Here is a 57,671-nt window from a genome sequence, read left to right on the forward strand (position 1 = left end):
TCTGATAGGTATAAAACCAGTCCACACACTCCTCGCACCGGATTGGATACGTGTTGAACGTTTTATAATAAAACTGCAAAAGGTCATTCATCGGCGGTGCACGGTGGGCCTTTTCAAAATTAATTAAATAGCTTTTTTCACTGGAGTCATAAACGACGTGCTGAACAGAAAGACTGCCGTGTATAAAGGACGTTCGGGCTGTCTCTTTTTCTTTCATTGCCTCGTTCCATTCCTCCAGTTTTTCAATCGCAAAATCGGTTGCCCTTGCCGTTTCTGTAAAATAGGTAACGGCCTGCAGCTCAAAAGGTGAGAGATACCATTGCTTTTCACACTTTTCCACATAGGTTTCATAGGCATTTTTTTGATCTTCCCAGCTTTTTTTGATTGCCTCAAAGCTCGCTTCCGCTTCGCCGCCTTTTAATTTCACTTCATTGACCGTTTGCCTGTGAAGTTTCGCTGCTTCTTTAAATAAATAATCGTGCCTTGCACTCCGTTCATCAGACTGTGAATCCGGCAGCCACGGCATTAAATAATACATACCCTGGCTTCCTGCTGTAACGAGCTGATTATTCATATTCCGGTAAATGGGAACAAGACTTGTATAGCCGGATTCATAAACAGAACGAACCCGGTCTGCAAACTGTCCGGACCTCGAAGATCTCAGCGACTTGAGCGCAAACGTTCCCTGCGGGGAGTAAACTTTAACAAGCCTTGGACTGTGCTGCTCTGCAAACTCTAATTTCACCTGATACTGGTCAAGAATTGCCTGAAAATCCTCCATGTTATTTCACCACTTGTTTGTTTTATGATAAGCTCTGTTACACTTGGCTGTTGATTGCAGCTAGCAGTCGCTCGCTTATCCTTGGGCGGTGAGCCTCTCCCTGCCTTCGCCACTGCGTCCCGCTGCTCTAAGCAGGAGTCCCACGCCTTCCGCTTCAATCAGCAGCATGCTTCAACATAGCCTGATGATAAAAAAAAAGCTGAGCGCCCTCAGCTTTCTTATAGACCTTTACTTGCTGCCGGCGTATTGGGGAATATAAAGAGTTTGCCCCTCATATACCTCTTTATCTGCTGCCAGATGGTTCACTCTGATTAATTGCTGGGCGGATAGCGCATAGCGGTCACAAATTGAATCAATCGTTTCCCCCTGCTGCACGATACAAATCTTAAGCCTTGTCAGCTCTTCCTCTTCTTCGCGTCCAAATAATTTTGTAAGCAGCAGAGAATTTTCGCTCTGTCCGGCTGCTGTATCCTGTTTGTCTCTCGCATCCTGTTTTGCCGGGGATGGTTCTTCTTTTACTGCTTGATACAGCGGTTCAATTTCCTGATAATCAGAGGACTGCTTTCGCACTTCAACTTCGATTTCCGGATACACTTCATCCGTCTCCTCTTCAATCAGAGCCTGAGTCTCTCCTCTAAAAGCATAAAGCTCCTGAAATGCTTCCTCTTTTTCTTCTTCTGTCCGCACTTCCTCGGTATAATCGGCTTCCCCCTGATAGACAGCTTCAGATGTCTCTTCCTGTATATCCTCTATTTCCTGGATTTCCTGTTCCTCTTCCTGCTCTCTGCTATTTTCACCTATCCCTGTGATGGACAGGTCCGCATAAAGCTTTAAGCATGTCGATTCCGGCAGATCATAATCAAACGAATCAATGGAAACATATACTTCTTCCAGTTTATCGATTCTGTTTTTAGGGATCGTGATATCCACGGGAAAACGGTGGATAAGTTCGTGGGTCCCATCTTCCCGCACATTTACTTCATTCACATATCGGGCAGCGGAAAATTCGAATTCTTTTTCTTCATTCTCAGGATTGAGAACAGGATTGTATTCTCCCGTCAAGCAAAGAGCTCCTCTTATGGAAACATATTGATCATGCTCTTCAATTGCTATATTCGGATCCAGGGAAATCGATAGTAATTCAAATACTTCCTGTCCTTTTTGAAACCATACAGACTCTTCTACAGAAAAGCGCAACGCCGCATCCTGTGACAAGCTGTTTTCCTCCCTTCCTGAAACTAACACATAGAATCATGACACTTTCAGCTTATGAAGAAGCCCCCCAAAAAAGAACTGTTGGTATGAGGCTGAATACGAAAAGGGAGGACCGATTAACGCAAAAATGCCCGGGATATGACCCCGGGCACTTTTGCAATTATTTAAGTCTGCTGAACGCTTTTTCTGCAGCATTAATGGTTGCCTGAATATCTTCATCCGTATGAGCAGTTGAAAGAAATAACCCCTCGAATTGAGAAGGCGGAAGGAATATCCCTTCGTTGGCCATTTCTCTGTAGTAACCGGCAAAAAACTCAAGATTGGATTGTTTCGCTTTGTCATAATTAATGACGTTCTCATCAGTAAAGAATAGACCAATCATGGATCCAGCCCGATTGACAGTATGAGGAATCCCATGCTTTACGGCAGCAGCTGTAAGACCTTCTTCAAGCAAATCCGCTTTTCGTGCAAATTCTTTATAGCTTTCAGGCGTCAGCTGCTTCAATGTCTCAAGACCGGCTGTCATAGCAAGCGGGTTACCTGATAAGGTTCCTGCCTGATAGATTGGACCGCTCGGCGCAATCTGCTCCATAATTTCAGCTTTTCCGCCATATGCCCCTACAGGGAGGCCTCCGCCGATGACTTTTCCAAGGCAGGTCAAATCAGGTGTTACGCCGAAATAGCCTTGAGCACAATGGTAGTCTACCCTGAAGCCCGTCATCACTTCATCGAAAATGAGCAGCGCGCCATACTCTTCCGTCACTTCCCTTAATCCTTCAAGGAAGCCAGGCTGCGGAGGCACTACCCCCATGTTCCCGGCAACTGGTTCTACGATGACGCCTGCAATATCCTCTCCGAATTCTTTAAAAGCAAGACGAATGCTTTCCAAATCGTTATAAGGAACGGTAATGGTGTTTTTCGCTACCCCTTCAGGTACGCCGGGACTGTCCGGCAAGCCAAGAGTCGCGACGCCGGAACCTGCTTTTATGAGGAGCGAATCACCGTGACCATGATAGCAGCCCTCAAATTTAATGATTTTGTTGCGTCCGGTATACCCGCGGGCTAGACGGAGAGCACTCATGGTTGCTTCAGTTCCGGAGCTCACCATCCGGACAATTTCAATTGAGGGCACTCTATCTTTTACAAGTTTAGCGAGCTCATTTTCAACGAGGGTAGGAGCACCAAAGCTTGTTCCCGATTCTACCACCTTTTTCAGAGACTCGACGACCTGTTCATTAGCATGTCCATGGATTAGAGGACCCCAGGATAGCACATAATCAATATATTCGTTGCCGTCGATATCAAAAATTCTGGATCCTTTGCCGCGCTCCATGAATATAGGATCAAGGTTGACGGATTTAAACGCTCGAACAGGGCTGTTGACGCCGCCGGGCATCAATTCCTGTGCTTCTTTAAAAGCCTGCTTTGACTTTTCATAGCTTCTCATCATATGTGCCCCTTTCCATTCTCTTTTACTGCTCTTTCAGCCAGCGTGCCGCGTCCTTTGCATGGTACGTAATAATCAAATCCGCTCCTGCACGCTTCATGCTTGTCAGCTTCTCGAGTACAATTGCTTTTTCATCGACCCAGCCATTTTGAGCAGCGGCTTTGATCATGGAATATTCACCGCTAACGTTATAAGCAACAACCGGAAGATTGAAGCTGTTCTTTACGTCCCTCATGATATCAAGGTAAGAAAGGGCCGGTTTGACAATCAGGAAGTCTGCTCCTTCCATTACATCGGATTCCGCTTCCCTCATCGCTTCTGACCGGTTGGCGGGATCCATCTGGTAGGTCTTGCGGTCTCCAAACTGAGGAGTGCTGTGAGCTGCATCACGGAACGGGCCGTAAAATGCACTTGCGTATTTCACCGCATAAGACATAACCGGAATATCTTCAAATCCATTTTCATCAAGGCCTTTGCGGATGGCTGCAGTGAAGCCGTCCATCATATTGGAAGGCGCAATAATATCTGCACCCGCTTTTGCCTGGCTGACTGCTGTCCGGGCAAGCAAATCCAGGGAAGGGTCATTCAGAATCTTTCCTTCTTCAATCACACCGCAATGTCCGTGATCCGTATACTGGCAAAGGCACGTATCCGCTACAACGATGAGCTGCGGAAAGTATTCTTTAATTTGGCGGATTGCTTTTTGAACAATGCCGTGATCATGATAGGCCTCAGAACCAACCGCATCTTTATGGTCCGGTACGCCGAATACGATAACCGAACGGATTCCAAGGTCCACAAGCTCCTGCATTTCTCCATTCAGATGGTCTAGGGATACCTGCTCGACCCCCGGCATGGATGCGACGGCATTTCGTTTATTTTCTCCCTCTACAACAAATATTGGATAAATAAAATCTTCCGGTCTTAAAAAAGTTTCTCTCATCATCGCTCGCATTCCTTCGCTGGAACGAAGTCTGCGGTGTCTCGCAAATTGTATATCCATTTATATTTCCTCCTTATGTGCATGGTCAATGATTTTATCCACCATACCTTCAATGGTGTAAGGATTTGCTATAAGTCCATCATACCCGTAATCTCTCAGCGATTCAGCTGTCACGTCTCCAATGCAGACAAAAACAGGCGGAGACCCATTTACCTCTTTTATTCCCTTCATGAAGGAATGGACAATTGACGGGCTTGTAAACGTTACATAGTCAATTTCTTTCTTTTCCAGGAGGTCTGAAAGCTCTCCAATTCCATCTGCTACGGGCTTATTCTCATAAAGGATTAATTCCTTCACATCAATTCGGTTCTCTTTCATTCTAAAAAAAACAGCCTGTTTGGATAAGCTTCCCCGAATAATTAAAACCCGGTCACCCTTTGACACAAATCCTTCCAGCTCATCAGCGAGTTGATTTCCTGAGAAAACCTGCGGAATAAGATTTGGTTTCATTCCAGCCGCCTGCAGCCGGCTGGCTGTTTTCTTCCCTACTGCGGCAATTTTGACGGACGGCGGGATCATAAATTCCTGCTTTTTTAAAAAATAATCAAAAAAGCGGACTCCGTTCACACTCGTAAAGATCAGCCAGTCAAAGGCGGTTAAATCCTTTAAATGTTCAGCAATAATTTCTTCGTTTTCAGCCGGGAGAAACGCCACAAGCGGAATCACGATTGGTATGCCGCCCTTCTCATCAATCAGACGCGCAAAAGAAGCCGCCTGGCTTTTTTCTCTTGTAATCAAGATTTTTTTTCCACTCAGCGGCTTCTCTTTATTCATGATTGATCCAGCTCCTCCTTTACCCGGGAAATAAGTTCTTTTGCACCTTGTTCTTCAAGTTTAAGGGCGACTTTCTTTCCAAGGTCTGCCGGATCGGATCCGGTCAGCGTTTCCCGGAAAATCTTCTTCCCGTCAGGATCTGCTACAAGGCCTGTCAATTCAATCTGATGTTCTCCGCTCAGTACGGCATATCCGGCAATCGGAACTTGACAGCCGCCTTCCATCACTTTCAAAAAGGCTCGTTCCGCCCTGACCGTTTTCTCTGTTTCCGCATCATTGATTTTGGAAAGAATCTCAAGAAGCTCGGTATCATTTTCCCTGCATTCTATTGCAAGAGCTCCCTGGCCGACAGCCGGAAGACATGATGATGGATCAAGGTACTCCGTAACCGTCTCCCGGCTCCAGCCCATTCTTGCAAGTCCGGCAGCAGCTAAAATAATCGCGTCATAATCTTCATTTTGAAGCTTTGAAAGTCTCGTATCGATATTCCCGCGAATCCATTTAATCTCCAGGTCCGGACGCATAGCGAGCAGCTGGGCACTTCTCCTTAAGCTGCTCGTTCCGATAATGGAGCCTTCCGGAAGCTCAGAAAGCTTGCGGTGATCCTTGGAAATGAGTGCATCCCGCACATCTTCCCTCTTTGGAATACAGCCGATTGTCAGTCCTTCCGGAAGTTCAGCAGGCATATCCTTCATACTATGGACGGCCATATCAATCTCTCCGTCAAACATCGCCTGTTCAATTTCCTTTACGAACAAGCCTTTTCCCCCGACTTTCGATAAGGTCACGTCTAGTATGCGGTCTCCCTTTGTGACAATTTCTTTCACTTCAAATTCATAGGGCAAGTTCAAACTCTGCAGCTTGCGGATAAACCAGTTTGTCTGAGTCAGTGCAAGCTTGCTTTTTCTGGAACCGATAATAATTTTCCTCATGTGTATCCTCCCAATCTGCATTCCCGAAATCTATGAATACACATGAAAACGGGACAAACTTCCAAATAAGAAAAAGTTAATCAGCAGGACAAGAAAAGCGGCTGCATTCCAAAGCGCAATCGGTTTCCCCTGCCGATCTTTTACAATTTTGATGTAAAGGTACATGCTGTATACAAGAATAACCGCGAAGGACCCGGTCACCTTCGGATCATACCACTGAAAGTCAGGCAGTTTGATATATGCCCAGATTGAGCCGAGAATCAGGCTCAGCAGCAGCATCGGCACTCCGGTAACATTCAGCAGGTAAGCCATGTGATCCAGTGTGGAAAGGTCATGGATCCGGATAAGCCTTCTCCCCCACTGTTTCTTCTTCAGCAGCCTGTATTGCAGCAAGTAAAGCATTGAAAAAACAAAGCTTAAAGTAAACGCCCCATATGAAAGGATGGCCATCGTAATGTGGATAATCGACAGCTCTGATATCAGCTGGTCCGAAAGCTGCCCAGGCTGATTCTGCGAAAAAGCAAACGTGTTAAGAGCAAGCATAATAAATCCAAGCATGCTCGTGAAGAAGGGAATAAAATCCGCTTTTTGAAACCAGTTAAGCACAAGCGATAAGGTAACCAGAACCCACGTATAAAAATATAAGCCTTCCACGATATTCAGGATGGGAAAGGTTCCGTAAACCGCCATTTCATAAAACAAAAAAATTGTTTGCAGCAGCCAAACAATAGAAAGCAACCAGAAGGCAATTCTGCTTGCCTTCCGATTCGTATTTACAAAATCAATAAAATAAAAGAGAACACAACATGCATATATAATAACCGCTGCTTCATTCAGCCGGTTCAAGTCCAACCCCATCATTAAGCCATATCCTTTCTAGTAAGATGGATAGGAAACGCTCTGAACGGTGTGGGACTCCATGCCGCGCTCAGATACATGATTTCTGTCTTTTTGCTGTTCGACCTGCTCGCGAATGTTAAAGATATCGCTGAAAAGTTCAAGGGCTTCATCGCCATCCTGTTCAGCAGCAAGTTCTTTCGCTTTGAGAATCGGGTCACGGAGCAGCTGATTGATAATGCTCTTCGTATGCTTATTCAGAAGCTTGATATCCCGCTCTGAAAGATCGGGCATCTTACGCTCAATGCTCTGCATCGTTTCCGATTGAATCGATAATGCCTTTTCCCTGAGCGCCGTAATCACAGGCACGACACCCAGCATATTCAGCCACTGCTTAAATTGCACAATTTCTGCTTCAATCATGATGCCAACCCGTTCGGCAGCTGCTTTTCGCTCCTGCATGTTGGCCTCAACAATTCCCTCCAGATCGTCAATGTCGTAAAGGAAGATGCTTTCAAGCTCATTGATGGATGGATCAATGTCTCTTGGCACGGCGATGTCCACCATAAACAAAGGCTTGCCTCTGCGCTGTTTTTCAACTTCCGCCATCATTTCCTTCGTTACGACAAAATCCTTGGCGCCTGTTGAGCTAATGACGATATCCGCATCCTTTAATGCCGGCTCGAGTTCCGCAAAACTTATGGCTTTGCCGCTGAATTTTTCCGCCAGCTGCCTCGCCTTCTCCAGTGTGCGGTTCACGACCGTAACCTCGCTTACCCCGTTCCCATGAAGGTTTTGAGCAGCGAGTTCACTCATTTTGCCCGCTCCAAGAATCAGCACCCTTTTTGAAGACAGATTCCCGAAAATTTTCTTTGCAAGCTGAACAGCTGCATAGCTGACGGATACAGCATGACTTCCGATTTCCGTTTCAGAGTGGGCTCTCTTAGCAAGGGTCACCGCTTCTTTAAACAGATAATTAAAGACCGTTCCCGTTGTATCCAGTTCCTGGCCTTCCAGGAAGCTTGAGCGCACCTGTCCCAAAATTTGAGTTTCTCCGACTATCATGGAATCAAGACCGCATGAAACGCGGAATAGATGGTCTACAGCCCCATCATTTTCATAAAAAGTGAGAAATGGAGCAAACTGCTCCATTTCAAGAGCAAACCAATCGGCTAAAAAAGCCTTTAAATAATATCTTCCTGTATGGAGCTGGTCCACCACCGCATAAATTTCCGTGCGGTTACAGGTAGAAACGATAATATTCTCAAGAACGCTTTTCTGGGTTCTTAATTTTTTCATGGCTGACCCAAGTTCAGAAGGATCAAAACTCAGCTTTTCACGTATATCAACAGGGGCAGTCTTATGATTTATGCCTACAACTAAAATATGCACTTTCTTCAATACCCCCCTATCTTCTCTTGTAAATTAACAATAATTATTCTAAAGTAAAAACAATTCTTTGTCTAATCATTTACTTTCGTCTAATTTATATTATAACATGATAGAAAAGTGTACTTTTGTTAAAATGTGAACAGGGTATGAAAACAGAAGAACCTTATGTATTCCACCATGTACAATACCAAAAAAAGCGCTTTCTTTCAAGAGAAAGTCTATTCAGATGAGGTGCATCCATGAAACAGCGTCCAGCATTCCCAGCCTACTTTTTAGTCGTGTTCGGATCTTATTTTTTATTACAAAAGCTGAACATTATGCTTTTTCCGGAGCAGAACAGCTGGCAAACGCTCATTTTGCTGTTCGGAATCGTATTCCTTCTTACTAGTCTTTTAGCGAAGGACGATTCCTATCTTGTTACAGGGCTCATTCTGACAGGGCTTGGCATCCATTTTCTTCTGTCCGGCAGAAATCCCTCCTGGCCAAATGATGCAGCGGGCATTACGATGATAGTCGGAGCATCCCTGCTGCTCGCCTCGATGAAAGCAAAAAGCGGGTATGTATCAGGGGCAGTCGTCCTGCTGGCCGGACTGTTTATCCATTACTTTCAGCAAATTGCCGACTCCTTCAGTCAGCTTCAGCAAGGAATAAGCTATGCGGAAAAATTCTGGCCTTTCCTTTTTATCGCTGCCGGTCTTATTTTATTATTCAGGAAAAAATAAGAAATTATTCATTAAAAAATGCATCCCGTTTAGGATGCATTTTTTATATGGGGCTATTTAACTCCGGTCAGTCTTTTAATGGCTCCCCATGCTTCGTCCTTTCCTTTTCCAGTTTCGGATGAAAAGAGGACAATGGAGTCTTCTTCATAGAGATCAAGAGATTCTTCCACAATCTTAACATGCTTTTGCCATTTTGTTTTTGGAATTTTATCTGCTTTTGTAGCCACTACAATAACAGGAATTCCATAATGTTTAAGAAAATCGTACATCAGGATATCATCTTTTGTCGGCTTGTGCCGGACATCGATGATGAGAACGACTGCTTTCAGTTCATCTCTGCTGGTTAAATACGTTTCAATCATTCTCCCCCAGGCATCCCGCTCGCTCTTTGACACTTTAGCGAACCCGTATCCGGGAACATCCACAAAGTGAATCACATCATTAATAATGTAAAAATTCAGCGTTTGTGTTTTTCCCGGCTTGGATGAAGTCCTGGCCAGATTTTTACGGTTCAGCAGCTTATTAATAAAAGATGACTTTCCGACATTTGATCGTCCAGCGAGCGCAATTTCCGGGATCCCGGCATCCGGATATTGCTCCGGCTTTACTGCGCTTATTACAATTTCAGATGAGGTTACCTTCATTTCGTTTCTCCAGTCAGTGCGTGCTTTAATACTTCTTCAATATCTGATACTAACACGAAGGTCAGATCATTGCGAATGCTTTCCGGTATATCTTCCAAATCTTTTTCATTTTCTTTCGGCAGAATAATCTTTTTAAGACCGGCACGGTGGGCGGACAGGGATTTTTCTTTTAAGCCGCCGATTGGAAGCACCCGTCCTCTTAATGTAATTTCCCCTGTCATTCCTACTTCTTTTCGTACAGGACGCCCTGTAAGTGCAGAAATAAGCGCCGTCGCCATCGTAATACCTGCTGAAGGTCCGTCCTTTGGAACAGCTCCCTCGGGAACGTGAATATGAATGTCATGTTTCTCATGAAAATCAGGATCGATATCCAGTTTTTTTGCTTTTGAACGGATAAAGCTGAAGGCAGCCTGTGCCGATTCTTTCATGACATCGCCCAATTTGCCGGTTAAGATCAATTTCCCTTTTCCGGGCGAGAGGGAAACTTCAATCGAAAGCGTGTCACCGCCGACTGTCGTATAGGCAAGACCTGTCGCCACGCCGATCTGGTCTTCCAGTTCTGCCTGGCCGTAACGGAAAATGGGCTTTCCTAAATAGTCCTGCACGTTCTTTTCAGACACAATGATTTTCTTTTTTTCTTCGGAAACAATTTTTTTCGCGGCTTTCCGGCAAATGGCGGCAAGCTGCCGTTCCATGCCCCGCACACCGGCTTCTCTCGTATAATAGCGCACGACATTCTGCAAGGCGGTTTCTTTCACCTGAAGGTTTGCTTTCTTCAGGCCGTGTGCCTCCAGCTGTTTCGGAAGAAGGTGGTCTTTCGCAATGTGAATTTTTTCTAATTCTGTATACCCTGCAATGGTGATGATTTCCATACGGTCGCGAAGAGGACCGGGAATCGTTGCAAGGTTGTTCGCAGTTGCTACAAACATCACATTGGATAGATCGTATGTTTCTTCTATATAATGGTCGCTGAAATTATGATTTTGTTCAGGGTCCAGTACTTCCAGCAAGGCGGATGATGGGTCGCCCCTGAAATCACTGGACATTTTATCGATTTCATCGAGTAAAAAGACCGGATTGATGCTGCCTGCTTTTTTCATGCCCTGAATAATCCGGCCAGGCATGGCTCCAACATAGGTTCTCCGGTGGCCACGTATTTCAGACTCATCCCGGACACCGCCAAGTGAAATGCGGACAAAATTCCGGTTCAGGGATTTTGCAATTGACCGGGCAAGCGAAGTTTTCCCCACTCCGGGAGGTCCCGCAAGACATAGAATCGGCCCTTTTAAAGAGTTGGTAAGCTTTTGAACAGCTAAGTATTCAAGAACACGTTCCTTTACCTTCTCCAGCCCGTGGTGATCATCATTCAAAATCTTTTCTGCAATTCGCAGGTCTAAACGGTCCTCAGTTGCGTTTGTCCAGGGAAGAGCAAGCAGCCAATCGATATAATTTCTGATGACAGCACTTTCAGCGGAACTGGAAGGAACCTTTTCATATCTGTCTAGTTCCTTAAGAGCTGCCGCTTTGATGTCTTCAGGCATGCCAGCCTGCTCAATCTTTTCAGAAAGAAGGGATACTTCTCCCGTCTTTCCTTCTTTGTCGCCCAGTTCCTTCTGAATGGCTTTCATTTGTTCGCGGAGATAATACTCTTTTTGAGTGCGTTCCATCGAGCGCTTGACCCGCTGCCCGATTTTCTTCTCAAGGTTCAGCACTTCTTTTTCGTTGTTGAGCATGCTGATCACTTTATTCAAGCGCTCTTTAACAGGAATGGTTTCCAGTACTTCCTGCTTTTCTTTTAGCTTAAGAGGAAGATGGGAAGCAACAAGATCGGCTACCCGGCCTGGATCATCGATATCTGCTACAGAAGCAAATGTTTCTGCGGAAACCTTTTTCGAAAGCTTGATGTACTGCTCAAAGTATTCAAGCAGCGTTCTCATCAGTGCCTCGCTCTCTACATCTTTTTCAGACGAATCCGAAAGGGTCTCGATGGTAACCATCAATGTATCGTTTTCCTCCTTGAAAGAGCGGATTTCTCCTCTTTCCAGACCCTCTACTAAAACGCGGATTGTACCGTTCGGAAGCTTCAGCATTTGTTTTATTTTCGTATATGTTCCCACACGGTACACATCGTCCTCTGCAGGTTCATCTATAGAAATATCCTTTTGTGTGGCTAAAAAAATCATATGATTGTCCATCATGGCTGCTTCTAGTGCCTGAACTGATTTATCCCTGCCTACATCCAAATGAAGAACCATGGTTGGATAGACCAAAAGCCCTCTTAATGGAAGCAAAGGAATGGTTGCCTCGTTATTCGCCATACCTATGCACCTCCGTCTCTTTCTTGATAGCGTATGTGCGAGTTCTTGTCTAATTCTAACTTATTCTTTATAGGGTGTCTATTTGGATGTTTATTTTTTGCCTATCGGATGAATAGGATGCCCGATGCAAAGGAAAACCCCCAGGTTGCCTGGAGGTTCACCGCTCTTTACTATATGCAAATTCAAACAGATTTTTTCTCATTCAGCAAAAATTCGCCTGGCGGGTCCAGCAGGGCATGATCCAGCACTTCCTGAAAATGCGATACCGGTATAATGGTGATTCCTGGAATATCTTCTAATATAGACTGGCTGTTTTCCGCAGGGATGATTACCCGTTTAGCACCGGCTAATTTAGCCGCTTTTATTTTAGGGACAACCCCGCCGATCGGTTTTACATGTCCATGAATACTTATTTCTCCTGTCATTGCGAGCATATGGTCAACAGGAATTTTGTGAATAGCTGAAAAAATACCGGCTGCCATGGCAATCCCCGCGGATGGGCCGTCTACCGGAACTCCACCGGGAAAGTTCACATGGATCTCATAGTTTTCTGCATCTACACCCATTGATTTCAAAACGGTGATTACATTCTCCACTGAACCTTTTGCCATACTTTTTCTGCGTATGGATTTGCCGCGGTCACCAATGCTTTCTTCTTCCACAATACCCGTAATATTTACACTGCCTTTGTCCTTTGCCGGAAGAACCATGACTTCAATTTCCAGCAGTGAACCTGTGTTCGGCCCGTGTACTGCAAGCCCGTTTACAAGACCTACTTTGGATTCGGCACCAATTTTCCGGTCGTGTCTAGGTGCCATCTGGCTTGAGTGGATGACCCACTCAATGTCTTTTACCGTTACTTCATGACGGTCTTCATTCATGGCCATTCCGGCAACAATTTGCATCATGTTAACAATTTCCCGTCCGTTTCTAGCATAGGATGTCATCAGATCAATTCCCTGTTCGGACACATTCATTCCAATTTTTGCAGAAGCTTTGTTGGCAACGATGGATAATTCTTTTTGATCCAGCTCCCTGAAGAACACTTCTACACAGCGGGATCGAATGGCAGGCGGGATTTCATTCGGTGTTCTTGTGGTTGCACCGATTAAACGGAAGTCAGCGGGCAGTCCATTTTGGAAAATATCATGAATGTGCGCCGGTATGTTCGAATTTTCTTCACTATAATAGGCGCTTTCCAAAAACACCTTCCGATCCTCCAGCACTTTCAGCATTTTATTCATTTGAATGGGATGGAGCTCACCGATTTCATCAATAAATAAAACTCCGCCATGGGCATGGGTTACAGCTCCCTGCTTAGGCTGCGGGATACCTGCCTGCCCCATCGCTCCTGCCCCCTGATAAATCGGATCATGGACAGAACCAATAAGCGGGTCAGCAATCCCTCTTTCATCAAACCTGGCCGTCGTAGCATCTAATTCTACAAAAACGGATGATTGTCTGAACGGCGATTTGCCGTTCCGCTTTGCTTCCTCCAGCACAAGCCGCGCTGCAGCCGTCTTTCCGACACCTGGAGGGCCGTAAATAATGACGTGCTGAGGATTCGGACCGCATAATGCTGCGCTTAATGAACGAATTCCATCCTCTTGTCCCACAATATCATGAAAGGTTTTCGGCCGTACTCGTTCAGCCAGCGGCTCGCTTAATCGAATGGATCTCATTTTGCGAAGCTGTTCCATTTCTTTTTTGGATTCCCTGTCAATCGAAACCTTCTGTGTTCTCTGACTTTTTAACAGATTCCAAAAGTATAGTCCAATGATAATCCCAAAAAACAATTGTACAAATAATGCAATGCTCGTCCAACTCATATTGGTCCCTCCTGCCGCTTCCTGTTTCTATGTAAAAGAGTCTGCCTCTCTTAGCCAAATGGCACTTCCTGCTTTTCCTTAGTATCTCCTCAGAGCGGCAGGAATAAACCCTGATTTTCAGATAAGGCATCAAGAACTTTCAGCGCGAGGATGCAAGGAGTTTCCAGTAAATTTTATAAAATTGCTCTGTTAAACCGGTTTGCTGATTCGCTGTTCCCGCAGGAGTCTTAAGCATTCCGGCGTGGCGGGAGATGAGCCTCCAAGGCTTAGGCGACTGCGGAGTTTCAATCGTCCTGCTGCTCTAGTCAGCCTAATCCATTCCTTTAAGCGAGCGATTATGAACAAAAAAACCCCCGGATATGCTTCAAATCATCAAAGCATACCGGGGGTTTTCATTCGGCTATTTTCTTTTCGCAGGACTTGTCAGACAGCCCTTTTGAATTTATTATGCAGATGTCTTTTTATCTTTTTCGATTACTGTCCCGTCATTTGTTACAAGCTTTGGCGGAACCTGATCAGCAACGGTTGCACCGGTAATGATGCATTTTTCGATATCTTCACGGGATGGCAATTCAAACATAACATCCAGCATGAGTCCTTCGATAATGGATCTAAGACCGCGGGCACCTGTTTTGCGCTCAATGGCTTTTTTGGCGATTTCGAGAAGAGCGTCCTCCTCAAAATCAAGCTCCACACCATCAAGATCAAGCATTTTTTGATATTGTTTAACAAGCGCATTCTTCGGCTTAGTCAGAATTTCAACCAGAGCCTCTTCATCAAGAGGTGCAAGGCTTGAAATAACCGGCAGACGCCCGATGAATTCAGGAATTAATCCGAATTTGAGCAAATCTTCAGGAAGGACTTTGGAAAGAAGCATTTTTGAATCCAGTTCTTCTTTCGTATTGTCTGATCCAAAGCCGATGACTTTCTTGCCCAGGCGGCGCTTAATAATTTGCTCGATTCCATCAAACGCTCCTCCGCAAATAAAGAGGATGTTGGTTGTATCAATCTGAATAAATTCCTGATGAGGATGCTTGCGCCCTCCTTGAGGGGGAACACTTGCAACCGTTCCTTCAAGAATTTTCAGAAGGGCCTGCTGAACCCCTTCACCGGAAACATCGCGTGTAATGGAAGGATTTTCCGACTTCCGAGCTACTTTATCAATTTCATCGATGTAGATAATGCCTTTTTCTGCTTTTTCCACATCATAATCTGCTGCCTGGATCAGTTTCAGAAGAATGTTTTCAACATCTTCTCCTACATAGCCGGCTTCAGTAAGGGAAGTAGCGTCAGCGATAGCAAACGGAACATTCAAAATTCTGGCAAGTGTTTGTGCAAGAAGCGTTTTTCCGCTTCCTGTAGGACCAATCATGGCAATGTTGCTCTTAGAAAGCTCTACATCGTCAATCTTGCTGCTTGAATTAATTCGTTTATAGTGATTGTAGACAGCTACAGCAAGAGATTTCTTCGCTGCATCCTGACCGATTACGTATTCATCGAGAATTTCTCTGATCTCGGCTGGTTTTGGAACGTCCTTAAATTCTACTTCTTCTTCTGTACCCAGTTCTTCTTCCACGATCTCCGTGCACAGCTCGATGCATTCATCACATATATAAACGCCCGGTCCAGCTACAAGTTTACGAACTTGATCCTGTGTTTTTCCGCAGAATGAACATTTTAGCTGTCCTTTTTCATCATTAAATTTAAACATTGTTTCACCCCTTATTCTTTATCTCTTCATACGATCAAAACCCCGTCCATCAGCGAATACAATGGTGCAGTAACAGAGATAATCCGTGAGGGCTGCTCTCCGATAAGGTATAGGCCTTGCATGTAAATCAAGTATGTAGTGCATTTTATCATAAACGCTGCGGTGATGGATATTAAGATGTTTGAAGAATGTTTGCTGCTATGTATGCTTTCCTATATCCTACCCTAAATTTAGAAGAAAAAACATCATTTGCTATACTCAAGCTGTCCGGTAAATCACGGTATTCCCTGCAAAAGGATATGTATTGATGTATGTATATGTATTTTAGCATGTTTTTATTTAATTAGGAACGATCCTGCTTCTATGTATATGTCGCCATTTTCTGCAAAAGTCATTGTTTAGAAAACAGGGCACGAATATTCGCGCCCTGTCATCCATTCTTTATTTATGCAGCTGTTTTGCTGTTTTCTACTAGGAAATCAATTGCTTTGCGGATTTTAAGATCCTCTTTCACTGCATCTGTTGAACCAAGTGCTTGCTTGATGCTTTCAACCGGCATGTTGTACATTTCAGCCATTTTGGAAAGCTCTTCTTCCACTTCTGCATCTGTAACTTCAAGGTTTTCAGCTGCAGCAACCGCTTCAAGAGTCAGGTTGAATTTCACGCGTTTCGCAGCATCTTCGTTCATTTGCTGTTTAAGCGCCTCTTCATCCTGTCCGGAGAATTGGAAGTAAAGCTCAAGGTTCATTCCTTGCATTTGCAGGCGCTGTTCGAATTCTTTCATCATGCGCTCTACTTCGCTGTCGATCATCACTTGTGGAATTTCAACTTCTGCATTTTCTGCAGCTTTTTCTACAAGTGCGTCACGAAGCTTGTTTTCCGCTTCTGTTTTGCGTGTTTCCTGAAGACGCTCTTTCGTTTTAGCTTTAAGCGCGTCAAGAGTCTCCACTTCATCATCCACATCTTTAGCAAATTCATCATCTAGCTCCGGAAGTTCCTTCGCTTTGATTTCATGAATTTTCACTTTGAATGTAGCTGCTTTTCCAGCCAGCTCTTCAGCATGGTACTCTTCAGGGAATGTTACTTCAACGTCTTTTTCTGCCCCTGTTTCAAGACCTACAAGCTGCTCTTCAAAGCCAGGGATGAAAGAACCGGAACCAATTTCAAGAGAATAGTTATCCGCTTGTCCGCCTTCGAATGCTTCACCATCTACGAAGCCCTCGAAATCCATAACAACATTATCTCCGTTTTCTACTTTTCCTTCTTCTTTCACAACAAGCTCAGCCTGACGCTCTTGAAGCTGTTTCAATTCCTGATCAACATCTTCATCTGTTACTTCAGCGTCATCTTTGTCCACTTCAAGACCTTTGTAATCGCCAAGCTTCACTTCAGGCTTAACGGTAACTTTCGCAGTGAAAGTAAGTTTTTCGCCTTTACCCATGGAATCGATGTCGATTTCAGGACGGTCGATTGGCTCGATTTTTGTCTCATCAATTGCTTTTCCGTATTCTACCGGAAGAAGAATATCCAATGCATCCTGATAAAGAGATTCTACTCCAAAACGCTGTTCAAACAGGCTGCGCGGAACTTTCCCTTTGCGGAAGCCAGGAATGGATACTTGCTGTACGACTTTTTTAAATGCTTCGTTCAAAGCGCTGTCGAAAGTTTCAGCATCCACTTCAACAGTCAAAATCCCTTGATTACCTTCAAGTTTTTCCCATTTAGCAGACATGTGTTTCCCTCCAAAAATCTATAGTATGTGGTTAGTTTCATGATTCATTAAGTTAAGCAGCAGCAGAGGCTGCCTTATGTAAATCGGGCATTTTCCGCCCTCCATCACGATATGAAACCATTTCATTATAACACAGAATGACTTGGATTCAACCTATTCCTATATTTTTCTAACTTTAGATGCCGTCATGCTCCAGATAGGACATCCTTTCAACTTGAACGATTTTGCTGCCGGCATCGCTAAGCTCAAATGAAGAGACATTGTAGAGATGATGCAATTCATCCTCTTCGATTTCTATGCCGTGCATTTCATATCCAGCTTTATGAAGAGCTGCCGCCCAAAGAGAAGCGTCTGCCGGTTTTGGCAAAAAAGGAAATAAAACAAACAGGTGGCGGATCCACAATTCTTTTACCGCTTCGAATAGAGAAGGGTTTTCAGCTCCCAGTGTGTCATCGAGCAAATTAAGCACCCTTTTTGCGAAAGGAGTATCGGAAAGGTCTGAAAGGGAAGCAGGAACGACGGAAAGGGTTTCTTCAAACTTTTCCACGGTCACCGTCTTCTCCACCTCATGCTCCATCAGCACCTGAAGAATCATCGTTTTAATAACCGGATGGACATGCGTATGCTCAAGAAGGGACTTTAAAGTAGGCATATGCTTTGCTACATTCCGGTCCCTTATTGATTGTATATAATCAATCTGTCTGGACGGATCAGCCATGAATCCTTCTGACTCTGTCCAATCATCGGGCTCATAGCTGAAAGGTTCTTCCTGCAAATTTTCACTCTGCTCTGAACCGCTCATCCTGCGGCTGAAATCGAGAAGCCTGTAAAACTGTTCAGCGCTTTCGGCAGGCATTTGGTTCTCCTGTAAAACGGCTTCAATGGTTGTTCGCACTTCATCGTATTCTCTGAGCTGAATAAGAATGGTTAAATAAACTTGAAGAACAGTAAAATAATTGCCGATGTCCTCATGAAGCATCTTTTTGCACACTTGGCTTGCTTCCTGCAGCTCACCCATTTCCATCAGGCACAAAGCAATTCCGAGCTGAATATCAGCCTGGTCCTCATCCATATTCCTTGCTTCTGAGAAGAATTCCAAAGCATCCTGAAATTGTTTCTCTTTCAGCGCCTCCATCCCTTTATCCACAAGCCTCTTCTTTAGATTAGGAAAGGGGATGATCTTCGATTGCTTGTCTTCATTCATGAAACAGACCAACTCCGCGTTTAATTTGCTACAAGTTTACCAGTGTGCAGAACGGAACACAAGCGGAAGGCAGATGGCCTGCAAAAAGGTGCGAAGGCTCTGCCTCCGCACCTTTATTCCCTGTCAAATTCTGCTTTCTTCAAAAACGCGGATGCTTTCCTCATACATCAATGTATAAGCAATCTCATCCCGCCCGTTAAGGAGCATATCTTTCCAATGAGGGTCTATCTCAAATGCCGCTTCCAGACCGGCTTCTCCCCAAACTGTCTGATCGGCGAGGTTAACGGTAAGCTCCTGGCTGCCGCTGTTCGCCTTATCCATCAGATCCGTTACTTTATCCTGATTGAGTCTGATAGGCAAAATCCCGTTTTTCAGACAGTTTTGATGAAAAATATCCGCAAAAGACGGGGCAATAATCACCCGGAATCCATAATCTCCGAGTGCCCACGGAGCGTGCTCCCTCGAAGAACCGCATCCGAAATTTTCACCGGCAATCAAAATCGTGGACCCGGCAAAGCCGGGACGGTTTAATTCGAATTCGGGATCCGGCTCTCCGTTGCCTTTATATCTCCAATCAAAGAAGGCATACCTTCCATACCCTGTCCGTTCAATCCGCTTTAAAAACTGTTTCGGTATGATTTGATCCGTATCTACATTGTCCCTGTCAAGCACAGCAACTCTTCCCTTATGAAGTCGGAACGGCTGAAGCATGAACGTCTCCTCCTTTAAATGGTGATTTCCGAATGTCAACAAATCTGCCATGTACAGCGGCTGCTGCCGCCATAACCGGACTGACTAAATGAGTCCGTGCACCCTTTCCCTGACGGCCTTCAAAGTTTCGGTTAGAGGTCGAAGCGCACCTTTCCCCCTCGGGTACCGCATCATCGTTCATGCTTAAACACATGCTGCAGCCGGAGTGCCTCCATTCAAAACCCGCTTCCTTGAAAATGGTGTCAAGACCTTCTTCCTCTGCCTTTCTTTTTACCGCTTCCGATCCCGGTACAACCATGGCTCTTACGGAAGAAGCCACCGTTTTCCCTTGTATATAGGCGGCCGCTTCCCGCAGATCATGAATCCGGGAATTTGTGCACGACCCGATAAATACATGCTGAACGGCAAGGTTCTCAAGCGGCTGACCAGGAGCCAGCTGCATATAAGAGTAAGCCCGTTCAGCTTCTTTTTTCCCTTCCTTCGTCGGATAGGACTCAAGGGCAGGAACATGTTGGTCAACCGGGAGAGCCATACCGGGATTTGTTCCCCATGTAATCATCGGACCAATGTCTTCTGCACGGAGCTCGATTGTTTTGTCATAGGAAGCTCCTTCATCGGTGACAAGCTGTTTCCACTGTTCCGTATACTTCTCAAATTCTTCTCCTTTTGGTGCAAACTTTCTGCCTTTTATATAAGAAAACGTTGTTTCATCCGGAGCGATCAGTCCTGCTCTTGCCCCTGCTTCGATCGACATATTGCAAATCGTCATTCTTTCATCCATCGATAAATTCCGGATCACATTTCCGGTAAATTCAATCACGCAGCCAGTGCCAAAACGCACTCCGTATTGCCCGATTGTATAGAGAATTACATCTTTCGCTGTCACTCCTTCTCCAAGCTCTCCATTGATGTTAATCTGGAGGGTTTTTGGTTTTTTCTGCCAGAGTGTCTGTGTAGCGAGAACATGCTCTACTTCACTCGTCCCGATTCCAAAGGCAAGTGCTCCGAAAGCCCCGTGGGTGGATGTGTGGCTATCACCGCACACAATCGTCTTTCCTGGAAGCGTCAGTCCAAGCTCCGGGCCAATAACGTGGACAATTCCCTGATCCTCACTTCCTATACCCGCAAGCTGAATACCAAATTGTGTGCAATTCCGCTCTAATGCACAGATTTGATTTTTGGCTGTTTCATCTTTAATCACTGCCGGATTGATGGTCGGAATATTATGATCCATTGTGGCAAAGGTCAAATCCGGTCTTCTGACCTTTCTTTCTTTAGTCCTGAGTCCCTCGAATGCCTGCGGAGAGGTTACTTCATGAATGAGATGCAGGTCAATGTAGAGAAGATCCGGTTTCCCCTCTTCGGTATAAACAACGTGCTGATCCCACAGTTTTTCAAATAGCGTTCTCTTTTTCATGTTTCTCCTCCTCCTTTGTCATTTAGATCTTTTTATTAACCCCGCCTGCAGATAAATGCTCCATGTGTTTGCCCGCAAGTCTCATCTGCAGGAGTTATAAAATCAGCCATATGCCGTTTTTTACGCATAAGCTTCCATTATATGAAGAATTGCGTTATCGTCCGCCAGGCTTTCTTTAATTTCTTCAACCATTTCAGCTGTTGAGAGCGGATGCTCTTTATCCATAGCCAGATCGCCAGTCCGTTTCCCCGCATCCAGCACGTGCTGAACGGCTCTTTCAACTGCCTGGGCTTCTTCTTCCATTCCAAAAGAAGTCCGGAGCATCATTGCTGCTGACAAAATCATCGCCAGCGGATTCGCTTTGTTCTCCCCTGCAATGTCAGGGGCAGAACCATGAACGGGCTCATATAGGTGAAGGCCGCTCATAGAAAGACTTGATGACGGAAGCATTCCTAATGATCCCGTTAAAACGGAAGCTTCATCACTCAAAATATCGCCAAACATATTTTCCGTTACAAGGACATCGAATTGCGCAGGATTTTTAATCAGCTGCATGGCTGCATTGTCAACTAGCATGTGCTCAAGCTCAACATCCGGAAAACTGGCTTTTACTTCCTCAGCAGTTTCCCTCCACATCCTGCTCGATTCAAGAACATTTGCTTTATCGACTGATGTTACCTTTCTTCTTCTTTCCGAAGCTATTTCGAATGCAGACTGCAATATGCGTCTTACCTCTTCTTTTGTATAGTAAAGCGTATCTACGGCTGATTCTTTTCCTCCGTCAGATGAACGCTCACTTGGTTTGCCGAAATACAATCCGCCAGTCAGCTCCCGGACAATAACAAGGTCTACCCCTTCCAGCACCGATTGTTTAAAAGGGCTGTGTCCATTTAAACAATCGTACGCTTTCACAGGCCGGACATTGGCATAAAGCCCGAGCTCTTTGCGAAGAGCAAGCAATCCTCTTTCAGGTCTCCTGTCAGGAGATTCTTTATCCCATTTAGGACCTCCGACCGCACCTAACAATACAGCATCTGCACTGCGGCACAGTTCCAGCGTTTCTGCAGGAAGCGGCACACCTTGCTGATCAATGGCAGAACCGCCGATTGATCCAGATGTGAAGATAAATTCATGGCCGAATTGTTCAGCAATGACAGACAATACCTCCCGGGCCCCCTGCATGACTTCTTTTCCGATTCCGTCTCCCGGCAGCATTGCGATTGTTTTCTTCACAATCCATCCCCCATTTCAATTAGACTGGCAATTGCATAACTTCCTGTTCCTCTTGAGTGAATAAAAGCACCCGGTTGACGGCATTCACATAAGCCCGTGCCGATGCTTCCAATACATCCTGAGCCATACCGCGTCCGCTCGTTTCCACTCCCTTAAATTCTACTTTCACATACACTTCAGCAAGAGCGTCTCTTCCGCTGCTGTTTGATTGAATTCTGTAATCTTTTAAATGAATAGACGAACCGATGCAGCGTTCCAGCGTATTGTAAATCGCCTCAACACTTCCGGCACCTGTTGCAGCTTCCTGAATAACCGTCTTATTCTGGTCACGAAGCGTAACCGCAGCCGTTGTAAGGTTAGAAGTTCCAAATTGGACTTGCAGGGTGAGCAATTCATAGCCCGCTGCCCCATTTGCCGCTTTTTCTTCCATTAATATAGAAAGAAGGTCTGCGTCCGTAAATTCTTTCTTCTTCTCTGACCAGTCTTTAAACCGGTCAAACGCTCTCTTCAATTCCTTTTCATCCAATGCAAAGCCCAGTTCTTTCATTCTTGCACCAAATGCATGTCTGCCGGAGTGCTTACCAAGAACAAGAGAATTCGAGGAAACGCCTACCATTTCCGGAGAAATAATTTCATAGGTTGTTTTTTCCTTTAACACCCCGTCCTGATGAATACCTGATTCATGGGCAAAAGCATTCTTCCCGACAACTGCTTTGTTTCCAGGCACCGCCATTCCGGTAAGCTTGCTGACAATGTCGCTGGTGCGCTTTATTTCATCCATCTTCAAATCAAAATAAGATTGATAGTGATCCGCTCTTATCTTTAAAGCTACGGCAATTTCTTCCAAAGCAGCATTCCCTGCACGCTCCCCGATGCCATTGATGGTGCCTTCCACCTGCCCGGCTCCATGCTCGATGGCGGATAAAGAGTTCGCCACCGCCATTCCAAGATCATTATGGCAGTGAGCGGATAGAATGACCTGATCAATATCTGAAACATTTTGTTTTAAATAGGAAAAGATCTCTCCATATTCCTTTGGATGGATATAGCCGACTGTATCAGGAATATTGACTACATCAGCTCCTGCTTTAATCACTTCGCTGACAATTTCTCTTAAAAAATCAAGCTCCGTCCTGCACGCATCTTCGGCGGACCACTGGACAACCGGGAACAGGGTTTTCGCATACTTTACAGCTTCTACAGCTGACTCAATCACTTGTTCCTTTGACTTTTTCAGCTTGTATTCCCTGTGGATCGGGGAAGTAGCCAGAAATACATGCAATCGGGGCTCTGCCCCATCTTTCAATGCTTCCCATGCGATGTCAATGTCGCTTTTAACGGAACGTGCCAGCCCCGTAATGGAACAGCCCCTGACCGACCGTGCAATTTCTCTGACACTTTTCATTTCAGCCTTGGAGGAAGCGGGAAATCCCGCCTCCATAATGTCAACCTTCAGCCTTTCCAGCTGTCTTGCGATCTCCAGCTTCTCTCCAAACGTAAGATTGACTCCGGCGGACTGTTCACCATCTCTGAGCGTTGTGTCGAAAACATTAATTTTTTGCACCAGCGGTCACCGCCTCTTTTCCTTTTGGCTTCACAAATGGCATCATGCTTCTAAGTTCTCTGCCCACTTTTTCAATTTGATGTTCATTTTCACGCTTGTTTATTGCGTTGAACTGAGGACGGTTTACTTGGTTTTCCAAAATCCACTCTTTCGCAAATCTGCCGGACTGAATATCTTCCAAAACAGCTTTCATTGATTCTTTCACTTTTCCATCTACGACTCTTGGACCTGATACGAAATCTCCCCACTGCGCGGTGTCTGAAACCGAATATCTCATCCCTTCAAGGCCGCCCTCATACATCAGATCCACAATCAGCTTCAGCTCATGCATACATTCAAAATAGGCGAGTTCCGGCTGATACCCTGCTTCCACAAGCGTTTCGAATCCGGCTTTAACAAGAGACGTTAATCCCCCGCAAAGGACCGCCTGTTCTCCAAACAAGTCCGTTTCCGTTTCCTCTTTAAATGTTGTTTCAAGAACGCCTGCACGTCCTGCACCAATCCCTTTCGCATAGGCAAGCGCTGTTTCCCGCGCTTTTCCGGAAACGTCCTGCTGGATAGCAAACAGTGCCGGCACTCCCGCACCTTCTGTATAGGTTCTGCGTACAAGATGGCCGGGCCCTTTTGGAGCAACGAGGAATACATCAACAAATTCGGGAGGTACAATCTGATGAAAATGGATGTTGAATCCGTGAGCAAAAACTAATGATTTTCCCGGTTCAAGCGCATCCTTAATTTCATGTTTGTATACTTTCGCCTGCTGTTCGTCCGGCAGAAGCACCATGATCACATCTGCCGCCTCTGCAGCTTCTTTTACTGTATAAACCTCATGTCCATCCTCCTGTGCTTTTTCGAACGAACCGCCCTTCCTTACACCGACGATAACATCCAATCCGCTTTCCTTAAGATTTAACGCATGGGCATGACCCTGAGAACCGTAGCCGATTACCGCGATTTTTTTTCCTTGAAGTGCCTGTTCATTTACATCTCCGTTATAAAAAACCTTTGCCATAGTGAATCTCTCCATTCCAATGTGTTTTGTAAACCGATTATTAGACGATAAAAGCCGTTTTTGACGGGGTATTCCGTTTGCTGCTTCTTGTAAATGCGGTTGTGCCTGTTCGCGCAACTTCTTTGATGCCATATGGCCTCAGCAAATCAATGAGCGCTTCCACTTTATCCGGCTCACCGGCTGCCTGAATGACGAGGCTCTCTCTTCCTACATCAATGACCGTCGCCCTGAAAGGTTCAATAATGCCGTAGATTTCGAGTCTGCTTGCAGCCGGAGAATTGACTTTAATCAGCGCGAGCTCTCTTGCCACTACTTTTTGATTGGTCATGTCCGTTACTTTTAAAACGTGAATCTGCTTATTCAGCTGCTTTGTGAGCTGCTCCACCTGCTTATGGTCCTCCACATTAACGGTAAAGGTGATTCGCGAAACTCCTTCTGTCTCTGTATGGCCGACTGTGATGCTTTCAATATTGTAGAGCCGTTTCGTAAACAGTCCGGTAATTCTGTTCAGTACCCCTGGCCGGTTCAGGACGGTAATCGTTATAATCCGTTTCACGGTTTCACTCCTTCCATTTGATGAATGCCTTTTCCTGGCGCAATCATTGGATACACGTTTTCTTCTTTTTCTACTAAAACGTTAATCAGCATCGGTTCGTCAGATTGAAGGGCCTCCTTTAAGTTCAAGTCCGCCTCGTTCATATTCGTAATGGTCAGTCCTTTAATCCCGTAAGCTTCAGCCAGTTTATTAAAATTCGGCTGAGAGGCGAATTTCGAATGGGAGTACCTTTCCTCATAAAAGATTTCCTGCCACTGTCTGACCATCCCGAGTGATTGATTGTTTAAAACAATAATTTTAATCGGCAGCTGCAGTTCATAAATGACGGATAGCTCCTGCAGCGTCATCTGAAATCCGCCATCTCCTACAACCGCCACCACTTTCCTGTCCCGGCCTGCAAGCTGTGCGCCTATTGCGGCCGGGAGACCGAATCCCATTGTCCCAAGGCCACCTGATGTCACCCAGCTGTCGGCTTTGTTAAAGGGGTAAAATTGAGCGGCCCACATTTGATGCTGCCCGACATCCGTTGTTACAATGGCTTCCCCTGCTGTATGCGCATAAACCATCTCCAGTAATTTTTGAGGTTTGATTACGTCTTCCGATTTTTCATACCAAAGCGGATACTCTCCCTTTGATTTCTCCTGTTTCATCCGCCAGTCTACTGAATCCGGCTTTTTTCCATTTTGATGAATCAGCTCTTGAAGAACGTGCTTTGCGTCTCCTACAACCGGGATATGGGTCGGAACATTTTTTCCGACTTCGGCCGGATCAATATCAATATGGGCAACGGTCGCATATTTAGCGAAATCATCAAGGTTTCCGGTTAACCGGTCATCAAATCTCGCCCCAATATTGATTAAAAGGTCACATTCATAAAGAGCCATGTTTGCTGTGTAGGTACCGTGCATACCCGCCATACCTAAAAACAGCTTGTGATCGGCCGGAAAACCGCCAAGTCCCAAAAGAGTGTGGACTACTGGAATTTCCTGCTGTTCGGCATATTTTTTTAAATATTCAGACGCATTAGCGTGCAGAACACCCGCTCCGGCTAAGATAACCGGTTTTTTTGCCCGGCTCACAGCCTCAACAAGCTTTCTGATCTGTAAATGATTCGCTTCTGTTACAGGCTGATACCCCGGCAGATCCAGTTCCTGATCATACCTGAATTCTCCCTCAGATACCGCAATGTCCTTTGGAATATCGATTAGTACAGGACCAGGTCTCCCGGTAGAGGCGATGTGAAATGCTTCCTTGACAGCCATCGGAAGTTCATCTACATGCCTCACCTGGACACTGTGTTTAGTGATCGGCATGGTGATTCCGAGGACATCCGCTTCCTGAAAGGCATCGGATCCGATAACCGTTGAGGCTACCTGCCCGGTAAAAACCACGAGTGGAAGCGAGTCAATCATGGCATCTGCAAGACCTGTTACAAGATTTGTAGCCCCGGGTCCCGAAGTAGCGATAACTACCCCGGGCCTGCCTGAAATCCTTGCATATCCCTCAGCAGCATGAATGGCACCCTGTTCATGTCTCGTCAGAATATGAAACAGCCCTGAATCATACAGTTTGTCGTAAAGCGGAAGGACAGCTCCTCCCGGATATCCAAAAAGCACTTCTACCTTTTCTCTTTTCAGCGCTTCAATCAGCATGCTGCCTCCGGTCATCCTTAAAGGCTGTTCGAGCTGTACCTCATCCATCTCTGCTTGCAGTTTCATGTTTTTGCCTCCTCTTCTTTCAAAAGCGTCTCATCCCCAAAACGTGCGCCTCCGCAAAACGGTAAAGCAATATAAAAACCTCTCCACCCCTCATAAGACCCGTATACAGCGGATCAAAGGGGCGAAGAGGTTAGATCTCTGCGCGGTACCACCCTTTTTCATGGCCATCCAGCCATCTCAGGAACAATCATGTTCGTTTTAATAACGAGTGCTTCGGATGCACCCGGCCCTTTCTACTTCATTCAAAAGGGCACTCCGAGGTGAGTTCATCATCCGTGCCAACACCGGCTTCCAGCGACCCGGCTCTCTGTAGATGGCTGATTCAGACAATTACTTTTCCCCGTCATTGTTTTGCTTTATGAGTTTGCAGACTTTAGCTGACATGAAGATTTTCTTCAGGAAGATTCACTTTTTCGCCTTCTTCAATCACTTTTCGTCTAAACTGTTCAAGCAGATATTTCGTGTGCTCACCCGGCGTACCGTTTCCAATCACTCTTCCATCCACTTTGACTACGGCAATCACTTCAGCTGCCGTTCCTGTGAGGAAAACCTCTTCGGCTGTATAAACATCATGGCGTGTAAAGGGCTCTTCCGAAACCTGGTAGCCGAGTTCATGGGCAATATCAATAATGGCATTCCTTGTGATCCCTTCGAGTGCCCCGATATAGCCCGGCGGCGTAAGCAGCTTGCCCTTTTTAACAATAAAGACGTTATCGGCTGATCCTTCAGCTACGTAGCCTTGATCGTTCAGCATGAGTGCTTCGCTCACATTTGCAAGGTGTGCCTCAATCTTTACAAGAATGTTGTTTAAGTAGTTTAATGATTTTACCTTGGGGCTTAATACGTCCGGCCGGTTTCTTCTTGTAGGCACCGTAACGATATCGATTCCAGATTCATAAAGGTGTTTTGGAAAAATGGCCAGCGGTTCAACAATGATGACCACATTCGCTGCCGGACATTTATAAGGGTCCAGTCCGAGATCCCCTACTCCTCTTGAAACTACGAGACGGATGTAGGCATTTCTAAGTCCATTCTTTTCCACTGTCTGAATGACAAGTTTCGTTAAGTCTTCCTGGCTGTATGGCATATTGAGCAAAATGGATTTGCCTGATTCATAAAGCCGGTCCATATGCTCTTTCATTCGAAAGATGTTCCCGTTGTATACCCTGATTCCTTCAAATATGCCATCTCCGTACAAGAATCCGTGATCGTATACAGAAATCTTGGCATCTTCCTTCCGTACAAATTCACCGTTCAAGAAGATCCACTGATCACTCATGCCTGGTCACACCTTTCCTTTAATGTAAAGACGCTTTAAACGAATACAAAATAAGTTGTAAAAAAAATCCTATAACAACGTTATATGGATGATTTAAAGTTGTAAAATGCCGTGTGTTGAATGTTTGAACCTATCTTACGCCCGTTCCAGACGAGAGTCAACACCCTTTTTCTAAATTAACTGATAATTTAGATTAATTAAATAATTTGTATACGCTTACATCCGCGTCATAATAGGAAAAGCTTTTTTGCAATTTTTTTGTACTTTTTTCTGACAGGGTTTTTTGACAGGATTCGAAAGGGGATCACACAATGAGGACAATTTATTTTCGCAGCAAAACAAAAAACCTTCTGAAAAAAATTTTTTCAGAAGGTTGAGTATGTAATAGTATGGCGTCCCAGGAGAGATTCGAACTCCCGACCGTACGCTTAGAAGGCGTATGCTCTATCCGGCTGAGCTACTGGGACATGATTTTGTTTCAGCTGATTTGTTGTTTCTGTATCAGCGACAAGATTTATTATATTTTCTTTCGATAATAAAGTCAATAACTTTTCAAAAGTTTTTTTGGAAAAGGAGGAATTTCTTCCTCCCTCTTATATTTTATGCAAAGGAATAGGATTTTTCCAGCTCTTTTATAGGATTTCCTGAAAAATCATAAAATAAAACATGCGCTTGCTGATCTTCAAGGGTGATTATAGCATAGGACCTCTCAGGGCGCACTCTCGGCAGCCGAATGCTGCCTGGATTAATAAACAGGATGCGGTCGTTCATTTCGCTGCCTGCGATATGGGTATGCCCGAAGCAAACAATTGATGCTCCTGTCTCCTGAGCTTTATATTTTAAATTCATAAGGGTGGATTTCACGGAGTGCAGATGCCCGTGGGCAATCAGGAACCGGTACTGCCCTGCTTCTTGAACAAGTTCATCGGGATATCTTGTATCAAAATCACAGTTTCCCCCTACAATCCACATTGAATGGACTGCCTGATCATCTGCCTGGAGTTCTGAATCCCCGCAGTGGATAACGGCGGATGTCTCATTTTTATGCCGGTCAATTATTAAGGCCATTTCCTCTGTAAGGCCGTGGCTGTCGCTCATAATCAGCACTTTCATTGCAATCCCCCCGTTAGAAGTACTCTCGAATCAGCTTCTCCAGCTTTTTCAGCGCATCTGCCCGATGGCTGATTTTGTTCTTTTCAGCCTGTGTAAGCTCTGCCATCGTCACACCTTTGTCCTTCACCAAAAAGATCGGATCATAGCCAAAGCCATTCATTCCTGCCGGAGTTTCCGTGATCAGTCCCTCAACAGATCCCTCGACGGTTTTTGTTTCTTTGCCTGGAGCAGCAATCGCCAGCGCACATCTGAACCTGCCCGTTCTTTGCTCCTTCTCCACGTCTTTCATATTCTCCAATACTTTTCTTATATTGGCGGCATCATCTTTTTCTTCCCCCGCATACCTCGCCGAATAAATTCCAGGGTCTCCTCCAAGCGAATCTATGGAGAGACCAGAATCATCGGCAATGACTGGCTTTCCGGTAAGCCTGGAGATGGTTTCAGCTTTCAGAATCGCATTTTCTTCGAAGGAATGGCCGGTTTCCTCTACGTCCGGAAGATTTGGAAACTCGTTAAGCGAAACCGTCTGAAATCCTTTCGGTTCAAAAAGAGATTTAAATTCTGCGGCTTTCCCTTCATTACGTGTGGCAATTATGATTTGGCTCACTTGTTTCAACCTTCTTTCTCAAGATTTTTGACAATATGAGAGGCCCAATCACCCAAAACCGATTTTTGATGTTCAATTAATGTATGTATACCCTCTTCTGCCAGATCTAAAAGTTTGTTCAGCTGATTCCTTGAGAAGGTTGCTTCCTCACCTGTTCCCTGCAGCTCCACCAATTCATTTCTGGACGTCATAATGACATTCATATCCACTTCCGCAGAAGAGTCTTCTATGTAATTCAAATCCAGGATTTCACCGTTTTCAGGATCAATTCCAACGGAAGTAGCCGCAAGGAAATCTGTTACAGGCAATTCGGTTAAAATATTTTTATCCACAAGCTTGCCAAGTGCAATCGTCATAGCAGTAAATGCTCCTGTTATGGAAGCGGTTCTAGTTCCCCCATCTGCCTGAATCACATCACAGTCAATCCAGATTGTCCTTTCTCCAAGCTTATTCAGGTCGACAACGGCTCTTAAAGCCCGTCCGATTAAACGCTGAATTTCCATCGTTCTTCCTGAAACTTTTCCTTTTGAAGATTCTCTTATGGTTCTTTGCTCAGTTGCTCTCGGGAGCATGGAGTACTCTGCCGTAATCCACCCTTTCCCCTGCCCTCTCATGAAAGGAGGCACTCGGTCCTCAATACTCGCATTGCAGATGACTTTTGTATTTCCAACTGTAATTAAAACAGACCCTTCCGGATGTGTAATAAATTCTGTTTGCATTTCCACTGGTCTAAGCTGATTTTTGGTTCTTCCATCGTTTCTCATCCAATAAACCTCCGTCCAAATAACAGGCATAGCGCTCCGCCTGCAATAAATAAGAGGCAGCTTCATAATAAGCATGCCTCTTTACTTTCCTCTTATAGTATATCAAAAATTCTGCTTTAAAAACTACCGGTGTTTACATTTACGGGACGGGCAACAGGCTTCGACAGTTTCTGCCCCTTCTCATTTAGAAGATCAGCTTTTCCGTCTACCGTTAATGCAACGGTTTCTACACCCTGCTGCTCCGTTAATGAAAGGACGATAGAAGTCAGAACTTTATCTGAAATGACTTTTTTCTCTCCATCCGCGCTGCCATAAATGGATTTATTAAAATCAAGTGTTACTTTCCCATTCTCGTACTTAGGCGGTGAATTTAGCTTCACTGTGCCCTGGAACTCATCCAAAAGTCCGCTTGTGCTTGAAGGACCTTTGAGCAGCTCATTAACGGCCGCTGTAATCGGATCCTTTTCCTTATTATCCACCCGTCTTGTTACGGGGACATAGTAAGTTCCGTTTTCAGTTTGACCCAGGAAATAAACGGTCACAGGATGCGTGTTCGTTATATCCGCAACATCTGCTGTATCCATGTTAATCCCGTCGCTTCTCCCCATTTCCCCGGAAATAGGCGTTCCGTTCACCGGCATTTCATTTAAAGGATGGCCGTTCACCCAGATTTTCACCTTCTTGACGGACTCAAATTGAGTGAGTGTCCAAGTAATCGACTGAAGGATTTTTTGTTCATCCTCAGGCTTATAATTGGCAAATTCCTTTGAAAAATCTGCTGTAGCGGTACCGTCTTTGATCGTAACACCCAGCACTTGAGTATCCGCCGGAAGAACCGCCCTGAATCCATCCGGCAGCATATTGCTGACCGGACCGCCATCGACAAGGTATTCCAGAACCTGTTTAGCCGCTCCTTCCTTTTTAGGCAGAGGCATAGCTTGAGAAACAACCATGCCGTTGTGATCGATTAAGTAAATATCTCTTGATACGGTTTGACCCTTTTCATCAGCGGCTTTTTGCCCCTCTTCTTTCTTCATCTCACCGTTTTTTGCATCTGTATACTTGACATCCTGCGGCGGATCTACTTCTTTCACTGCTTGTTCTCCTCCGCCGAACAAGCCGCATCCTGATAGTACAATAGAAGTAACAGCGATAGATGAAACCGCGACTGCTAACCTTTTGTTAATCGGCATGATTATCCCTCCTGAGGCTGTTTGTACTACTATGTATACGAGCCCCGGTTTATTTTATACCGCCCCCGCATAAGATTTTGTCCCAAGAAAAAAAGAGACTCCGAAGGAACAGAATCTCTTTTAAGATTGAAGGGCTTCTTCAAGATTTATGGTATGCACACTTTCGATGGCTTCTCCAAACCATTTTGATGCAAAATCCTGAAATAGATCACGAGGGCCTGTTGTGAAAAATTGATGATGCTTTACGCCATCCGTCTCATTTAAGGCTTGATGATAGGAAAGGATGGTACTGACTTCCCTTGCTGTTTCATCACCTGAGGAAATGACTTTTACTTCCGGACCCATATACTCTTCGATAAGCGGCCTCAAAACCGGATAGTGTGTGCATCCAAGAATGAGGGAATCCAGTGAAAGATTTTTAAGCGGGTAAAGGGTTTGCTTAACGATTTCCCTGGCGAGCTCCCCTTCAAAATTCCCGCTCTCCACAAGAGGAACAAATTCCGGACACGCGAGACTTTCTACCTCCACTGATTCTTTTAAAGCTTTCAGTGCTTCGACGTACGCCCCGCTTTGAATAGTATTCGAAGTCCCAATCACACCGATCCGCTGGTTTTTCTTGAGCTTAATCGCCGTTCTGGCTCCTGGCTGAATAACCCCGATGACCGGAATGTCCACTTGGCTTTTTATCTTTTCGAGAGCAATCGCAGTCGCCGTATTGCAGGCAATAACAAGCATTTTTATATGATGGGCCGACAGCAGGTAATTGGTCATTTCCCATGTATACTGCAAAACTTGCGATGCAGGACGGGGGCCGTATGGACAGCGCTGGCTGTCACCCAGATAAATTAATTCTTCTTTAGGCAGCTGCCTCATCATTTCCTTCGCTACAGTCATGCCGCCTATCCCTGAATCAATAACTCCAATCGGTCTATTCAAAAAATCGCCTCATTCTTCATTCATTTCCTGTTGCAGTTTATTCAGCAGACGTTCAAAAGTGAGCCTTTCGGACTCATCAAAGTGAATGAGAAGTTCATTCAAATAGTCCTGCCTTTTTACGATGACCTCTTCAATGATTCTTTCTCCTTCTTCAAGAAGATGGACCCTTACAACCCTCCGGTCATTTCCATCCCTGATTCGCACAACAAAATTTGCCTTCTCCATGCGGTCAACGAGATCGGTCGTTGTACTGCACGCTAAATACATGCGGCCCGCCAGGTCTCCCACTGTCATATCGCCGTAGTCCAGAAGCCATTGAAGAGCAACAAACTGCGGCGGAGTAATTTTATATTGGTTAAGTATTTCTCTGCCCTTTTGTTTAATATTCCCCGAAATCCGCCTGAGCGCCTTTTCGATATCCGCTACATGGCCATTTCCAGAAGGTTTATCTTTTATCATGCCCATACCCCGCTCATATGCATTAGAAACAATTATTCATACTGTTTCCCTCTGTTATTCTCCCCGTTTTTCTTTTAAATTGCAAGTCTTATAAAAACCTTTAGAAGAGAAGTTTTATCTTGCCGGACAGCGTTTTTCAGGCTGAAAAAATTCTTGAATTCCGGTAGCGGGCCGCCGTCCCGGTAGACATAAAAAAGCCGGCGGTCCTTTGGGAAGGCCGGCCGGTCCTGAATCAGAGCTCTAGTTCACCCATCCGAAGGAGCTCTACAACCGCTTGTGAACGCCCCTTGACTCCAAGCTTTTGCATCGCATTCGAAATATGGTTTCGAACTGTTTTTTCACTTATGAAGAGCTCTCCTGCTATTTCTTTTGTTGTTTTATCTTGAACCAATAGTTCGAATACTTCTCTTTCTCTTTTCGTGAGTAATGGCTTAGATTGAAACTCTTTGTCCTTCAATTATTGTAACCCTCCTTGCTAGGTGAGAGCTGTGCTTGCACGTGGGTATCCGATTAGTCAAAATATAGTATGTGCTTTTAAGCATAGCGGTGACTGAATTGAAGAATTGCAGCGTCCATTTTTATTATCACGCTTTTAGCATAGACTAAAGCCTTCCTTTCCGCTGCGTGGAAATCTGCATCCCTGTCAGCAAAAAAAGACCTGATGAACGGTTTCTTTTTCTGCTTCCCTATTCTTCCTCCATCCTTTGATAACGGCATTGAAAAACAGTGGCACGGCAATCCCTCTGTAAGAATGGAATGCACACAAAAAAACCAGCCGGATAATCGGCTGGTTTTATAGTCAGGCTCTGTCGCTTCCAAAGAAATTGCGGAAGGCCTGGAGATTTGTATCTCGGTTTAAAGCAGCTATAGAGGTTGTAAGCGGTATGCCTTTCGGACAGGACTGCACACAGTTTTGAGAGTTACCGCAGTCCTGAAGACCGCCGTCTCCCATTAAAGCATCAAGACGCTCTGATTTGTTCATAGCTCCTGTAGGATGGGCGTTGAACAAGCGGACTTGTGAGAGCGGAGCAGGTCCAATGAAGTTGGATTTGCTGTTTACATTCGGGCAGGCTTCCAGACAAACCCCGCAAGTCATGCATTTGGACAGCTCATACGCCCATTGGCGCTTTTTCTCCGGCATACGCGGTCCAGGACCAAGGTCATACGTTCCATCGATCGGAATCCACGCTTTTACTTTCTTAAGGGAATCAAACATTCTGCTGCGGTCTACTTGAAGATCGCGGACGACAGGGAATGTTTTCATCGGAGCAAGGCGGATCGGCTGCTCCAGTTTATCCACAAGGGCTGTACAGGACTGGCGCGGTTTCCCGTTAATTACCATTGAGCATGCACCGCACACTTCTTCCAGACAGTTCATATCCCATGTAATCGGAGTTGTTTTTTCCCCTTTGGCATTCACAGGATTTCTTCTGATTTCCATTAGAGCTGAAATAACATTCATATTCGGCCGGTACTCAAGCTCAAATTCCTCATCATAAGGAGCGGCTTCAGGAGAATCCTGGCGCGAAATTACAAAACGAATGGTTTTTTTCTCACTCATGCTTTTGCTCCTTTCTTCTTGGAATAATCCCTTTTCCTAGGTGCAATCAGGGATGTATCCACTTCTTCGTAGTGGAGTGCAGGCGCTTCGTGGTCGCCGGTGAATTTCGCCATTGTTGTTTTCAGGAAGTCTTCATCATTCCGTTCAGGAAAGTCAGGCTTGTAATGGGCACCGCGGCTTTCATTACGGTTATATGCACCGAGTACAATCGTACGGGAAAGATTGAGCATATTTTTCAGCTGGCGGGTAAAGGCAGCCCCCTGATTGCTCCATTTTGCCGTATCGTTAATATTGATGCGGTCATAGCGCTGGATCAATTCCTGAATTTTCTCGTCTGTTTCCAGAAGTTTATCGTTGTAGCGGACTACCGTCGCATTTGCGGTCATCCATTCGCCAAGCTCTCTGTGAAGAACATAAGCATTTTCATTTCCGTCCATGCTCATAATTCCTTCCCATTTCGCCTGCTCTTCTTTTTCATGCCGTTCAAATACGCTGGAAGGCATATCCTCTGCATAGCTTTCAAGTCCTTGAATATATCTCGCAGCGCTCGGACCCGCTACCATTCCTCCGTAAATCGCAGAAAGAAGGGAGTTAGCCCCAAGACGGTTGGCTCCATGCATGGAGTAGTCACATTCACCCGCTGCGAACAATCCCGGAATGTTGGTCATCTGGTCATAATCAACCCATAAACCGCCCATTGAATAATGAACAGCAGGGAATATTTTCATCGGAACTTTACGCGGATCGTCTCCCATGAATTTTTCATAGATTTCTATAATTCCGCCAAGCTTGATATCAAGCTCTTTCGGATCCTTATGGGAAAGATCCAGATAAACCATGTTTTCTCCGTTGATGCCAAGCTTCTGATTCACACATACATCGAAAATTTCTCTTGTGGCAATATCCCTCGGTACAAGGTTGCCGTACGCAGGATATTTTTCTTCAAGGAAATACCAAGGCTTCCCGTCCTTATACGTCCACACGCGTCCGCCTTCACCGCGGGCTGATTCACTCATCAGACGCAGCTTATCATCTCCAGGGATGGCCGTCGGATGGATCTGGATAAATTCTGCGTTGGAGTAGTATGCACCCTGCTGATAAACAATTGAGGCTGCAGATCCTGTATTAATCACAGAGTTCGTTGATTTTCCAAAAACAATTCCAGGTCCGCCGGTCGCCATTATAACAGCGTCGGAACGGAACGATTTAATCTCCATAGAAGAAAGATTCTGAGCTGTAATACCCCGGCATACACGGTCATCATCGATTACCGCTCCAAGGAACTCCCATCCTTCAAACTTTCTGACAAGCCCGGCCACCTCATAGCGGCGCACTTGCTCATCCAAAGCATATAAAAGCTGCTGGCCGGTCGTGGCACCGGCAAACGCGGTACGGTGATGCTGGGTTCCTCCAAAACGGCGGAAATCGAGCAACCCTTCCGGTGTCCTGTTGAACATAACGCCCATACGGTCAAGCAGATGAATAATGGAAGGTGCTGCTTCGCACATCGCTTTAACAGGAGGCTGATTCGCGAGGAAATCCCCTCCGTATACCGTGTCATCAAAATGTTCCCAAGGAGAATCCCCTTCTCCTTTTGTATTCACCGCTCCATTGATTCCGCCCTGCGCGCACACTGAGTGAGAACGCTTTACAGGAACCAATGAGAACAGATCGACACTGACTCCTTTTTCGGCAGCCTTTATAGTAGCCATCAGCCCGGCCAAACCGCCGCCGACGATAATTACACGATTGTTGTTCATCTAGCCCACTCCCTTGATTGACGTGTTCTCTTTATACGAATGCAAAGATTGAAGTAACACCTACATAAGCCAAAGCGGCGAAGATAGCCAGTGTTACATAAGTAGAAATAAGCTGCGAACGAGGAGTTACAGTAATTCCCCATGTAACGCAGAAAGACCAGAGGCCATTCGCGAAATGGAAGACAGTGGAAATGATACCGATCACATAAAATGCGACCATCCACGGATTGCTTAAAATATTTTCCATCATTGAAAAGTTGACTTCTGCACCAAACGCAGCCGCAATTCTTGTTTCCCAGACATGCCAGGCAACGAATACGAATGTGACGATACCGGTTACACGCTGAAGGACAAACATCCAGTTTCTGAAATAGCTGTAGCGGGAAGCATTATTTTTCGCCGTAAAAGCAATATAAACACCATAAATAGCATGGAATAATAGCGGCAGGAAAATGATTACCGTCTCAAGCACAATCCTGAATGGAAGGCTTTCCATAAAATGAGCAGCATCATTAAATGCTTGTTCTCCCCTAGTAGCAAAGTTGTTAACGACAAGATGCTGAATCAGGAAGATTCCAACAGGAATAACCCCCAGCAGCGAGTGCAGTCTGCGCACCGCAAACTCCTTATTACCAGCCATAAATCCTTTACCCCCTAATCAAAGTTAATCTAGTTTTTATCGGGTTTCTCCTATCCCCATTTTCCAGCCTGGAACATGAGAGGATTAGTCATGGCAAGCTATTAAAATAGCATTTCTTCCCAACTTATTTCCCGAAATCGCTGTCTTTTTCACTCACTTAAAGGATTGTGGGAAGCAAGACTTTCAATCTGGTTTTCTATTATTGGAAACTTTTGACTAACCGCCGTTCCACCTTGTTATAAACTGATAAAATGTGACAAATTCATTTTACTCCTAACCTTTTGGAGCGTCAAGAAAACGTGTTCATAAATTATAATTTTCGGAATTGTCATCGATTTTAACAAAATTAATTTTATTAATATATTGAAATATAGAAGAAACTATGGATGGGCTCCTCCAGTAAAGGGGGACCTCTGTTATTTCATTGTCATCGAAATGTAAAAATCGGATAAATCCCTTTAGCGTGCGGAACATGGGCTTTCCTTGCTTTTTTAAAGCAATCGGCGCTTGGATCTTCCTTATATTTCATGTTAATCCCCCCTGTTCTTGATATATAATGAATTTTAGAAAGAGGGGAAAGAATATGAAAAATATCCGTAATCAGGTAGAAGCAGATGCATTGGAAGAGCTGCATGTCCCTGCATTTGGGCATGAGCTGCTTCGTGAAGTGCTGCTTCCTGAGATCCTTGGACAGGAATATCCGTCCATGCTTTATTGGGCTGGCAGAAAGCTTGCCAGACACTACCCGCTTGAAACAGCTGAAGAACTGCCTCAGTTTTTTGCTCTTGCAGGCTGGGGAACACTCTCCCTTATACATAGGAAACAAGGCGAAATGGAATTTGAATTGTCTTCAGACCTTATCGATGCGCGCTTCAAATCTCAGAAAGAGCCTTCCTTCCAGCTTGAAGCGGGATTTTTAGCCGAACAGGTACAGACAATAGGAAAACATGCGGCAGAAGCCTATGAACAAGTGAAGCGGCGCTCTGGAAAAGTGATGTTAACAGTGAAGTGGGACAAAAAAGACCAGATTGATGAGTAAGCAAAAAAACAGGCACACCGTCGGCTGCCTGTTTTTTTGTTTTTATTAAACGGATGCTCTTTGCCCGGACAGTTCGAATGCTTCATGCAAAGCTTCTACTGCACGAACCATATCCTCCTGTTCAATGACAGTGGAAACTTTAATTTCAGATGTACTGACCATTTTCACCTGAATCCCCTCATTCGAAAGAACCGTGAACATTCCGGCTGCCACCCCCGGATTGGAAACCATTCCAGATCCGACGATGGAAACTTTGGACAATCCTTTTTCAGATTCGATTTTCTTGAATTTCAATTGAGACTTATGGGTTTCCAGCACTTCAATCGTTTCTTCGAGATCATTCGTTTTTACAGAAAAGGAGATTGACGCATTCTCTTTATCAGTAAGACTCTGAATAATAATATCCACATTTACTCCATGCTCCGCAAGGGTAGAAAATATAGTAGAAAGGGTACTTAGGTTATTCGGAAGGCCGCATACTGAAACCCTTGTGACCTGATCCTCAAATGCAATGCCTTTAACAATTAAATTTTCTTCCAACGTACTTTCCTCCTCAATTAGCGTTCCGCGCTCATCGTGCATACTGGATCGAACTTCTAATGCTACGTTATAATTTTTTGCAAATTCAACGGCTCTCGGGTGCAGGACACCGGCTCCAAGGTTTGCCAGTTCAAGCATTTCATCATAGGAAATCCCATCAAGCTTCCGGGCTCCGCTAATAAAACGGGGATCCGTTGTAAAAACACCGGTCACATCTGTATAGATGTCGCATTTATCAGCTTTCAGCGCTGCGGCGAGAGCAACCGCTGTCGTATCTGAACCGCCGCGGCCCAAAGTCGTAATTTCGCCGTTTTCATCTTTTCCCTGAAAACCGGCTGCTACAACAATCCGTCCTTGTGCGAGCTCCTCAGAGATCCTGTCATCTTCGATTTTTGTAATTCTCGCATTTCCATGACGGGCTTCTGTCAGGATTCCTGCCTGTCCGCCTGTAAAAGAAACGGCATCATATCCTCTCTCCTGAAGAGCCATCGTCAAAAGAGAAATTGTTATCTGCTCGCCTGTAGTCAGCAGCATATCCATTTCTCTTTTGCTCGGTTTAGACGTAATCTCTTCTGCAAGTGAAACGAGCTGATCTGTGGTTTTCCCCATCGCTGATACGACAACCACGATGTCATGACCCTTTTCCTTTTCCTGAATCACCCTGTTTGCAACATTCAAAATTCTCTCTACAGATCCCACGGAAGTTCCGCCGAATTTTTGTACAATCAGTCCCACGCGTTATCGCTCCTTTGATCAATGTAAATCGCAAGTTCAAACGTTAGAGGCCAAAATAAAAAGCAATGAGACAGGAATCTCATTGCTTGCATAAACGAAAAAGTTCTTCGTCGATACAATGAGATAGCTCTCCAAGATTTAATCTTGACAGCCCTGCATTTATTCAATGCAAAACCAGAAGAACCAGCAATGGCACTCTTTCTTCTTCGGCGACGCTCCCCTTTCAGCATACGTAAACGGAATCCATTTTCCTGTTTATGCTTACTCTTGAAGTTCGCACCTCTATCGTCATTTAACGAACTAAACGACCGTATTAAATTAGTTTGTATTGTAGCAAACGTTTGGAAAAAGCACAAGGCTATTCTTTTAATTTTTCATAAATCAGCTCTGCCGTTGCATAAGGGACCCCCGCTTCTTTAATTTGTTCTACTGTAGCTTCTTTCATTTTTTTGACTGATCCAAAATGCTTAAGCAGCATTTTTCTCCGTTTCTCCCCAATGCCCGGAATTTCATCAAGTACAGAGGTAATGGCATTTTTCCCGCGGACCTGACGGTGAAAGGTAATGGCAAAACGGTGGACCTCATCCTGAATGCGCTGCAGAAGGTAGAACTCCTGCGAGTTCCTTTCGAGTGTTACCAATTCAAGTGGATCCCCAATCATCAGATTGGAAGTCCGGTGCTTATCATCTTTAACAAGTCCTGCAACAGGAATTTCAAGGGACAATTCATTTTCAAGGACATCTTTCGCCGCTGAAATCTGTCCTTTTCCTCCATCAATCACAATGAGATCCGGAAGCGGAAGGTTTTCTTTCAATGCGCGTGAATACCTTCTTCTGACGACTTCCCTCATCGATTCATAATCATCGGGTCCTGTTACTGTCCTGATTTTATATTTACGGTACTCTTTCTTTGCGGGTTTTCCATCAATAAATACAATCATGGCCGAAACAGGATCCGTTCCCTGAATATTGGAATTATCAAACGCCTCAATTCGCACAGGAACGGATATCCCTATTTTCTCACCTAGATTTTCAATGGCTTTGATCGTCCGCTCTTCATCCCTTTCAATAAGGGAAAACTTCTCCCCTAAGGCGATCTTTGCGTTCTTATGGGCAAGCAAGAGCAAATCCTTTTTCGCTCCGCGTTTCGGCTGGAGAGCCCTGATATTGAGCAGCTGCTCCGCCATTGCTGCATCGGCGCTGTCGGGAATCATGATTTCTTTCGGCAAAAAATGGCTGCTCTGCTGATAAAATTGGCCAAGGAATGTCAAAAATTCTTCATCGGGTTCATTATAAATAGGGAACATTGAAACATCCCGTTCGATCAGTTTCCCCTGACGGACGAAGAATACCTGTACACACATCCAGCCTTTGTCAAAGGCATACGCAAATACATCCCTGTCTACAAAGTCCGTCATCGACATTTTTTGCTTTTCCATTGTCGCTTCAATATGCACAATCTGATCTCTGTATTCCTTCGCTCTTTCAAAATCCATTGATTCCGATGCTTTATACATTTTATCCGTTAAGTCCGATTTGATTTCTTTATACCCGCCATTCAGAAACCGGCTGATATCATCCACCATTTTCCGGTTCGTCTCCGCAGTCACATCATAAACACACGGGGCCAGACACTGTCCCATGTGGTAATAGAGGCAGACGCGGTCCGGCATACTGTTGCATTTCCGAAGCGGATAAAGCCGGTCCAAAAGCTTTTTCGTTTCCCGCGCAGCCTGAACATTGGGATAAGGACCAAAATATTTCCCTTTGTCCTTTTTAATTTTTCTCGTAACAATGAGACGGGGGTGCTGCTCCCCTGTAATTTTAATAAAAGGGAAAGATTTGTCATCCTTCAGCATGACATTATATTTAGGATCATACTTCTTAATTAAATTCATTTCCAGAATGAGCGCTTCAATATTGGAGGACGTTACAATGTATTCAAAGTCCTCTATCTCATTCACAAGCCTCTGCGTCTTCCCATCATGAGAACCGCTGAAATAAGATCGGACGCGGTTTTTCAATACCTTCGCTTTGCCGACATAAATAATGGTTCCCTGCCTGTCTTTCATTAAGTAGCAGCCTGGCTGATCGGGAAGGAGGGCTAATTTTTCTCTAATCCTGTCTTTCATTTCACCACATCCATCCAGTCATTTGCCTTATATTGTACGATAAATGCACAAAAATTACTAAGAATAGCCTTCTGGCCACGAACCATCGGCTCCGTTATTTGGCTGATTGAATTATTTTGTCCATCCGCTCCGCTTTCATAGCCGTTCAGGCCGAGTATCTGGCCCTCGTTCCGGATTTTCTGGCCGTTCTCACTCTGTATCTGTCCGTTTCATTTATTCTGGCCGTCCGCACCGTTTACTGGCGGTTCTCGACGGGATTCTGGCCGTTGTTCCTGTTTTTCTGGCCGTTCTCTCGCCGACCATTTTAAACTAAAAAAAATCAGCCCCCAAAAGGGGCTGATTTTAATTACGCGTGTTTGCTTAGCAATTCAGCTAGAGCTTCTTTCGGCTGGTAGCCAACCGCTTTGTCTACAACCTCGCCGTTTTTGAATACAAGCAGGGTAGGAATGCTCATTACGCCGTATTTGCCGGCTGTTTCCTGATTTTCATCAACGTCAAGTTTGACGATTTTTACTTTGTCGCCCATGTCTTGATCCAATTCTTCAAGTACTGGTGCAATCATTTTGCAAGGTCCGCACCAAGGTGCCCAGAAATCTGCAAGAACGACGCCTTCTCCAGTTTCAGCAGAAAAGTTTTGATCCGTTACGTGTGAAATAGCCATCTTGTATTCCTCCTAAAATCTTAAAGAATATGCACTAAGTATAGCACCTAACCTTTGAGTGTGCTAAGATTTTGCTTCGATGTCATTATTCCCATTTAAATATGGAAAAACACCAGAATCTGATAAGCGTTTCTATTTAGTAAAGCTGCCTATCCTTGGGCTTGCGTTAAGCCTTCTCCGGGCTTCGCCACTGCAGGGTCTCACCTGTGCCGCTTCTCTAAGCAAGGGTTTCACGCACTCCGCTCCAGCCAGCAGGTGTTATCAATCTACATGCTGTTTTCCATATCCTTCAGTAAAGGCTGTTTTCATTTAATTGGTGGGTTATTCCCCCCAAAAAATCCCCCGGCATTACCCGGGGGATTTTATGATACGTACGCTTATGATTAAGAATGAACTTTCATTTTTTTGAACTCTTCCGTCAGCATCGGAATGACTTCGAAAAGGTCTCCTACGATGCCGTAGTCAGCCACTTTAAAAATGTTTGCTTCCGGATCTTTATTAACAGCGACAATCACCTTGGAGTTTGACATTCCCGCCAAGTGCTGAATAGCTCCGGATATTCCGCATGCGATGTACAGGTCAGGTGTAACCACTTTTCCTGTCTGTCCAATTTGAAGGGAGTAGTCACAGTAGTCCGCATCACATGCACCGCGGGATGCTCCAACTGCTCCGCCTAAAACGTCAGCAAGCTCTTTAAGAGGGTTAAACCCATCCGTGCTTTTCACGCCTCTTCCTCCGGCAACAATTACTTTTGCCTCGGAAAGGTCTACTCCTTCTGTTGCTTTGCGGATCACATCTTTCACAATGGTGCGCAAATCTTTAATTTCTGCCGCAACAGAACGAACCTCTCCGCTTCTGGACTCATCTTTTTCAAGCGGTGCAATGTTATTAGGACGGATCGAAGCGAAAACAATTCCTTCTGTGACAATCACTTTTTCAAAAGCTTTACCGGAATAGATTGGACGGGTAAAGACGATATTGCCGCCCGCTTCTTCTACGGCAGTAGCATCAGATACTAATCCTGAGTTCAGTTTTGCGGCAATTTTAGGAGATAAGTCTTTTCCTAAAGCCGTATGGCCGAATACCATTCCTTCAGGTTTTTCTTCTTCCGCCACAGCCATAAGAGCCTGAGAAAAGCCATCAGGTGTATAGGCAGCGAGCTTTTCATCTTCGACCGTTACAACACGGTCCGCCCCATAGTGAATCATTTCCTCAGCAAGGCCTGCTACTTGATCTCCAATTAAAACCGCAACCACTTCGCCGCCCTCTGAAACGATTTTCCCTGCTGCGATTGCTTCAAATGATACATTACGCAATGATTGATCCCGAACTTCTCCCAATACAAGAACTTTTCTTGCCATTATCATTTCCCCCTATTTCTCCGAATTCCCGAGTATACTAGACAACTAGTCTTTGATACGGCGATTATATGACCTTTGCTTCGTTTCTTAACAGGCTGACAAGTTCTTTTACCTGTGCGTCCAATTCTCCCTGAAGCACTTTTCCAGCTTCCTTCTTGGCAGGCATATAAATTTCAATGGTTTTGGTTTTAGGCTCTACATCATCTTCTTCCAGATCCAGGTCATCAAGTTCAAGCTCATCCAGCGGCTTTTTCTTCGCTTTCATGATTCCCGGAAGTGAAGGATAGCGGGGTTCATTCAGACCCTGCTGGGCTGTAATAAGAAGCGGGAGGGAGGTTTCAATAATTTCCGAATCCCCTTCGACATCTCTTGTAACGGTTGCTTTGCGCCCATCGATTTCAAGCTTTGTGATGGTCGTGACATAAGGAATATCCAAAAGCTCTGCAAGGCGCGGTCCAACCTGTCCGGATCCGCCGTCAATCGCAACGTTTCCGCCAAGGATTAAGTCTGCTTCTTTATCCTTCAAAAACTCAGAAAGGATTTTTGCTGATGTAAACTGATCACCGTCTTCAAGGTCATCTTCTGTATTGATTAACACAGCTTTGTCACAGCCCATTGCAAGCGCAGTGCGCAATTCTTTTTCTGCTTCTTCGCCGCCGATTGTGACAACGGTCACTTCTCCGCCTTCAGCATCCCTGATCTGAATGGCTTCTTCAATCGCATATTCATCATAAGGGTTGATGATAAATTCGGCTCCATCCTCTTGAATTTTTCCGCTGCTGATGGAAATTTTCTCTTCCGTATCAAACGTGCGCTTCATGATTACAAAAATATTCATTTCTCCATCCCCCTGTTTCGCATATCATTCCAGTTTAGTTGTATACGCTTCCATTATATAGCCGGGGAATTCTCCCCGTCCAACTATTCCCCTTTAAATTGAGGAGTGCGTTTCTCAAGAAAAGCCTGAATTCCTTCTTTTGCATCCTGTTTATCAAAAACTTCCCCAAAAAGAACGGCTTCTCTTTCCATCCCTCTATGGAAGTCTGCTGACTTCCCGAAGCTTAGAAGCTCAAGGACCGCTTTCATTGTGTTCGGACTTTTAGAAGCCATTTTTAACGCGAGCTGTTTTGCTTCATGAAGAAGCATTTCTTCCGGAACCGCTTTGTTTGCAAGTCCAAGCTTCGCTGCTTCTGTCCCGCTGACCGGTTCGCTCGTCGCCATCAATTCCAGTGCTTTCGCCTGGCCAACGTAGCGCGGCAGACGCTGGGTGCCGCCAAAGCCGGGTACCAGCCCAAGCTGCAGCTCCGGCAGGCCAAGTTTTGCATTTTCTGTCACCAAACGAATATGACAGGACATTGCAAGTTCAAGGCCGCCTCCCAATGCCGCCCCATGAATGGCTGCAATAACCGGCTTGCTGAAGCTTTCGATTCTTTCAAACAGCTGCTGTCCCTTTGCTGCCAGTCTCGAGAATTCAGCACCGGATTTCACAGTTGTAAACTCCTTAATGTCTGCTCCAGCCGAAAAGAACTTCCCTTCTCCGTGAAGTAAAATCACCCGGATGGAAGGATCGTGTTCAGCTTCTTCTATGAATCCCGCCAATTCCTCAAGAACATAGGAACCCAAGGCATTTGCAGGGGGATTATCAATTTTAACAGAAGCTACATATTGTTCTTTTTGTATAGATAAATATCCCACTGGTCATCCTCCTGAATAAGTGTTATTGATTGCTCCCGAAACCGCGGACAATCATATGATGAACCTGTCCGGCCAGAGCCACCAGGTCATACTTTTCTTCATTCATTACCCATGTGGTCACAATTTCATCAATTGTGCCGAAAATCATTTGTCTTGCAAGCCGCAGATTCAGATCTTCCCTGAATTCGCCTGCGTCAATTCCTGTTTGAATGATTGAATCCAAAACATTCAAGTATCCCTTAAGCACTTCATTAATTCTCAGTCTGAGATCCTTGTTGGATTGTCTTAATTCCAGCTGCGTGACAATGGCCAGATGATGATCATCAGAAAGGAGAGAAAAATGCTTTTCAATCAGAACGTAAAGCTTATCTGCAGCTTTTGTTCTTCCGGAAGTTTCTCCTTCAATCTTTTCAATAAAGAGACCCATCTTCTCCTGGAACAATGAAACGAGGATATCTTCTTTATTTTTGAAGTATAAATAGATGGTTCCATCTGCTACACCGGCTTGCTTGGCAATCTTTGAAACCTGTGCCTGATGGTATCCATTCTCAGCAATGACGATCACTGCCGCATCAATAATTTGTTTGTATTTCGGTTTGTGTTGTTTCACTGGACTACCTTCCTTTTTGAAATGAATGAATCATCATTCATATTTTCATAATAGTAAATTGGCCAGGATGTGTCAAGCGAAAACCACTATTTTAAAAAGGGGAAATTTCCTGATGGGAGAAATCCCCCTGCCTGCGTTAATTGGCGTTTTTCAGCTTTTCCTTTTCTTCGTCTATAAGGGCCCTTCTTAAAATTTTACCGACTGCAGTCTTAGGGAGCTCACTTCTGAATTCGTAAATTCTTGGAACTTTATAGGCCGCCAAATGCTTTCGGGCAAAGGCATTCAGTTCTTCCTCCGAGATTTTCACGCCTTCCTTAGGGACCACATAGGCTTTCACCGTTTCCCCTCTGTAAGGATCAGGCACCCCTGCGACAACTACTTCCTGTATTTTATCATATTCATAGAGGACTTCTTCTACTTCACGCGGATAAATGTTGTATCCGCCGGCAATGATCATATCTTTCTTCCGGTCTACTACATAGAAATATCCGTCTTCATCCATATACCCAATATCTCCAGTAAACAGCCATCCATCTTTCAATACAGCTTCTGTTTCTTCTAGTTTTCCCCAGTAGCCCTTCATAACCTGAGGACCGCGGACGATCAATTCTCCTTTTTCACCGGGCTCTGCCTGGCCCCCTGTTTCCTGGGATAAGATCATGGCGTCAGTATTCGGCCAAGGTACACCAATGCTGCCTTTCTTCCTTCGGCCCCATAAAAAGTTGGAATGAGTAACAGGGGATGCTTCTGACAATCCATATCCTTCCACAAGCTTGCCTCCGGTTTCCTTCTCGAACCTTTCCTGTATTTCTACAGGGAGCGGAGCTGAACCGCTGATGCAGCTCTGGACAGACGATAAATCATATTTTTTCAGATCAGGATGATTAAGCAGGGCAATATAAATGGTAGGTGCTCCAGGGAATAACGTAGGCTTTTCCTTATGAATGGTTTTCAGTGTATCGCCCGCATCAAACTTCGGAAGAAGAATCATATTATAGCCCTCTGTAACGGAAAGGTGCATAACTGCCGTCATCCCATATACATGGAAAAATGGAAGCAGCCCGAGCACTTTTTCTTCTCCGCGGCGGCAATTGTACATCCAAGCCGAGCACATCACGGTATTCGCTGCTATATTTTTATGGGTTAGCATAACACCTTTCGGGAAACCGGTGGTCCCTCCTGTATATTGAAGCAGCGCGATATCTTCAACCGGATCCGTCTTAACTTTTGTGAACACGGCTTGAGATTCTTTTATAATTGTTGAAAATAAATGCGTCGTTCCTCCGTGAGCAACATCCACCTTAACTTTTGTCTGTTTGCGCTGAACGATCGGATACAGAAGATTTTTCGGAAATGGCAGGTAGTCTTGAATCTTTGTAACAATTACGTGCTTTAATTTTGTTAACGCTTTCACTTTAGAGACTCTCGGGAACAGCAAATCCAGCGTAATGATATACTCTGCTCCGCTATCGTTCAGCTGATACTCAATTTCACGTTCTGTATAGAGCGGATTTGTGGAAACGACCACTCCTCCTGCCATCAGGACACCGTAATATGAAATGACCCCCTGAGGACAATTAGGGAGCATAATCGCTGCACGGTCGCCCTTTTTCAGTCCAAGACCTTGGAGATATCCGGCTAATTTTTTAGCTTCATTCAGCAAAACGGAGTAAGTGAGCGTCTTCCCAAAGAAACTGACAGCCTTTTTTTCTGGAAACTCCGCGGCCGTTTCTTCTAAATAGGTTTGAAGCGTTTTGGGCTCAAAGCTTAATGCCGCCGGTATTTCTGCTGGAAACTGATCGAGCCATGGTCTGATTAAATCCATATTTATTCCCCCCTTGTGACTTTCGGCTTACGCCTTAATTATAACAGTATATTCAGACTTTTAAATAAATTATCTCATCCGCCTATTTGCTCTTCCAAAAGTAAGGGGGGCAAGAATTGGAATAAAAATTTTTAAAGCCTCGGCTGAATGCCCATCTCAATCCAATCTTCTTTTGCCGGCCCATAAATCCAAGCCGGCTTTAATCCCGCCTGGCGCATAAGAACGGTCGCTTGTCCGCGATGATGAACAATGTGTTTAATCAGCCCCATCAGTATCGAAGCATTTGATTCCTGTCTTCCAAAGGCTTGCTGAACTTGTACGAGTGTTTCATCCTTCCATTGTTCCTGAATGACTCTGGCTGCCTCCGCGCTTACATCCTTGAAGGCTGCTGCTATTTCCTTTGCAGACGATGGAACATTTTCCTCAGTTCCAATGCGGTCAATCTCCAATCCGAACTCGGCTAAATAATCTGGAATATTCACCGTGAAGTGCCATACAATGGTTCCTAATATACGTCCTTCCGGATACACCTGCTGTTTCAATGAATCATCTGTCAAATGATCCAATAGCTTTTGGGTTAATCCTGCTTCCTTTTTCCATTCAGCAATAAAATCTGCAACGGATCTATACATTCTATGCTCCTCCTCGCATATAGATTGAACTCTTCCTATCCATTATAGAACATTCGTTTTTTTCATTCCATTTTCTGAAGAGCATGGATGGGACAAAAAAAGGACTCTCGAATGAGAATCCTTCTCCAACCTGATTAAGACCAAAAAAACAGATAGATCAAACCAATCACGATAAACAATCCGCAGACAGCCAGCAGCACTTTCGCTAAAGTTTCCATTTAATTCCCCTTAAATGTTTGATCCAATCACGTAGGACAATCCTACTGAGATAACCATTGAGATGAATCCTACTGCCCGGTTATCCTTTTGAATTTCTTCATCGATCCTGAATTTAGGTGTTAAGAACTCATAAATAAAATAGCCAAGGAGCATAAGGAAAAATCCGTAGAAGCCCCACCCGATCATTTCAAAAAGAGAATTATGCTGTTCGATGGAAAACCGGAAAATGTTGGCGATTCCGAAAATTTTACCGCCGGTGGTCATCGCTACAGCAAGGTTTCCATTTTGAATTTCATCCCAGTTTTTATATTTAGTGACGAGTTCAAAAATACTCATAAAGACAATCATACATAAAATAACGACACTATAGTAGGCAGCAGTCTGGATTAAATCATTCTCCCAGAAAGGATTCATCTGGCTGTTTCCCTCCCCTTATTTGAGCTCAACAATGGTCACACCGCTGCCGCCTTCTCCGGCTTCTCCAAACCGTGTATTTTTGACACTTCGGTGATTCTGCAGAAGCTCCTGAACCCCTTTGCGCAGCGCCCCCGTACCTTTTCCGTGGATAATGGACACCCTCGGATAACCGGCTAAAACCGCATCATCCAGATATTTCTCTACTCTTGAAAGAGCATTTTCAAACCGCTCTCCGCGAAGGTCGAGTTCAAGGGATACATGATAGTCCTTTCCTTTTACAGTCGCCAATGGTTTTTCAACAACAGGCTTCGGTCTGCTCAGGTACTGCATATCCGATTCCTTGACCTTCATTTTCAGAATTCCCATCTGAACGTTCCATTCTTTGTTCCCTGACTGTTCAAGCAAGATCCCTTTCTGGCCGAAACTAAGCACCTTGACTTCATCCCCCGGCTTTAAGGAGCGATCCTCTTTTACTTGTTCCTGTTTCTTTTTAGAAGCGGATTTGGAAAAAACCGGCTGAGCTTCTTCCAGACGTTTTTTTGCCTGAATCAGCTCATGCTCCTTAATCGACCCATGCTGCTCTTTCTGAAGTTTGCGCAGATGGCGGATAATTTCTTCCGCTTCCTTCTTGGCTTCTTCAAGCTTCTCTTCTGCTTTGTTTTCTGCCTCTTCAAACAGCTTGTCGCGCTGTTCATTGAATTCGAGAATTTGCCTCTGCAGTTCTTTATGAAGATCTTCCGCATCTTTTCGGAACCGTTCCGCTTCGGCTGCCTCTTCATCTGCTTCTTTCTTGCTTTCTTCCAGTGAGGCAATCATCGTATCCACTTCGTTGCTTTCTGCCGTCATATTTGATTTAGCATATTCGATCACATGTTCAGAAAGTCCAAGTCTTCTTGAAATTTCAAAGGCATTGCTTCGCCCCGGTACACCAATCAGCAGGCGGTAGGTGGGACTGAGAGTCTCAACATCAAATTCAACGCTCGCATTGACGACCCCTTGCCGGTTATAGCCGTAGGCTTTTAATTCGGGATAGTGGGTAGTGGCAACGACTGTTGCTCCTCTTCCGTACACATCGTCCAAAATGGATATCGCAAGCGCCGCTCCTTCCTGAGGATCGGTTCCCGCACCGAGCTCATCAAATAGAACGAGACTGTTTTGATCCGCTTTCTTTAAAATATCCACAATATTAACCATATGGGAAGAGAAGGTGCTTAAGTTTTGCTCAATGGACTGTTCGTCCCCTATATCCGCATAAACTGAGTCGAATACGGCCATTTCGGAACCATCTGCTGCAGGCACCTGCAATCCGGATTGAGCCATTAGCGTGCAGAGGCCGATCGTTTTAAGAGTAACGGTTTTTCCTCCCGTATTCGGTCCGGTTATGACAATCGTAGAATAGGAGTCCCCCAGTACGATATCGTTGGCTACCACCTCATCAGCAGCAAGAAGCGGATGTCTTGCTTTCATCAATCGGATAAATCCTCTGTTATTCAAAGCTGGACGGGAAGCTTTGATGGCTTTTGCATACCTTGCTTTTGTAAACATAAAATCAAGGTCAGCCAGAACTTCCACATTCGATAAAATGATATCCGCGTCCGCTGCGATTGCTTCCGAAAGCTCTCTCAAAATCCTTTCTATTTCCTGCTTTTCCTTTACACGTGCCTGCTGAAGGGAATTATTGATATCCACGACAGCCTGCGGTTCAATAAAAAGGGTTGCACCCGAAGAAGACTGATCATGTACAATTCCGCCGTATGAAGAGCGGTATTCCTGCTTAACCGGAATGACAAACCGGTCATTTCTAATCGTGATGATTGCGTCGGAAAGCATTTTCTGGGCGGATGAAGAACGAATCATGGATTCGAGCTTTTGACGAACCCGTGCTTCAAGAGTCCGAAGCTGCTGGCGGAGCGAGCGGAGCAAATCACTCGCATGATCGAGTATGTCCCCATTATCATCCACACATTGATTGATTTTCTTTTCTAAATCGGTAAGCGGTTCGATGATCCTTGCTTTTTCCTCGGAATAAGGAATGTCCAGAATGTCATCTTCCGCTATCTCTATGATAAACTGCTTCATTTGTCTTCCGGAATAAAGCACGGCAGCCGTACTCATACATTCCTGAGCACTTAGTACCCCGCCGATTTTTGCGCGCTTCAGACTTGCCCGTATATCCGAAAGGCCTCCAAATGGAGCATGCCCTCTTATCCTTAACATATCAGCTGCTTCAAAGGTTTCCTGCTGCCATCTTTCCGCCTCCGTTAAATCCTTTGTCGGAAGAAGAGAACCTGCTCTTTCTTTCCCTAACGAAGAAGCGGAATGGTTCATCAATTGCTGCCTGATTTTATGAAACTCTAAAACGTGTAATCCTTTTTCCTGCAACTTGCAGACCTCCCAAATCTTTAGGAATGATGTCTGTTCAGAAATTGAAGAAGCTGATCCAGTTCCCAAGTATTTAAGACATTTTCCCCTTTTACCGTTCCTTTTATCGCCGTCGATATGCCGATCGGCATGTGTTCCAGCATTTCCATATTGTGTGCATCCGTGTTAATAACGAGCTTCACGCCTGCTTCCTGGGCTTTTTTCACATTAACCGCGCTCAAATCAAGCCGGTTGGGATTTGCGTTTAACTCCAGGGCGGTATTTGTTTCTTTAGCCAGATCAATCAGCATATCGATATCCACATCATACCCGTCTCTTCGGCCGATCAGCCGGCCTGTCGGATGAGCGATAATGTCCACGTGATGACTCGTCAATGCGGTTTTCAGCCTTTCCATGATCTTTTCTCTCGGCTGTGAAAAACTTGAATGGATCGATGCAATAACCAAATCCATTTCCGCAAGCATCCTGTCGTCGTAATCCAGAGTTCCGTCAGGCAGAATATCCATCTCGACGCCTGCGAGAATCTTAAAATCATCAAACGTTTCATTCAAACGGTTAATTTCAAGACGCTGTTCTCTCAGTCTTTCAGGTGTCAGCCCATTGGCTACCTTTAAATACTGCGAGTGATCCGTGATCGCCATGTACTTATACCCTTTTGCACGGCAGGCGTTCGCCATTTCTTCAATCGTAAAAGCACCGTCGCTCCAAGTGGAGTGCATATGAAGGTCAGCGATAATCTGATCATTTGACACGAGCCCGGAAACCCGGTCCGGATTTTCTACCTCTTTCCCATCTTCCCTTAACTCCGGAGGGATAAAGGGAAGGCCGAAGTGAGCAAAAAATTCTGTTTCATCTTTAAACGTTTTAACCTTACCGGTTTTTACATCTTCAACACCGTATTCACTGATTTTTTGTCCCTGATCCTTAGCAAGCTGTCTCATTCGGACATTATGATCCTTAGATCCCGTGAAATGGTGGAGCGTCGTGGCAAACTCTTCATCTTTCACAATACGGAAGTCTGCATTCACCGAAAAATCATAGGCCAGTTCCACGGAGACCTTCGTATCCCCTCCAGCGATGACTTCACCTTTATTCGGAATCTGCATTAAGTAATCGCGGACTTTTCCCGGTTCTGATGCAGAAATGATGAAATCAAGATCTTTAACCGTTTCAGCCATCCTCCTGATCGAGCCCGCTCTGGAAAAGCGGATAATATCAGGGCATCCAGCCAAATACGCTTCAATATCGGCCGCAATGGGAAGCATGAAGGCAAGCGGCAGACGTTCAGGTCTCTTGCCCATATCCTCTACCGCAGCCAGGATCTTCTCTTCCGTTTTAGCCCCAAAGCCTGCCAGTCCCTGTATTTTATGCTCAAGGCAAGCTTTTTTCAATGATTCCACTCCGTCTATCCCTAATTCTTTATAGAGTTTGGCAATCTTCTTTCCTCCAAGCCCGGGAAGCTTTAATAAAGGAACAAGACCTTCGGGTACTTCATTTTTCAGCTGATCCAATGCAGCTGATTCACCGGTTTCAAGAAATTCCTGTATGACAGCTGCCGTTCCCTTTCCAATCCCCGGAAGCTTCGTGAAATCATCAATCGTACTCAGGCTCCGGTCATCCTGCTCCAGAGCATTTGCCGCTTTTCTGAAAGCTGAAATTTTAAACGGGTTTTCCCCTTTCAATTCCATATAGATTGCAATGGTTTCAAGCAGTTTAATGACATCCTTTTTATGTATAGCCATACAGCATCACCTCATTCAATTATCATTAGACATGGGAAAAAACCTCTCATCCTGAGAAGTTTATGACTTGCCGGTATACTGAATCCACAGTTCATTTACCTTATCGGAAAAATAAGGGGTATGATGAACAATCGCATTCGCTAAAGCAGAGTCCTGCATCGCATTCTGCACATTTTCCATCGGAAACAAGCCTCCGATAAATAAAAGGAAAAAGACGATCAAGTATACTTCAGCAAACCCAAGAATGGCGCCCCCCCAGCGGTTAAGCTGTTTAATAACAGGCAGCATGGCCACAAAGTCAAGCATAGAGCCAATAATTTGAGTTGCGATTTTTGTTCCAAAAAACAGGATGGCAAATGCGATCGCCCGGTAATAAGCGTCCTCCAGCCTGCCTCCTGTGAAGAAAGAAACCGCAGCCTGCCCTTCTCCCATGGATGGGTAAGGGATCCAGAGTTCAAGCTTAGGAGCTAAATCTGCATAGTATAAATATGCTACAATGTAAGCAATGATAAACCCGGTTAAATGGACGAGCTGCATAATAAACCCCCGCCTTAAACCGGTTAAAATTCCAAATAGCAGCAGCACTGCCAGAATCAGATCAAGCATACTTCCAATCAATCCTTTTCTGAAAGCTTTCTCTCAAGAAGCTCACATTCTTCTTTTAATTTTAAGTATTCGTGAACAACATTTACCGCGGTTAGAACGGCCAGTTTGTTTATGTCGAGAGAAGGATTATGGCTGTTCATTTCCCTCATTTTGTCGTCAACAATAGATGCGACAAGCCTCATATGGCTTGTACTTTCCGTCCCTATGATGGAATATTGCTGACCATATATATCAACATTCGTTTTAGTCTTTGAACGATTTGACAACGTACATCCTCCATTCCTCGGAATCCTAATCTTTATCATAACATGTTTATTTCCTTTATGGGAAGCCGTGCTGTGCAGGATCCGATTGAAAATCCGTAATTTACCAGGGAAGGAAGAAAACTTTTGGCACATTCCGTTATTCAGGCAAATCAGGAACTGCTTGCAAAAGCAGCGAACTATTACAAATCAAGCTCCATTTCCAAGCTTCCGGCAGGAGCGGTCTTTTCTGCAAAAATAGATGGTTGCACCATTACCGGTTACAAATCCGGAAAGATTCTGTTCCAGGGAAGACTTGCCGAAGCAGAGGCTCAGCGCTGGGGAACATCTGAAGCACCGGCATCCAAACCTAAAACCGCTTCATCCGCCAAAACAGTCAGCGGATTTGCTCCTCCTCCAAACATTGCATCTCTTTCCGCCATCGGGTCGGATGAGGTAGGCACAGGCGATTATTTCGGTCCAATGACGGTGGTCGCTGCCTATGTCAGCAAGGAGAACATTCCTCTTATCAAAGAGATGGGGGCCCGTGATTCAAAGGGATTAAAAGATCCGCAAATCATTGAAATTGCCAAACAGCTGATTCATGCTGTCCCATACAGTCTGCTCGTATTAAAAAATGAAAAATACAACGAGCTACAGAAGAAAGGGATGACTCAGGGGAAAATGAAGGCGTGGCTGCATAATCAGGCCATCAGCCACCTCACCCGCAAGATCAGCCCTGAAGAACCTGAGGCCATTTTAATTGATCAGTTTGTTGATCCAAATATTTATTACAGCCATCTAAAGGGGCAAACCTTCTCTAAAAAAAATACCTATTTCAGCACGAAAGCAGAAGGAGTCCATCTTGCTGTCGCTGCAGCTTCAATCATCGCCCGCTATTCCTTTGTAAAAGAATTCGAAAAGCTTTCTGAAAAAGCGGGGATGATTTTGCCGAAAGGAGCCGGCAGGCAGGTCGATGAAGCAGCAGCAAAGCTGATTGAAAAAAACGGAGTACAGGATTTGGGGATCTATGCTAAAACTCATTTTGCCAATACCCAGAAAGCCCTTGACCTGGTCAGCAGAAAACGTAAATGAGCTTATAGCCGCCCATTAAAGGGCGGTTTTTTTATGAGTCTGCCAGCTGTTTATAATAAAGAATGGTGGCATGCATGCTCCCATCGGCAGACAGCGCATAGGACGGGATTTTCCCTGCTTCCTTATATCCAAGGGAAAGATAGAGCTTATTGGACGGGGCCCCTTCTCTCGTGTCCAGAATAAGCAGGGTTCTCCCCTCTTCCCTGGCTTTTTGCTCCGCCTTTTCCATCAGCATGCGGGCAACTCCCCGATTTCTGAAGGAAGGATGGGTCATGAGCTTGGCAATTTCTGCCCGGTGAAGGCCGTTTGGCTTGGTGGATAAGTGAAGCTGGACCGTTCCTGCAATCTCCCCGTTTATCTCTGCTGTAAACAGGCATATGTCATCGAGCATGAGACTGCTCCAGTATTTTTCTGCTTCCGTTTTCTTAAGCGGGGGCAGAAAACCTACTGAAGAACCTTCTTCTACAATCATCATTAATAGATGGGCAAGTCCCGAAATACCGATTTCATGCTGGTTAATTTGCTTCACTTCCATTTTATTTACCGTCATTCTTCCATCCTCCTCTTATATGAAACTTGCTTGATTGTATGGCAATTCCCCGATTTTGTCACTGTTTTTATGCCGATTTATTTCCAAGATTTTTCCTCTGTTTTCTTTAGCCATTGGGCCATTCTGACCGCTATGGTCATCACGCTAAAAGAAAAAAGCTGACCTTTTCAGATCAGCTTTCCGTTTCATTATCCTCTCAGCACCGCTCCAAATTGTTCGGATACGGCCTTGAGCACTTTATCATGTGTTTTCGTTACCTCTTCATCTGTCAGTGTCCGTTCAGGATCGAGATAAATCATAGAAAACGCAACCGATTTTTTGCCTTCCTCCATGCGTTCGCCTTCATACAAGTCAAAGATCGCCGCTTCTTTAAGAAGTTTCCCGCCTGCCTGCTTAATGGCTGACAGAATTTCACCGGCTGGGACTTCTTTGTCTGCCACTAGCGCAATATCACGGGTAATCGAAGGAAATCTTGGAATGACGCTGTATTGAATTTCCGCTGTTTCTTCTTTCAATAAGTCTTCAAGCTCTAATTCAAATACATACGTTTCAGCTAAATCCATCTCTTTTTGAACCGTTGGATGCAGCTGTCCGACAATACCTGCCAATTTGCCGTCCGCATAGATTTCCGCTGTGCGTCCTGGATGAAGACCTTCTTTTTTCGCTTGCTTGTACTCTACTCTCTCAGCAAGGCCAAGCTCTAAAAATAAGCCGTCGAGAATTCCTTTAACAACGAAGAAATCAAGCGGTTTTTTTTCTCCCTGCCATGCATGATTCTCCCATGGACCTGTAACCGCTCCTGCAAGATGCTCTTTTTCAAGCGGCTGTTCTTCCGCCTCCCTTGTCAGGAAAACAGATCCTGTTTCATAAACAGCTGCCTGATCCATTTGCCGGGATAGGTTATGCTTCAGTACTTCAAGCAAATGGGGAAGAAGACTTTGTCTCAGTACGCTGCGCTCCTCGCTCATCGGAAGGGATAAACGTGTCATTTCCGTTTCTTTCAGAGCAAATTGAACCGCTTTTTCCCTGCTCGTTAAAGAATATGTGATCGCCTGAAGAAGGCCTGCTCCCTCAAGGAATTTGCGTACCTTTCTTCGCTTCGCCTGGTAATCGGTTAATTTTCCCGGAGTCGACCGGAAAAGGGGCAATGTGGACGGAATATTATCGTATCCGTACAGTCTCGCTACTTCTTCCACAATATCCTCCTGCAGCGTAATGTCCCCTCTGCGTGTTGGAACCGTAACAGCGAGCTCGCCATTTTGCTCTTTCACTGTAAATCCGAGGCGGACAAGGATATCCGTTATTTCAGCCTTTGTGATGTCCATTCCGAGTACGGAATTGACTTTTTCTTCTGAGATCAGGATGGTCTTTGGTTCAGGCTGATGATGCTTTTCTTCCGCAAAACCCTCTGCTGCTTCCCCGCCTGCATATTGAACCATCAGCTGGACAGCTCGCCTTGCAGCATCCTCGACTCTTTCAGGAGCTACTCCTTTTTCAAAGCGGGAACTTGCTTCGCTGCGAAGTCCGTGGTCTTTTGAAGCTCTGCGAACCGTTTGGCCATCAAAATAAGCCGATTCAAGAAGAACATTCACAGTGTCAGCTTTCACTTCAGAATCCGCACCGCCCATGACGCCAGCAAGAGCAACCGGCACCTTGCCGTTTGTAATAACGAGCTGATCCTCTTTTAGCTCGCGTTCTTTATCATCGAGCGTTAGAAGGGTTTCTCCCTTATGAGCCATGCGGATGACTACTTCTTTTGAACCGAAGCGGTCATAGTCAAATGCATGGAGCGGCTGGCCGTATTCAAGAAGCACATAATTTGTAATATCCACGACATTATTATGGGGCCGAATTCCGGCTGCCATCAATCGGGTCTGCATCCAAAGCGGAGATGGAGCAATCGTCACATTTCGGATCACTGCCGCTGTATAATGAGGATTTGCCTCTTTCGCCTCAATGTTCACCGAAATATAGTCAGAAGCTTTTCCGCTTTCCGTTTCATAAGAAATTTCAGGCAGAATGACTTCTCTGTCTAAAATGGCTGCCACTTCATAGGCTACACCAAGCATGCTTAGAGCATCTGAACGGTTCGGCGTCAGACCGAGTTCCAATACTTCATCATCAA

51 protein-coding genes, 1 tRNA gene, 1 riboswitch and 1 other annotated feature (2 of these 54 only partly in view) are annotated in these 57,671 nt (G+C 45.0%); of the genes, 3 read left to right on the top strand and 49 right to left on the bottom strand.

The genetic code is table 11. The annotated features are described in order from the left end of the window. The 8 genes from ysxE to hemA all read right to left on the bottom strand — a co-directional run. Positions 1 to 781 carry the 5' portion of a spore coat protein YsxE gene (ysxE, locus tag CEF21_RS16425; RefSeq protein WP_123918225.1) on the bottom strand. It extends 236 nt beyond the left edge of the window, so 781 of the gene's 1,017 nt are visible here — the first part of the coding sequence; it begins with the start codon at positions 779 to 781; its stop codon lies beyond the left edge, outside the window. Between the two features lie 228 nt (positions 782 to 1,009). Beyond that, positions 1,010 to 1,996, bottom strand: coding sequence for a stage VI sporulation protein D (spoVID, locus tag CEF21_RS16430; RefSeq protein ID WP_123918227.1), 987 nt, complete (start codon positions 1,994 to 1,996; stop codon positions 1,010 to 1,012). 160 nt (positions 1,997 to 2,156) lie between these two features. Further along, on the bottom strand, positions 2,157 to 3,443 hold the full coding sequence (gene hemL, locus CEF21_RS16435) for a glutamate-1-semialdehyde 2,1-aminomutase (RefSeq protein WP_123920329.1): 1,287 nt from the start codon (positions 3,441 to 3,443) through the stop codon (positions 2,157 to 2,159). A 25-nt stretch (positions 3,444 to 3,468) separates the two neighbouring features. After that, on the bottom strand, positions 3,469 to 4,446 hold the full coding sequence (hemB, locus tag CEF21_RS16440) for a porphobilinogen synthase (protein WP_123918229.1): 978 nt from the start codon (positions 4,444 to 4,446) through the stop codon (positions 3,469 to 3,471). After that, a complete protein-coding gene (locus tag CEF21_RS16445) occupies positions 4,447 to 5,220 on the bottom strand; it encodes a uroporphyrinogen-III synthase (protein ID WP_123918231.1) in 774 nt (257 codons plus the stop codon). Then, on the bottom strand, positions 5,217 to 6,152 hold the full coding sequence (hemC, locus tag CEF21_RS16450; protein ID WP_123918233.1) for a hydroxymethylbilane synthase: 936 nt from the start codon (positions 6,150 to 6,152) through the stop codon (positions 5,217 to 5,219). Before hemC ends, CEF21_RS16445 begins: the two co-directional genes overlap by 4 nt. A 30-nt stretch (positions 6,153 to 6,182) precedes the next feature. Then, positions 6,183 to 7,013: a cytochrome c biogenesis protein gene (locus CEF21_RS16455; RefSeq protein ID WP_123918235.1), complete on the bottom strand. Its 831-nt coding sequence runs from the start codon at positions 7,011 to 7,013 to the stop codon at positions 6,183 to 6,185. A 15-nt stretch (positions 7,014 to 7,028) separates the two neighbouring features. Next, on the bottom strand, positions 7,029 to 8,381 hold the full coding sequence (gene hemA, locus CEF21_RS16460) for a glutamyl-tRNA reductase (RefSeq protein ID WP_123920331.1): 1,353 nt from the start codon (positions 8,379 to 8,381) through the stop codon (positions 7,029 to 7,031). 239 nt (positions 8,382 to 8,620) lie between these two features. On the opposite strand from hemA, the gene CEF21_RS16465 reads away from it, so the two are divergent. After that, positions 8,621 to 9,103 carry a LiaI-LiaF-like domain-containing protein gene (locus tag CEF21_RS16465; RefSeq protein ID WP_123918237.1) on the top strand — a complete coding sequence of 161 codons (483 nt, stop codon included), beginning with the start codon at positions 8,621 to 8,623 and terminating at the stop codon, positions 9,101 to 9,103. A 53-nt stretch (positions 9,104 to 9,156) separates the two neighbouring features. Here the strand turns inward: CEF21_RS16465 and yihA are convergent, their stop codons facing one another. The 25 genes from yihA to CEF21_RS16590 all read right to left on the bottom strand — a co-directional run bounded on the left by yihA (position 9,157) and on the right by CEF21_RS16590 (position 37,064). Beyond that, positions 9,157 to 9,747: a ribosome biogenesis GTP-binding protein YihA/YsxC gene (gene yihA / locus CEF21_RS16470; RefSeq protein ID WP_123918239.1), complete on the bottom strand. Its 591-nt coding sequence runs from the start codon at positions 9,745 to 9,747 to the stop codon at positions 9,157 to 9,159. After that, positions 9,744 to 12,065 carry an endopeptidase La gene (gene lon / locus CEF21_RS16475; protein ID WP_123918241.1) on the bottom strand — a complete coding sequence of 774 codons (2,322 nt, stop codon included), beginning with the start codon at positions 12,063 to 12,065 and terminating at the stop codon, positions 9,744 to 9,746. The genes yihA and lon overlap by 4 nt, the downstream gene beginning before the upstream one ends. A 182-nt stretch (positions 12,066 to 12,247) precedes the next feature. Further along, positions 12,248 to 13,894 carry an ATP-dependent protease LonB gene (gene lonB, locus CEF21_RS16480; protein WP_123918243.1) on the bottom strand — a complete coding sequence of 549 codons (1,647 nt, stop codon included), beginning with the start codon at positions 13,892 to 13,894 and terminating at the stop codon, positions 12,248 to 12,250. A 445-nt stretch (positions 13,895 to 14,339) separates the two neighbouring features. Beyond that, positions 14,340 to 15,605, bottom strand: a complete 1,266-nt coding sequence (clpX, locus tag CEF21_RS16485) for an ATP-dependent protease ATP-binding subunit ClpX (RefSeq protein ID WP_123918245.1) — start codon at positions 15,603 to 15,605, stop codon at positions 14,340 to 14,342. A gap of 445 nt (positions 15,606 to 16,050) precedes the next feature. Then, positions 16,051 to 17,337 (bottom strand): trigger factor, encoded by a 1,287-nt coding sequence (gene tig / locus CEF21_RS16490; protein ID WP_123918247.1) that lies wholly within the window; start codon positions 17,335 to 17,337, stop codon positions 16,051 to 16,053. A gap of 175 nt (positions 17,338 to 17,512) precedes the next feature. Then, entirely contained in the window at positions 17,513 to 18,541 is a 1,029-nt protein-coding gene (locus tag CEF21_RS16495) for a tetratricopeptide repeat protein (RefSeq protein ID WP_123918249.1), read from the bottom strand. Positions 18,542 to 18,664: 123 nt separating this feature from the next. Next, the gene (gene leuD, locus CEF21_RS16500; RefSeq protein WP_123918251.1) at positions 18,665 to 19,252 is read right to left on the bottom strand and encodes a 3-isopropylmalate dehydratase small subunit; all 588 of its coding nucleotides are present in this window, start codon (positions 19,250 to 19,252) and stop codon (positions 18,665 to 18,667) included. After that, positions 19,227 to 20,669, bottom strand: coding sequence for a 3-isopropylmalate dehydratase large subunit (leuC, locus tag CEF21_RS16505; protein ID WP_123918253.1), 1,443 nt, complete (start codon positions 20,667 to 20,669; stop codon positions 19,227 to 19,229). The genes leuD and leuC overlap by 26 nt, the downstream gene beginning before the upstream one ends. Before the next feature lie 120 nt (positions 20,670 to 20,789). Beyond that, on the bottom strand, positions 20,790 to 21,902 hold the full coding sequence (leuB, locus tag CEF21_RS16510) for a 3-isopropylmalate dehydrogenase (protein WP_206427779.1): 1,113 nt from the start codon (positions 21,900 to 21,902) through the stop codon (positions 20,790 to 20,792). 19 nt (positions 21,903 to 21,921) lie between these two features. Further along, positions 21,922 to 23,466, bottom strand: a complete 1,545-nt coding sequence (locus CEF21_RS16515) for a 2-isopropylmalate synthase (RefSeq protein WP_123918255.1) — start codon at positions 23,464 to 23,466, stop codon at positions 21,922 to 21,924. Further along, positions 23,453 to 24,478, bottom strand: coding sequence for a ketol-acid reductoisomerase (gene ilvC / locus CEF21_RS16520; protein WP_123918257.1), 1,026 nt, complete (start codon positions 24,476 to 24,478; stop codon positions 23,453 to 23,455). The genes CEF21_RS16515 and ilvC overlap by 14 nt, the downstream gene beginning before the upstream one ends. Before the next feature lie 40 nt (positions 24,479 to 24,518). Then, positions 24,519 to 25,034, bottom strand: a complete 516-nt coding sequence (gene ilvN / locus CEF21_RS16525; RefSeq protein WP_123918259.1) for an acetolactate synthase small subunit — start codon at positions 25,032 to 25,034, stop codon at positions 24,519 to 24,521. Continuing rightward, positions 25,031 to 26,752 (bottom strand): acetolactate synthase large subunit, encoded by a 1,722-nt coding sequence (ilvB, locus tag CEF21_RS16530; protein ID WP_123918262.1) that lies wholly within the window; start codon positions 26,750 to 26,752, stop codon positions 25,031 to 25,033. Before ilvB ends, ilvN begins: the two co-directional genes overlap by 4 nt. Before the next feature lie 114 nt (positions 26,753 to 26,866). Continuing rightward, positions 26,867 to 27,108, bottom strand: a binding site (T-box leader). Positions 27,109 to 27,125: 17 nt separating this feature from the next. Beyond that, on the bottom strand, positions 27,126 to 28,031 hold the full coding sequence (gene ilvE / locus CEF21_RS16535) for a branched-chain-amino-acid transaminase (RefSeq protein ID WP_123918264.1): 906 nt from the start codon (positions 28,029 to 28,031) through the stop codon (positions 27,126 to 27,128). 390 nt (positions 28,032 to 28,421) lie between these two features. After that, positions 28,422 to 28,498: transfer RNA gene (locus tag CEF21_RS16540), tRNA-Arg, on the bottom strand. Positions 28,499 to 28,631: 133 nt separating this feature from the next. After that, positions 28,632 to 29,144, bottom strand: a complete 513-nt coding sequence (locus tag CEF21_RS16545) for a metallophosphoesterase family protein (protein ID WP_123918266.1) — start codon at positions 29,142 to 29,144, stop codon at positions 28,632 to 28,634. A 13-nt stretch (positions 29,145 to 29,157) separates the two neighbouring features. After that, positions 29,158 to 29,751 (bottom strand): XTP/dITP diphosphatase, encoded by a 594-nt coding sequence (locus tag CEF21_RS16550; RefSeq protein ID WP_123918268.1) that lies wholly within the window; start codon positions 29,749 to 29,751, stop codon positions 29,158 to 29,160. Positions 29,752 to 29,756: 5 nt separating this feature from the next. Continuing rightward, positions 29,757 to 30,515 carry a ribonuclease PH gene (gene rph, locus CEF21_RS16555; protein ID WP_123918270.1) on the bottom strand — a complete coding sequence of 253 codons (759 nt, stop codon included), beginning with the start codon at positions 30,513 to 30,515 and terminating at the stop codon, positions 29,757 to 29,759. Positions 30,516 to 30,631: 116 nt separating this feature from the next. After that, positions 30,632 to 31,708, bottom strand: a complete 1,077-nt coding sequence (locus CEF21_RS16560; RefSeq protein ID WP_123918272.1) for a GerMN domain-containing protein — start codon at positions 31,706 to 31,708, stop codon at positions 30,632 to 30,634. 120 nt (positions 31,709 to 31,828) lie between these two features. Further along, on the bottom strand, positions 31,829 to 32,644 hold the full coding sequence (racE, locus tag CEF21_RS16565) for a glutamate racemase (protein ID WP_123918274.1): 816 nt from the start codon (positions 32,642 to 32,644) through the stop codon (positions 31,829 to 31,831). 9 nt (positions 32,645 to 32,653) lie between these two features. Next, complete coding sequence (locus tag CEF21_RS16570; protein WP_206427780.1) at positions 32,654 to 33,103, bottom strand: MarR family winged helix-turn-helix transcriptional regulator; 450 nt, start codon at positions 33,101 to 33,103, stop codon at positions 32,654 to 32,656. 232 nt (positions 33,104 to 33,335) lie between these two features. Then, a complete protein-coding gene (gene gerE, locus CEF21_RS16575) occupies positions 33,336 to 33,560 on the bottom strand; it encodes a spore germination transcription factor GerE (RefSeq protein WP_066226504.1) in 225 nt (74 codons plus the stop codon). A 342-nt stretch (positions 33,561 to 33,902) separates the two neighbouring features. Further along, positions 33,903 to 34,664, bottom strand: a complete 762-nt coding sequence (gene sdhB, locus CEF21_RS16580; protein WP_123918278.1) for a succinate dehydrogenase iron-sulfur subunit — start codon at positions 34,662 to 34,664, stop codon at positions 33,903 to 33,905. Continuing rightward, on the bottom strand, positions 34,661 to 36,424 hold the full coding sequence (gene sdhA, locus CEF21_RS16585) for a succinate dehydrogenase flavoprotein subunit (RefSeq protein ID WP_123918280.1): 1,764 nt from the start codon (positions 36,422 to 36,424) through the stop codon (positions 34,661 to 34,663). Before sdhA ends, sdhB begins: the two co-directional genes overlap by 4 nt. 31 nt (positions 36,425 to 36,455) lie before the next feature. Continuing rightward, on the bottom strand, positions 36,456 to 37,064 hold the full coding sequence (locus CEF21_RS16590; protein WP_123918282.1) for a succinate dehydrogenase cytochrome b558 subunit: 609 nt from the start codon (positions 37,062 to 37,064) through the stop codon (positions 36,456 to 36,458). 592 nt (positions 37,065 to 37,656) lie between these two features. On the opposite strand from CEF21_RS16590, the gene CEF21_RS16595 reads away from it, so the two are divergent. Further along, positions 37,657 to 38,103: a YslB family protein gene (locus CEF21_RS16595; RefSeq protein ID WP_241156884.1), complete on the top strand. Its 447-nt coding sequence runs from the start codon at positions 37,657 to 37,659 to the stop codon at positions 38,101 to 38,103. Positions 38,104 to 38,148: 45 nt separating this feature from the next. On the opposite strand, the gene CEF21_RS16600 is transcribed toward CEF21_RS16595, so the two are convergent. From CEF21_RS16600 to zapA, 14 genes are all read right to left on the bottom strand, one after another. Then, positions 38,149 to 39,378, bottom strand: coding sequence for an aspartate kinase (locus CEF21_RS16600; RefSeq protein ID WP_123918286.1), 1,230 nt, complete (start codon positions 39,376 to 39,378; stop codon positions 38,149 to 38,151). A 116-nt stretch (positions 39,379 to 39,494) separates the two neighbouring features. Further along, positions 39,495 to 39,671, bottom strand: a riboswitch (Lysine riboswitch). 65 nt (positions 39,672 to 39,736) lie between these two features. Further along, positions 39,737 to 41,509: an excinuclease ABC subunit UvrC gene (uvrC, locus tag CEF21_RS16605; protein ID WP_123918288.1), complete on the bottom strand. Its 1,773-nt coding sequence runs from the start codon at positions 41,507 to 41,509 to the stop codon at positions 39,737 to 39,739. 346 nt (positions 41,510 to 41,855) lie between these two features. Beyond that, positions 41,856 to 42,170, bottom strand: coding sequence for a thioredoxin (gene trxA, locus CEF21_RS16610; protein ID WP_035410850.1), 315 nt, complete (start codon positions 42,168 to 42,170; stop codon positions 41,856 to 41,858). A gap of 383 nt (positions 42,171 to 42,553) precedes the next feature. Beyond that, positions 42,554 to 43,531, bottom strand: a complete 978-nt coding sequence (locus CEF21_RS16615; RefSeq protein WP_123918290.1) for an electron transfer flavoprotein subunit alpha/FixB family protein — start codon at positions 43,529 to 43,531, stop codon at positions 42,554 to 42,556. 64 nt (positions 43,532 to 43,595) lie between these two features. Continuing rightward, positions 43,596 to 44,369: an electron transfer flavoprotein subunit beta/FixA family protein gene (locus CEF21_RS16620; RefSeq protein ID WP_123918292.1), complete on the bottom strand. Its 774-nt coding sequence runs from the start codon at positions 44,367 to 44,369 to the stop codon at positions 43,596 to 43,598. Positions 44,370 to 44,452: 83 nt separating this feature from the next. Continuing rightward, positions 44,453 to 45,226, bottom strand: a complete 774-nt coding sequence (locus CEF21_RS16625) for an enoyl-CoA hydratase (RefSeq protein WP_123918294.1) — start codon at positions 45,224 to 45,226, stop codon at positions 44,453 to 44,455. A gap of 22 nt (positions 45,227 to 45,248) precedes the next feature. After that, positions 45,249 to 45,836 (bottom strand): fatty acid metabolism transcriptional regulator FadR, encoded by a 588-nt coding sequence (locus CEF21_RS16630; protein WP_123918296.1) that lies wholly within the window; start codon positions 45,834 to 45,836, stop codon positions 45,249 to 45,251. Positions 45,837 to 45,972: 136 nt separating this feature from the next. Then, on the bottom strand, positions 45,973 to 47,661 hold the full coding sequence (locus tag CEF21_RS16635; RefSeq protein ID WP_123918298.1) for an AMP-binding protein: 1,689 nt from the start codon (positions 47,659 to 47,661) through the stop codon (positions 45,973 to 45,975). Between the two features lie 131 nt (positions 47,662 to 47,792). After that, positions 47,793 to 48,293, bottom strand: coding sequence for a DinB family protein (locus CEF21_RS16640; protein WP_123918300.1), 501 nt, complete (start codon positions 48,291 to 48,293; stop codon positions 47,793 to 47,795). A gap of 228 nt (positions 48,294 to 48,521) precedes the next feature. Then, positions 48,522 to 48,926 (bottom strand): DUF350 domain-containing protein, encoded by a 405-nt coding sequence (locus tag CEF21_RS16645; RefSeq protein ID WP_123918302.1) that lies wholly within the window; start codon positions 48,924 to 48,926, stop codon positions 48,522 to 48,524. An 18-nt stretch (positions 48,927 to 48,944) separates the two neighbouring features. Next, positions 48,945 to 51,311 (bottom strand): endonuclease MutS2, encoded by a 2,367-nt coding sequence (locus CEF21_RS16650; RefSeq protein WP_123918304.1) that lies wholly within the window; start codon positions 51,309 to 51,311, stop codon positions 48,945 to 48,947. A 20-nt stretch (positions 51,312 to 51,331) separates the two neighbouring features. Beyond that, positions 51,332 to 53,053, bottom strand: coding sequence for a DNA polymerase/3'-5' exonuclease PolX (gene polX / locus CEF21_RS16655; RefSeq protein ID WP_123918306.1), 1,722 nt, complete (start codon positions 53,051 to 53,053; stop codon positions 51,332 to 51,334). A 60-nt stretch (positions 53,054 to 53,113) separates the two neighbouring features. Then, entirely contained in the window at positions 53,114 to 53,659 is a 546-nt protein-coding gene (locus CEF21_RS16660) for a CvpA family protein (protein ID WP_123918308.1), read from the bottom strand. Between the two features lie 8 nt (positions 53,660 to 53,667). Further along, positions 53,668 to 53,925 carry a cell division protein ZapA gene (zapA, locus tag CEF21_RS16665; RefSeq protein WP_035410884.1) on the bottom strand — a complete coding sequence of 86 codons (258 nt, stop codon included), beginning with the start codon at positions 53,923 to 53,925 and terminating at the stop codon, positions 53,668 to 53,670. 123 nt (positions 53,926 to 54,048) lie between these two features. On the opposite strand from zapA, the gene rnhC reads away from it, so the two are divergent. Continuing rightward, positions 54,049 to 54,996 (top strand): ribonuclease HIII, encoded by a 948-nt coding sequence (rnhC, locus tag CEF21_RS16670; protein WP_123918310.1) that lies wholly within the window; start codon positions 54,049 to 54,051, stop codon positions 54,994 to 54,996. Positions 54,997 to 55,027: 31 nt separating this feature from the next. On the opposite strand, the gene CEF21_RS16675 is transcribed toward rnhC, so the two are convergent. Continuing rightward, entirely contained in the window at positions 55,028 to 55,546 is a 519-nt protein-coding gene (locus CEF21_RS16675) for a GNAT family N-acetyltransferase (protein WP_123918312.1), read from the bottom strand. A gap of 188 nt (positions 55,547 to 55,734) precedes the next feature. After that, positions 55,735 to 57,671: the 3' portion of a phenylalanine--tRNA ligase subunit beta gene (gene pheT / locus CEF21_RS16680; protein ID WP_123918314.1), read on the bottom strand. 478 nt of this gene lie beyond the right edge of the window; the window shows 1,937 of its 2,415 coding nt (coding positions 479-2,415); its start codon lies beyond the right edge, outside the window; the stop codon is at positions 55,735 to 55,737.

It is taken from the genome of Bacillus sp. FJAT-42376 (genome assembly GCF_003816055.1).
In the GTDB taxonomy this organism is placed as follows: Bacteria; Bacillota; Bacilli; order Bacillales; family Bacillaceae; genus Metabacillus_B.

What these genes read in the sequence shown, in the direction of transcription:
- CEF21_RS16620 (WP_123918292.1), bottom strand. Translation starts at nt 44,369, where the DNA reads ATGAATATTTTTGTAATCATGAAGCGCACGTTTGATACGGAAGAGAAA.
- hemC (WP_123918233.1), bottom strand. Translation starts at nt 6,152, where the DNA reads ATGAGGAAAATTATTATCGGTTCCAGAAAAAGCAAGCTTGCACTGACT.
- polX (WP_123918306.1), bottom strand. Translation starts at nt 53,053, where the DNA reads ATGGCTATACATAAAAAGGATGTCATTAAACTGCTTGAAACCATTGCA.
- CEF21_RS16445 (WP_123918231.1), bottom strand. Translation starts at nt 5,220, where the DNA reads ATGAATAAAGAGAAGCCGCTGAGTGGAAAAAAAATCTTGATTACAAGA.
- lonB (WP_123918243.1), bottom strand. Translation starts at nt 13,894, where the DNA reads ATGAGTTGGACGAGCATTGCATTATTTGTACAATTGTTTTTTGGGATT.
- leuC (WP_123918253.1), bottom strand. Translation starts at nt 20,669, where the DNA reads ATGAAAAAGAGAACGCTATTTGAAAAACTGTGGGATCAGCACGTTGTT.
- leuD (WP_123918251.1), bottom strand. Translation starts at nt 19,252, where the DNA reads ATGCTTCAGCCGTTCCGACTTCATAAGGGAAGAGTTGCTGTGCTTGAC.
- rph (WP_123918270.1), bottom strand. Translation starts at nt 30,515, where the DNA reads ATGAGAAACGATGGAAGAACCAAAAATCAGCTTAGACCAGTGGAAATG.
- CEF21_RS16635 (WP_123918298.1), bottom strand. Translation starts at nt 47,661, where the DNA reads ATGGATTTAATCAGACCATGGCTCGATCAGTTTCCAGCAGAAATACCG.
- trxA (WP_035410850.1), bottom strand. Translation starts at nt 42,170, where the DNA reads ATGGCTATTTCACACGTAACGGATCAAAACTTTTCTGCTGAAACTGGA.
- CEF21_RS16645 (WP_123918302.1), bottom strand. Translation starts at nt 48,926, where the DNA reads ATGAATCCTTTCTGGGAGAATGATTTAATCCAGACTGCTGCCTACTAT.
- ilvB (WP_123918262.1), bottom strand. Translation starts at nt 26,752, where the DNA reads ATGAAACTGCAAGCAGAGATGGATGAGGTACAGCTCGAACAGCCTTTA.
- uvrC (WP_123918288.1), bottom strand. Translation starts at nt 41,509, where the DNA reads ATGAAAGACAGGATTAGAGAAAAATTAGCCCTCCTTCCCGATCAGCCA.
- hemB (WP_123918229.1), bottom strand. Translation starts at nt 4,446, where the DNA reads ATGGATATACAATTTGCGAGACACCGCAGACTTCGTTCCAGCGAAGGA.
- hemL (WP_123920329.1), bottom strand. Translation starts at nt 3,443, where the DNA reads ATGAGAAGCTATGAAAAGTCAAAGCAGGCTTTTAAAGAAGCACAGGAA.
- CEF21_RS16545 (WP_123918266.1), bottom strand. Translation starts at nt 29,144, where the DNA reads ATGAAAGTGCTGATTATGAGCGACAGCCACGGCCTTACAGAGGAAATG.
- lon (WP_123918241.1), bottom strand. Translation starts at nt 12,065, where the DNA reads ATGGCGAATAACGAGGCAACCATTCCTTTGCTTCCATTAAGAGGGCTT.
- CEF21_RS16560 (WP_123918272.1), bottom strand. Translation starts at nt 31,708, where the DNA reads ATGCCGATTAACAAAAGGTTAGCAGTCGCGGTTTCATCTATCGCTGTT.
- ilvC (WP_123918257.1), bottom strand. Translation starts at nt 24,478, where the DNA reads ATGGCAAAGGTTTTTTATAACGGAGATGTAAATGAACAGGCACTTCAA.
- CEF21_RS16465 (WP_123918237.1), top strand. Translation starts at nt 8,621, where the DNA reads ATGAAACAGCGTCCAGCATTCCCAGCCTACTTTTTAGTCGTGTTCGGA.
- tig (WP_123918247.1), bottom strand. Translation starts at nt 17,337, where the DNA reads ATGTCTGCTAAATGGGAAAAACTTGAAGGTAATCAAGGGATTTTGACT.
- CEF21_RS16675 (WP_123918312.1), bottom strand. Translation starts at nt 55,546, where the DNA reads ATGACGGTAAATAAAATGGAAGTGAAGCAAATTAACCAGCATGAAATC.
- sdhA (WP_123918280.1), bottom strand. Translation starts at nt 36,424, where the DNA reads ATGAACAACAATCGTGTAATTATCGTCGGCGGCGGTTTGGCCGGGCTG.
- clpX (WP_123918245.1), bottom strand. Translation starts at nt 15,605, where the DNA reads ATGTTTAAATTTAATGATGAAAAAGGACAGCTAAAATGTTCATTCTGC.
- CEF21_RS16570 (WP_206427780.1), bottom strand. Translation starts at nt 33,103, where the DNA reads ATGATAAAAGATAAACCTTCTGGAAATGGCCATGTAGCGGATATCGAA.
- CEF21_RS16615 (WP_123918290.1), bottom strand. Translation starts at nt 43,531, where the DNA reads ATGGCAAGAAAAGTTCTTGTATTGGGAGAAGTTCGGGATCAATCATTG.
- CEF21_RS16495 (WP_123918249.1), bottom strand. Translation starts at nt 18,541, where the DNA reads ATGAATGAAGACAAGCAATCGAAGATCATCCCCTTTCCTAATCTAAAG.
- sdhB (WP_123918278.1), bottom strand. Translation starts at nt 34,664, where the DNA reads ATGAGTGAGAAAAAAACCATTCGTTTTGTAATTTCGCGCCAGGATTCT.
- CEF21_RS16640 (WP_123918300.1), bottom strand. Translation starts at nt 48,293, where the DNA reads ATGTATAGATCCGTTGCAGATTTTATTGCTGAATGGAAAAAGGAAGCA.
- CEF21_RS16455 (WP_123918235.1), bottom strand. Translation starts at nt 7,013, where the DNA reads ATGATGGGGTTGGACTTGAACCGGCTGAATGAAGCAGCGGTTATTATA.
- CEF21_RS16660 (WP_123918308.1), bottom strand. Translation starts at nt 53,659, where the DNA reads ATGCTTGATCTGATTCTGGCAGTGCTGCTGCTATTTGGAATTTTAACC.
- ilvE (WP_123918264.1), bottom strand. Translation starts at nt 28,031, where the DNA reads ATGAGTGATCAGTGGATCTTCTTGAACGGTGAATTTGTACGGAAGGAA.
- yihA (WP_123918239.1), bottom strand. Translation starts at nt 9,747, where the DNA reads ATGAAGGTAACCTCATCTGAAATTGTAATAAGCGCAGTAAAGCCGGAG.
- CEF21_RS16590 (WP_123918282.1), bottom strand. Translation starts at nt 37,064, where the DNA reads ATGGCTGGTAATAAGGAGTTTGCGGTGCGCAGACTGCACTCGCTGCTG.